The sequence below is a fragment of the Enterobacter cloacae complex sp. 2022EL-00788 genome (assembly GCF_026627565.1).
GTDB classification, from domain to species: domain Bacteria; phylum Pseudomonadota; class Gammaproteobacteria; order Enterobacterales; family Enterobacteriaceae; genus Enterobacter; species Enterobacter pasteurii.
The window spans coordinates 54,665-111,234 of the sequence record NZ_JAPNMC010000010.1 but is presented as its reverse complement, the minus strand read 5'-3'; the positions used below and the strand labels follow the sequence as shown (position 1 = coordinate 111,234).

Genomic DNA, 56,570 nt, shown 5'->3' with positions numbered 1-56,570 from the left:
ATTGCCGGCATCCTGATGATTGCCACAACGCTGCGCGTCACGTTTACCGGCGTCGCCCCCCTGCTCGACACCATTCGCCAGGACTATGGCTTAAGCACTGCGCAAACCGGCCTGCTCACGACGCTGACTCTGCTGGCCTTCGCCTTTATTTCGCCCCTTGCCGCAGGCGTCGCGCGAAAAATGGGCATGGAGCGCAGCCTCTTCGTTGCCCTGCTGCTGATTTGCATCGGGATTGGGGTGCGTTCACTGCCGTCAGCCTCTCTGCTGTTTACCGGTACCGCGATCGTCGGCTGCGGGATTGCGCTGGGCAACGTGCTGTTGCCCGGACTCATCAAACGCGATTTTCCGGGCCAGGTGGCGAAACTCACCGGGGCTTACTCGCTGACGATGGGGGCCGCCGCTGCCGCAGGATCGGCGCTGATCGTCCCGCTGTCGCTGGGAAGCGCAGGCTGGCACGGTGCGCTGCTGATGCTGATGTTCTTCCCGCTGGTGGCGCTGCTCCTGTGGTTACCGCAGTGGCGCCACAGGCCTGCCGCCACCCTGACGGGAGCGGGCGCGTTGCACAATCGCGCCATCTGGCGCTCCGCCCTCGCCTGGCAGGTAACGCTTTTTCTGGGTATCAACTCGCTGATTTACTACGTCATTATCGGCTGGTTGCCCGCGATTCTGCTCAGCCACGGCTACAGCGAAACGCAGGCTGGCTCCATGCACGGGCTTCTCCAGCTGGCGACCGCTGTCCCCGGCCTCGCTATCCCGCTGATCCTGCATCGTCTTAACGATCAGCGCGGCATTGCGGGGGCTGTCGCCCTGATGTGCGCCGTGAGCGCGGCCGGATTCTGGTTTGCACCGACGCTGGCCGTCGTGTGGACGCTGGTGTTTGGCTTTGGATCTGGCGCCACCATGATCCTCGGCCTGACGTTCATCGGGCTGCGGGCCAGCTCGGCCCATCAGGCCGCCGCGCTCTCCGGTATGGCCCAGTCGATTGGCTATCTGCTGGCGGCCTGCGGTCCACCGCTGATGGGGAAAATTCACGACGCTGCCGGAGACTGGCACATTCCCCTGATCGCCTGCGCGCTGGCCGCGGTGGTGATGGCCCTCTGCGGCGTGCTTGCCGGGCGTGACCGGGAAATCACGCCCCGCTGACAGCCAGAGCAGACCTTCCGGTCTGCTTTATCAACCCTGCGCCGCCCGCAGCATGGCCTGCACCAGCACTACCGGGCGCCCTTGCAGCGCGGCGCGTTCATGCTGGAACAGGGTGATCACAAAGAAGGGATGAGTCACCAGCTCTGCCGCGCGGATCTCGCCCTGCTCGTCCCAGCCCGTCACGCGCATGTCGCCCCGCTCAAGTTCGAGGGCAAACTCAGGCGAGACGCCGTAGCTGCAATGATAGCCTTCCTCAATTTCCGGCCTACCGTACGCTTTAGCAATCAGCGTGTTATTACGCAGCTCAATTGCATCGGTCTTTTCCACCAGCGAGCAGGCCAGGGGCGCAATCACCATCGTTCCTTCCGCGTCGGTTTCGGCGTGGGCCGCGTCGTGCCAGCCCAGCACGTTGCGGGCGTATTCAATCAGCGCATGCTGGAACCCGCCGCAGGTCCCGAGGAACGGAATGCCGTTTTCTCGGGCGTAACGCGCCGCGATAAACGCCGCCTCGGCGTTTTTATACGGGCTTGCCGGCACCAGCCAGATGGCGTCGTAACCGACCAGGTCTTCGGGGCTGGTGAGCTCTTGCGTGGCGATCCAGTCATAATCAGCGGTGAGCTCCAGCACCGCAGCGGCGTCGTCGATCGCCAGCGGAATCGCCTGGTGCGCAATAACATCGGAATTGTAATCACCAACCAGCGCAATGCGCAGCGTCGTTTTAACCGGGGAGAGTTCCATGAGGGATTCCTTATGCCAGAGGATTTTCAGATAACATAAGGAACCTCAGACTACCGATCTTTTGCAGTTATCACAATACCTTAAATTGGGTGGGTTAAAAGCTGATGCTATAGTGTTCTCGCTAAACGTCTTACGGTATGAGGAGGAAGCGTGATTCAGTGTAAGCGCGTGTATGAGCAACCGCATTCAGAAGATGGTTACCGTATCCTGGTAGACAGGCTCTGGCCGAGGGGAATTAAAAAGACCGACCTCGCGTATGATGAGTGGTGCAAATCCCTGACGCCTTCCGGCGAACTGCGAAAAGCCTTCCACGGTGAAGCTATCGATTTCACCGCGTTCAGCGAAGCGTACCGAAAAGAGCTGGCGCAGCATGTGGACGAAGGAAAACGCGTCGCAGCCATCGCCCGCCAGCAGACGGTAACGCTACTCTATGGCGCAAAAGATACGCAGCAGAATCACGCCCGTGTGCTGGCGGACTGGCTGCGCAGCCTGTAGTTAACCGATCGCCAGCTCATCGTGGACCTCAGGCATGGCGTCCGGGGTGAGCGGTATAAGATGCTCCGGGCGGACAAAGGCAAAGCCGTGCTGGTTATCAAACGCGAATACGTCACCGGTAACCAGCCACAGCGCACGCTCTGACGTGGCGGGTAGCTGCGTCATGACGCCGTTAACCGGGTTGACGAAACGCTGGCCAGGCTGACAAAGGCCAAACAGCTCAACGGATTTACCGATATTTCTACGGCCTGCCGCCGTACGCGCACCCACGATCATCGCCATGCTGCCCGGTTTTAACTGAAACATACTTCTTCTCGCAATCGTGCCGCCAGAAACTGGCTAAGAATAATCCTAAAGAGAAGTGTATCGCAGTTTTAATACCGCTGTCATCTGGTCGGTTGCGGGCGATCGCGACGGTAGAGCTCCCATTCATCGATCGCTTCTCCCCCAGGCAGCTTACATTTGGTGCGCACGCCCTGAGGGCTTTGTACGGGGATTTGCTCTCCCCCTTTCTCCAGGCAGTGTACTGAAGCCGGATTCGCCATACCGATAGCGTGCGGGGGCTTAGGCGCATCGGGCGGGGTTGGCTTTGTTGAACATGCGGCAAGGGGTAACGCCAGCGCCAGAAGAAGATATTTCATCATTACGATCCTTCAGGTGTTGTAAAAACCTCAGAGTAACGGCTCATCACCGTTTTCTCCATGATTTCTCCATTAAACCTGCACTATTCACCCCTATAGTGGTACTCGTTCTCACACTGACCAGAGAACAACATTCCATAATCAAGATGTTTTGCCCCGATCTCCGCGTCGGGGCTTTTTTTTGGCATCTCATCCCCGCGCCCTGAAGAATATATAAAATTTTTCATATTCATGTTTTACTATTACTGGAGTCTATATTTTCAGCATAACATGCAGTTACAGAGGCCTTCTGCATGGGAGTCGACCAGCCTAATGTCAGATATCATTCTTGCCCGCGTTTCGGAAACCCTCTCAACTGAGCAATCTCTCGACAGCCTGGTGCGACAGCTGCTGGAAATGCTGGAAATTGTGACGGATATGGAGTCAACCTACCTGACCAAAGTCGATATCGACGCGCGTTTGCAGCACATTCTCTATGCCCGTAACAGCAAGCAGATGCAGATCCCGGAAGGGTTCAGCGTGCCCTGGGACGAGACGCTGTGCAAGCGCGCCATCGACAGCGATACGTTGTTCAGCAACGAGGTGCCCGACCGCTGGCCGGAGTGCGTGGCAGCAAAAGCGCTGGGTATCACGACCTATATGAGCGTGCCCGTTCATCTTGCCGATGGTTCTCTGTACGGAACGCTATGCGCAGCCAGCACCGAAAAGAAACTGTTCAGCGATCGCGGCGAACAGGTGATCCGACTCTTCGCCGGGTTAATTGCCCAGTACATCCAGAAAGAGTCGCTTGTGCTCCAGCTTCGCGAAGCAAACGCGGCGCTGATTGCCCACTCCTACACCGACGCCCTCACCGGCCTGCCGAACCGGCGCGCCATATTCGAAAACCTGACGACCCTGTTTTCGCTGGCGCGCCATCTTCAGCGCAACGTCACGATCGCCTTTATCGACCTTGATGATTTCAAGCGCATTAATGACCATTACGGGCATGAAGCGGGAGATCGGTTCCTTATTCAGGTCGGCGCGCGTCTGACGGACCAACAAACCCAGGACGAGATCATTGGCCGCCTCGGCGGGGATGAATTTCTGGTTGCCTGCCTGAGTAAAAGCGATGATGGCGATACCGGTTCAGAGATAAGCGCGATTAAGACCAGCCTCAACGATCGTATCGCGGGCGAATACGGGTTGGGGAATGTCACTATCAGATATCCGGGGGCAAGTATTGGCGTGATTATTGTCGATCCGCACAGCACCGATGAGGATAGCGCCCTGCGCACCGCTGACGTCGCGATGTATCAGGATAAAAAAGGAAAAAGCAAAACAGGCTTTGTCGCACTGGATTAAGCCCGTACACTCTACGGCCTTAAGCAAACAAAACGGGTGATGGTATGAGAATAGGGATCCTCTTTCCGGTTGTGATATTTATCACGGCAGTCGTCTTTTTGGGCTGGTTTTTCATTGGCGGATACGCCGCGCCGGGGGCATAAATGAGAAAAACGACCATTATCATGCTCATCGTGGCCGCAGTGGCCGTCGCCGGTACGCAGATGGGCTGGTGGTAACGCTCAAAGTAAAAAGGCCGCCGTCAGGCAGCCTTTTTTTAACACAGGTCAGATTTAGCTTTTGATTTTTCTGTAGATAAACAGAACAACCAGCGCGCCAATCACCGCGACGACAAAGCTGCCGAAGTTGAAGCCATCAACTCTGCCAAATCCGAACAGGGTACTGATCCAGCCACCGACGACTGCACCCACAATCCCCAGAATGATCGTGACGATGAAACCGCCGCCATCTTTGCCCGGCATAATCCACTTCGCCAGGATACCCGCAATCAGCCCAAAGATAATCCAGGATAAAATTCCCATAGCTTTCCTCTCTGTATGGTTTTTGTCATTAAATCAACGACACAGAAAAGGATAGCACAGGATCTGAGAAAGGAAATTTGTGATAAGAATCACACGGTTCGTTTGAGCAAAATCTGAACAGAAAAAAATCGTCGTTCCACATAAAACGTGGGGTTGCATCTTTTGTTGAGAAAGATTATCTTTCTCAATACTGAATAGTTGAGCAAAACACTCAGGTATTCAGTACGACATTGCTCACATTGCTTCCAGTATTTCTTGCCCACCTCTGAGTGGGCTTTTTTTTGCGCAAAACCACCAGAATTCAGCGTTTTTTCTGCATCCGTGAGACGCTATTCTCTACGGCTTCTTAACAGCACAATGGCTTTGATAACATGAACGTATCGAGCAAGTTTGTCATTTGCCTTAACCTTGTTTCTGCCAGTACGCTACTGTTACTGCTTTCAGCCCGGTATGCGTGGTTCTGAAAGGCATGAAGCCCGGCACGCCTGCGGGCTTTATCGTTGACCCCATGCGGGTTTCATTCTGCGATTTGTAGCTTTTATAGCCTGTGTTAAGATCCCAGCACTTAAGGACGTGGCGGGACAGCAGGAAAATGAAGAAGATCATTACCGTTGCTATCATCTCAACATTACTGGTCATCCTGTCCCTGTATGCTGTTAACGCCATCATCGTTGAGCAGCAAAAGAACCGGCAGCTGGACGTTTCCCGGACGCTTTTGCACTATTCCGAAGACCTGACGCAAAATATTACCAGCACCCTCAAAAATACCTCCGCCCGGGGATGCGATAACGCAAGCCTGGACATATACCGAAAATTAAAAATCCAGAGCCCCCATATCGCCGACGTGGGGTTTATCGAAAAAGGTAAAATCGTCTGCACCGCGTTCTGGGGCAGGCTGGCAAACCCCGTCGCCCTGCCCTCCGAGCTTCATAACACCTTAAACGGATTCAGCCTCGCGCAATTTTCGCAGAAAGGGTTCTTTACGGGCAACGCGACCATTTTTAATCATCTTATTATTTTCACCTCACGTTCGGCTTACGACAAATTTACTCCCGTTACGGCGAACTACTCGCTTCGCACTTCCACCCGGGATTTCGACAGAACCTTTTTCACCGTCGCGCCGTCCAGTGACGAACAGAGCCAGATAACATCCCCGTTATTTACGCAGTCCGTTACGCAATGCAGCAGGCAATGGGATTTGTGCGTTACCGTCACCCACTACGACGCCGGGCTGGCCTCGCTGTCGGGCATCGTCATGGTGCTGCTTTGCCTGTTTTTATATTTTATCTGGGTCGCCCTGACGCTGTTTTCGTTTCGAATTTACGAAGACCGCCTTTCGCTGGAGCGCACGCTGGTCAAAGCGGTTAAAGCGAACACGATAAGCGTGCATTTTCAGCCCATTATCCGGGTTAGCGATAAAAAAATTGTCGGCGTAGAGGTTCTGTCGAGATGGCGGGATAACAACCATAAAGACGTCTCTCCTGAGCTATTCATTCCGTTAATCAAAAAGATTGGGCTGTATCCCTATTACTACACCAACATGATTAAAAAATCGCTTGCAGAAATTGCCCCGCTGGCCAATGAATATCAGCTGATGGTTTCAGTGAACGTTGGCAGAACGGAAATTGAAGACGGCAAATTCCTGGCCGTTTTACGTCGCGAATGTTTGCTGAACAACATGCCGTTATCGCTGATAAAGGTTGAGTTATCCGAGAATGGGGTCTCTACGTCGGCGATCCTTGAGGAATTTTGTGAAGAACTCAAATCAGCGGGGGTGAAGATCTCTATCGACGATTTTGGCGTGCAAAACTCTAATCTTGCCAGGCTGACGAACCTGAAGTATGACGAGATCAAGGTCGATAAGTCGCTAGTGGATGGCATCAACGAAGATTACAAACAGGATATCCTGGCGATCTTTAGCGATGCGCTCGCCAAACTGCAAAAAACCCTTGTTTTTGAAGGGGTTGAGAGCGAAACGCAATATCAATTTATCGCCCAGAGATATCCCGATGCCCTGATACAAGGGTGGTATTTTTCAAAATCGCTGCCGCGGCAGGATCTGGCCCGCCTGCTGGCAAACACGGCGCGATAGTGCGTTACTCATTACCCCACTGATTCAGGAACCTGGCGATATCGTCAATACGTTCTTCATCAATAGCCGCCTGGGCCGCCATCTCATGCTGCGCCTCTTCATCAATCTCTTCATTATTGTACAGACGGGTGAGCAGCATCTGGAAATAGCGGGCCAGCGGCGTGCGTTCCGCCTCATCCACCGGCTTCGCAGATTCTGTGGCATATTCATCGACAATGTCGTAAAACCTGAGCGGGATATCGTTGGTCATAGCGTTGTTTCCCTCTTTTATGCATAAAAAACGGGAACCCTCAGGCTCCCGTTCACGTTTAACCCAGCGAGTGGATTACATGTTCGCGACGATCGCGTCGCCAAACTCTGAGCATTTCAGCAGCTTAGCGACTTCCATACCTTCAACGATCCGGCCAGGGGCTTCGTACCATTCCATGTGACGCAGGAGTATTTCATCGGAAATTTGATTATTGATGGATAGAAAAGGAAACACAACAGATAAATTATAATTTTAATGCAACCCTGGCTCCTCACCAACCAATGATTTAGCGTAACCATCTTTGGGATTGTTTGGTACTTTTGAGGATTAAGTAATTATTCACTTTCTGGTATTGGCGTATCCCTCTTTTCTTCCATGGCCTATACTTTCAGTTTGCTCTCTGGCTGCAGCCATTTGCATAAGCTTCCCGCAGCGTTGATAATGCGGGCGAACGCTGAGTGGGTATGAGAACCTTCTTTGTCGCACTAAAGCCGTAATTTTGCTCTTTAAACGCAACGGGGGACGTTGCTGCATACGTTTTTCAGCTTAGCCGAAGCTATTGCTTCTGACGAGGCAGCTCGGTTAGCATTAGGATAAATTATCAATATTTCAAGATAAGGGGAAGAGCGTGATCAAATGGCTTAGGAAAGCAAACAGATCAAAAAATTATTATCTGAAAAGGACGAAATTAAAGCTTAAGCTTAGCCTCTTAAGTGAAATTACTGCTCGCGCTCGCTCTAAAAATATCGGTCATGATTTAGGCACAGATCATTTAGTAATCCCTTTCATCGCTAAGGGTATCGGAGATGCGGTTGTTATCGGGGGAGTGATTGATACTCTGGTGAAAAACGATTTCCAGGTCTCTGTTATTGCTGATAAAAAAACGCATTTTTTATTTAAGGAATGGACGACATTAGCAGGTTTGTATTTATATGAACCTCATAATAAAAAACCTTTGCTTAATGAACTGAAGACAATAGGGCCCTTCGCGTTCATTGACTCGCATGAGATTACTCATTCAAATATTGATACATTCAATTTAATTAGGCTTGCAAGGCCTTTTAGAACCGTCGGCTTTACGGAAAAGTATCGAATTTATGATGAAGTCATCAATATTAAACATCCTCAGTCACACATAAGCACCAGGTATGTAGATTTACTTGAACGCTTAGGTATCTCGGTAACAGATTATGATTATTCTGTAATCATTCCTGAAAAAGATGCTGCAGCCGCCCGGAAATTCATGCAAAAAACCACCGATAAAAAGATAATTTCCTTTATTCCTTACGGTAGCGTTAGTGAACGTTTTTTCTCCGACTTACAAATTGAAGCTATAACGAACCATATTTCAAAATACAGTCATTCATATCACACCATCATCATCGGTGAACAACACAAAATTGCCGCTATCCCTGATTCAGAGAATGTCACAAAAAACACAGTTCCATCATTCTTTTCAGCTGCACAGATAATTAAAGATAGCGCGCTGATCATTTCGCCAGATACATCATTTGTACATGTCTCAAGAGCTTTTAACAAAAAAATTATATGCGTCTACCCCTTCAAGATTATCGGCGAATCTGCTGATAACGCCGATGTTTGGGGGCCAAATTATAAATCAGCAATACAGCTTAGATTGAAAGAACGCCGCGTTATGGATGCCGATGTTCGACCTATACTAAATATGATAGATGAACAATTGAAAGATATAACAAATTAAGGTTTCGTATAGATATAAATATAATATCGTGATCGAATTTTACTCAGTCTTCTCAGGTCTCTCTATGTTTATGGCCTGAGGCTCACTCACTCCTGGCAATTGCTTAAAGTTTGCAAATTTTTAAAAATATGCATGAATTGGTTATTTCATTCTGAGTAAAATTGAACAGCGCGCGTTTATTTCAATAACCGTTATAAGCTAAAAATAAAAAACGGGAACCCTCAGGCTCCCGTTCACGTTTAACCCAGCGAGTGGATTACATATTCGCGATGATCGCGTCGCCAAACTCTGAACATTTCAGCAGCTTAGCGCCTTCCATCAGACGTTCGAAGTCATAGGTAACGGTTTTGGCGTTGATCGCGCCTTCCATACCTTTGACGATCAGGTCTGCGGCTTCGAACCATTCCATATGACGCAGCATCATCTCTGCGGACAGGATGATAGAGCCCGGGTTCACTTTGTCCTGGCCCGCGTATTTAGGTGCAGTACCGTGGGTCGCTTCGAACAGCGCGCACTCGTCACCGATGTTCGCGCCAGGCGCGATACCGATACCGCCAACCTGCGCCGCCAGGGCGTCAGAGATGTAGTCACCGTTCAGGTTCATACAGGCGATGACGTCATATTCAGCAGGACGCAGCAGGATCTGCTGCAGGAACGCATCGGCAATCACATCTTTAATGACGATCTCTTTGCCGGTGTTCGGGTTCTTAATCTTCTGCCACGGGCCGCCGTCGATCGGTTCACCGCCGAACTCTTCGGTCGCCAGCTGGTAGCCCCAGTCTTTGAACGCGCCTTCGGTAAACTTCATGATGTTGCCTTTGTGAACCAGGGTCACAGAGTCACGGTCGTTGGTAATCGCGTATTCGATGGCTGCACGCACCAGACGCTTGGTCCCTTCTTCGGAGCACGGCTTGATACCGATACCACAGTGCTCAGGGAAGCGGATTTTCTTCACGCCCATCTCTTCACGCAGGAATTTAATCACTTTTTCCGCATCAGCAGAGTCTGCTTTCCATTCGATACCGGCGTAAATGTCTTCTGAGTTTTCACGGAAGATAACCATGTCGGTCAGCTCAGGGTGCTTAACCGGGCTTGGGGTGCCCTGATAATAACGTACCGGGCGCAGGCACACGTACAGATCCAGCTCCTGACGCAGCGCCACGTTCAGGGAGCGAATGCCGCCGCCGACGGGGGTGGTCAGTGGGCCTTTGATAGCTACGCGATAGTCGCGGATCAGGTCCAGCGTTTCGGCTGGCAGCCAGACGTCCTGGCCATAAATTTGAGTCGATTTTTCACCGGTGTAAATTTCCATCCAGGAAATTTTACGCTCGCCTTTGTAGGCTTTCTCAACAGCGGCATCAACCACTTTTAGCATTGCCGGGGTAACGTCTACGCCGATACCATCACCTTCGATGAACGGGATAATCGGGTTGTGAGGAACGTTAATCTTGCCGTTTTGCAGGGTGATCTTTTTACCTTCCGCCGGAACAACTACTTTGCTTTCCATTAACCTCTCCTTCGAGCGCTTCTGGTTGTTACTGATCTTATGTTAATAAATTGTAATGAGCCTTCCGATAGTACCTGATTGTCCGACGCCATGAAAGGTCTTCGTTATTAGGCTATAATGCGGCAATTGATAAAGCCTGAAAATACCATGAAGAAAACTTCTTTTAGAAAACACCGGGTTGAGCGATTCAGCTCACGACAAGCTACCAGAAGAACGCCAGAAACCCAGCCGACGCGGGTGATTCTGTTCAATAAACCCTACGATGTATTGCCGCAGTTCACCGACGAGGCCGGGCGCAGCACGCTGAAAGAGTACATCCCCGTTCAGGGCGTCTATGCAGCCGGGCGACTGGATCGCGACAGCGAGGGACTGTTGGTTTTAACCAACGATGGCGCCCTGCAGGCGAAGCTCACCCAGCCGGGCAAACGGACCGGGAAAATTTACTTTGTGCAGGTTGAAGGCGAGCCGGACGACGAGACGCTGGCAAAGCTGCGCAACGGCGTAACGTTAAACGACGGCCCCACCCTGCCCGCTGGTATTGAACGCGTGAATGAACCGGAGTGGCTGTGGCCGCGCAATCCGCCCATCCGTGAACGCAAATCCATACCCACCAGCTGGCTTAAGATCACCCTTTATGAAGGCCGCAACCGTCAGGTTCGCCGTATGACCGCGCACGTGGGCTTCCCTACCCTTCGCCTGATTCGCTACGCCATGGGCAGCTACACGCTGGACTCGCTGGCAAACGGGCAATGGCGGGACGTTACCCCTAAGGAGAAATAATGTTCAAACCTCATGTTACGGTTGCCTGCGTGGTTCACGCTCAGGGAAAATTTCTGGTTGTAGAAGAGAGTATCAACGGCAAGGCGCTGTGGAATCAGCCTGCCGGGCATCTTGAAGCTAATGAAACCTTACTGCAGGCAGCAAAGCGCGAGCTGTGGGAGGAAACAGGCATCCGCGCCGAGCCGCAGCACTTCATTCGCATGCACCAGTGGATTGCGCCTGACCAAACCCCTTTCCTGCGCTTTTTATTCGCCGTTGAGCTTAACGAAACGTGCGCCACTGAACCGCATGATGACGATATCGACCGCTGCCTGTGGGTCACGGCAGACGAGATACTGAACGCGCCAAACCTGCGCTCGCCGCTGGTTGCGGAAAGCATTCGCTGCTGGCAATCTGCTGGCCGCCTGCCGCTGGATGTCATCGGCGCGTTTAACTGGCCGTTTACAGAGGGTGTCAACGGTGGGGGGGCGTGATAGAATACGCCGCCTTGAAGTTCAATGTCGTGAGTATTCCATGTCAGATAACAGCCAGAAAAAAGTGATCGTCGGCATGTCCGGCGGTGTCGACTCCTCCGTTTCCGCCTACCTGTTGCAGCAGCAGGGCTATAAGGTGGAGGGCCTGTTCATGAAGAACTGGGAGGAAGACGATGGCGAGGAATACTGCACTGCCGCTGCGGATCTCGCCGATGCGCAGGCCGTGTGCGACAAGCTCGGCATCGAACTGCACACCGTTAACTTTGCCGCAGAATACTGGGACAACGTCTTTGAACTCTTCCTCGAAGAGTACAAAGCAGGCCGCACGCCTAACCCGGACATTCTGTGCAACAAAGAGATCAAATTCAAAGCCTTCCTGGAATTCGCCGCTGAAGACCTGGGCGCGGATTACATCGCGACCGGCCACTACGTGCGTCGTGCAGACGTGAATGGCAAAAGCCAGCTGCTGCGCGGTCTGGACGGCAACAAAGATCAGAGCTACTTCCTTTATACGCTGAGCCACGAACAGATTGCCCAAAGCCTGTTCCCGGTCGGCGAGCTGGAAAAGCCGGAAGTGCGTAAAATCGCTGAAGAGCTGGATCTGATCACCGCGAAGAAAAAAGACTCCACCGGTATCTGCTTTATCGGCGAGCGCAAGTTCCGCGAGTTCCTCGGCCGCTACCTGCCTGCACAGCCGGGTAAAATTGTTACCGTTGACGGCGACGAAATTGGCCAGCACCAGGGGCTGATGTACCACACCCTTGGCCAGCGTAAAGGTCTGGGTATTGGCGGCACCAAAGACGGCAGCGAAGACCCGTGGTACGTGGTCGATAAAGACGTCGAAAATAATATTCTGATTGTGGCTCAGGGTCATGACCACCCGCGCCTGATGTCCGTTGGCCTCGTCGCGCAGCAGCTGCACTGGGTCGATCGCGAGCCGCTGAAAGGCACGCTGCGCTGCACCGTGAAAACGCGCTACCGTCAGACGGATATTCCCTGCACCGTTACCGCGCTGGATGACGATCGCATTGACGTGCGTTTCGACGAACCGGTTTCCGCCGTTACCCCTGGCCAGTCTGCCGTCTTCTACAGCGGCGAGATTTGCCTCGGCGGTGGGATCATTGAACAGCGCCTGCCGCTGCCTGCTGTTTAAACCGATAGCTCACATAAAGGAGACCGTGTGGCGAAGAACTATTACGACATCACCCTGGCGCTGGCGGGAATTTGCCAGTCTGCTCGTCTGGTGCAACAGCTGGCGCATCAGGGTCACTGCGACGCCGATGCCCTGCACGTTTCGCTCAACAGCGTTATCGATCTCAACCCGGGTTCAACGCTGGGTGTGTTCGGCGGCAGTGAAGCCAATCTTCGTCTCGGTCTTGAAACCCTGCTCGGCGTGCTCAACGCCAGCAGCCGTCAGGGGCTCAATGCGGAACTGACCCGCTACACCTTAAGCCTGATGGTGCTGGAACGTAAGCTGAACGCCGCAAAGGGCGCGATGAATACCCTGGGCGACCGCATCGCCGGGCTGCAGCGCCAGCTCGACCATTTCGACCTCCAGTCGGAAACCCTGCTGAGCGCAATGGCCGGTATTTACGTCGACGTAATAAGCCCGCTCGGCCCGCGTATTCAGGTCACCGGTTCACCCGCCGTACTGCAAAGCCCTCAGGTGCAGGCGAAGGTTCGCGCCTCGCTGCTGGCCGGCATTCGTGCCGCCGTGCTCTGGCACCAGGTTGGCGGCGGCCGCCTGCAATTAATGTTTTCTCGTAATCGCCTGACGACTCAGGCAAAACAAATTCTTGCTCATTGTTAACCTCCCGGAGTTGCGAATTATGGAATTATCCTCACTGACCGCCGTATCCCCTGTCGATGGACGCTACGGCGATAAAGTCAGCGCGCTGCGCGGGATCTTCAGCGAATATGGCCTGCTGAAGTTCCGTGTTCAGGTTGAAGTACGCTGGCTGCAAAAGCTGGCCGCCCAGGCAGCAATCAAGGAAGTTCCTGCTTTTGACGCAGAGGCAAACGATTACCTTGATAAAATCGTTGCCGAGTTTAGCGAAGAAGATGCCGCGCGCATTAAAACCATTGAACGCACCACCAACCACGACGTAAAAGCGGTTGAGTACTTCCTGAAAGAGAAAGTCGAAAGCGTCCCTGCCCTGCATGCGGTTTCCGAATTTATCCACTTCGCCTGTACGTCTGAAGATATCAACAACCTGTCTCACGCGCTGATGCTCTCAACCGCGCGCCAGGAAGTGGTGCTGCCTTACTGGCGTAAAATCATTGACGCGGTAAAAGCGCTGTCCGTGGAGTACCGCGACATCCCGCTGCTCTCCCGTACTCACGGCCAGCCAGCGACCCCATCGACGATGGGTAAAGAGATGGCGAACGTGGCGTACCGCATGGAGCGGCAGTATCGTCAGCTGGAACAGGTTGAGATCCTCGGCAAAATCAACGGTGCGGTCGGTAACTATAACGCCCACATCGCCGCCTACCCTGAAGTTGACTGGCACCAGTTCAGCGAAGCGTTCGTGACCTCGCTGGGCATCCAGTGGAACCCGTACACCACCCAGATTGAGCCGCACGACTATATTGCCGAGCTGTTTGACTGCATCGCTCGCTTTAACACCATCCTGATCGACTTCGATCGTGACGTCTGGGGCTACATCGCGCTGAACCACTTCAGGCAGAAAACCATTGCCGGCGAAATCGGTTCGTCCACCATGCCGCACAAAGTGAACCCAATCGACTTCGAAAACTCCGAAGGCAACCTGGGCCTGGCGAACGCCGTGCTTCAGCATATGGCGAGCAAACTGCCGCTTTCCCGCTGGCAGCGCGACCTGACCGACTCTACGGTGCTGCGTAACCTGGGCGTGGGCATTGGCTACGCGCTGATCGCGTATCAGTCCACCCTGAAAGGCGTGAGCAAACTGGAAGTGAACCGCGATCGCCTGCTGGACGAGCTGGATCACAACTGGGAAGTGCTGGCGGAGCCAATTCAGACCGTGATGCGCCGCTACGGCATCGAAAAACCGTACGAGAAGCTTAAGGAGCTGACCCGCGGCAAACGCGTTGACGCCGAAGGCATGAAGCAGTTTATCGACGGCCTGGCGTTGCCAGAAGAAGAAAAAGCGCGCCTGAAAGAGATGACCCCGGCGAACTACATTGGCCGCGCCGTCACCATGGTCGACGAGCTGAAGTAATCACCCTCCCCCTTTCCGGCCGGAAAGGGGGCTGCTTTTTGGTATCGCGCCATTCTTCCGGATGGCGGATGCGCCTTTAAAATTCCGGCATCCGGATCCCACTCCAGCTTTGACCTCATACCGCTCCACGCCTTGCAGTGGTTAAAGCATAGTATTGGATTGATTGTTATTTTGCGGCGTGGAATAACTTTGCGGAATATACCGCTTCAGCCCGAACGGGCACAGTTTGAACTGGCAAGGTGCCTCAACCGAGCACGGGCGATCCATCTCCTGCCGATTCCCTGGGCATTCATTTTTCTTCCTGAACCCCATCCAGCCTATTGATGAAAAGGGCATTGCCTGCGCAATCCAGACCCGTCGGCGTCTGTCGTTAATCAGGATCCCTTCGTTTGAGGTAGTGATAATCTCACCTGCACGAACGTAATAATCGCCCTTAAGCCATAAAATGTAATTCAGGCCATAGTGTGTTTCAACTTTGCAAAAGATAGTGCCGCTTTCCGGACTCGCAATAGTCTCAACAACCTTCCATTCCATAAGCCCCTCTTTACTCGATATTCTGCCGGTTTGTTGTGTGAAAATGCTGCTTTTATGGTATCTGTTATGAAAATCTAATTTCGCACCATAAAATAAGTGTAGACACAGATTTATCGAATGAGAACATCCTTACAAAAAAAAGGGTAATATTTACAAAACTCATGAGCAGCTTACGCGTGTCACAGATAAGAAATCGGCGTGAAACATAAGATAAGAAGAATGAGAGGCTGTTTTCCGGGCGGTTGGTTTACGGCCTGCCTTCTCGCCTGGCAAATTGAAACGCATCTGAATGAAGGCCAGAGCAAAGATTGCCCGGGTGTCGCCGATGGGTTTGAACGTTTATGAACTCATAAAGTCAAATAAACATACTCAACCAAAGAAGGATCGTTATGACAGCATTTATGATCGCTACTGCCGTGGCAGTGGTTCTTGGGCTGATGATATTGAGCCTGGTTAAAATCGGCATCAGTACATCGAATAATCCCGATTAACTGCTTTAAGCTTTAGCCCGCTTAGCGTATGGAATCGCTGGATGGTTCTTTGTTGCCAGAGCCGCCAGAATACCTGTACTTATCAAACTCAACGCAAATAAAAAGGCCGCCTTAAGCAGCCTCTTTGAAAAATTATCCGTTCAACGGGCGGGTTCACTCGTTACATCCTCATTCGGGAGCGGGTAAAACGGTGCCTCCTGAGACAGATACTCCTGATAATCCCCCCTCTGTAACAGCGACAGCTCTGCGCATAGTTCCTGTTCGCCGTAGTCGACCCGCTTTGAAAACTGAAAGAAGAATTTCATCATACTTTTTTGTTCTCTGATGCGGCTCCCTGGTTGTGGTTGAGGGAGCCAGACGACTATGCTTTTTTAGCGCTGTAAACTTCTTCACCAGCGAAGGAAGGTTCAGCCCAGAAGTTGATATTAAACTGAGCATCATCGGTCATCTCAATGCGATGCCAGTACTGTGGTGGGCTGGTTGCGAAGCTGCCAGCGTTTATTACCACTTTCACTTCCGGCTCTGTCGCCTCTTCATTCGCAAAGCCATAGTAGGTCACTGTCCCTTCCATAACGCAAAGCTGACCAAAGACTCCGGCAGCGGTATTGTGATGGCTGAGAAGAGCAGCTGGAACATTTTCCTTTGTAAAAAAGGGAGTGGAACGTTTGATCGTCCAGTGGCTGGGAATTCTTTGATGGCTCATACATACCTCCTGCAATAAAGATGCATTTAAAATACACCTTATGATTTTCACTGTAAAGGCAATTGAGAATAAAAATCATTAACAGGAAATGCTTTTGGGACGCCCGGCAGCACGCTTACAGGATCGGGCAGACGTATAGGTGAAATTTTCATCGTATGCCGGAGGGATACCTGCCCTCTGCCCGTGGAAAAAGCTGCGCGCCTTCAACAGTCTATAAACAGATAGCTGTTTTCTCCGAAACGCGGAAGCTTACGCTCGCAACTCGGTTAATATTACGCGCTCCGTATAAGAGCGTATTGAGGGTGAAGCCTGCCCCGGACGGCCAGCGCTAACCCTCTTCTGGTACCGGCCCCAGATAAGGCACAAACGTTGCAGCAGATTGAATCCATGTGAAGGCCATGTCCAGTTAACATGCTGAATAATCAAACGCCTGCAGCGATGCGTTCAGGGGAGTGAAAACACTCATTTAATTTCATGACGCTGGTTTCAAACCCTGTAATCAGCGTTAAACTATTCATATTATTTATTAAGGGAGAAGCGATAATGCGCGTACTGGTTGTTGAAGATAACGCATTGCTACGCCATCACCTGAAGGTTCAGCTTCAGGAGATGGGCCATCAGGTGGACGATGCCGAAGATGCGAAAGAAGCCGATTATTATCTCAATGAACACCTGCCGGATATCGCCATTGTCGATTTAGGGTTGCCTGACGAAGACGGCCTGTCCCTTATTCGCCGCTGGCGCAGCCATGATATTTCTCTCCCGGTGCTGGTGCTGACTGCCCGTGAAGGCTGGCAGGACAAGGTTGAAGTGCTGAGCGCAGGCGCGGACGATTACGTTACCAAGCCGTTCCATATTGAAGAGGTGGCTGCGCGCATGCAGGCGCTGCTGCGCCGCAACAGCGGGCTGGCGTCGCAGGTGATCTCACTGCCGCCGTTCCAGGTGGATCTCTCCCGCCGCGAATTTTCAATTAACGATGAGGTCATTAAGCTGACCGCATTTGAATACACCATTATGGAAACGCTGATCCGAAACAGCGGGAAGGTGGTGAGCAAAGATTCCCTGATGCTTCAGCTTTATCCGGATGCCGAGCTGCGCGAAAGCCACACTATTGACGTGCTGATGGGCCGTTTACGTAAAAAAATTCAGGCGCAGTACCCGCATGAGGTGATCACCACCGTGCGCGGTCAGGGCTACCTGTTCGAATTACGCTGATGAAAGGAATTTTGCGCCACATTTTGCCCCTTTCGCTGCGGGTGCGTTTTCTGCTGGCTACCGCTGCCGTAGTGATGGTGCTGTCTCTTTCTTACGGGATGGTGGCTCTGGTCGGGTATAGCGTAAGCTTCGATAAAACCACCTTCCGCCTGTTACGCGGGGAAAGTAACCTGTTTTATACCCTGGCGAAATGGGAGAACAACCGGATCACCGTCGAGATGCCGGAAAACCTGAATCAGCAGAGTCCGACGCTGGCGCTGATCTACGATGAAAAGGGAAAATTGCTCTGGGCGCAGCGTAATGTCCCCTGGCTGAAAAAACGCATCCGGCCGGAATGGCTGAAAACCAATGGTTTTCATGAGATAGAAGCCGATCTCAACTCCACCAGCACCCTGCTGCATGACGATCGCGCGTTACAGAACAGGCTCAACGAGATCCGTGAAGAAGATGACGACACGGAGCTGACCCACTCGGTGGCCATCAACCTTTATCCCGCCACGGTGCACATGCCGCAGTTGACCATTGTGGTGGTAGACACGATACCGGTGGAGCTGAAACGCTCATATATGGTCTGGAACTGGTTCGTGTATGTTCTGGCCGCCAACCTGCTGCTGGTGATCCCCCTGCTGTGGGTCGCTGCGTGGTGGAGCCTACGTCCGATTGAATCCCTGGCCAAAGAGGTGCGCGAGCTGGAGGAGCATCACCGCGAAAAGCTTAACCCGGAGACCACGCGCGAACTGACCAGCCTGGTGCGCAACCTCAACCGCCTGCTGAAAAGCGAGCGAGAACGCTACGACAAATATCGTACGACCCTCACCGACCTTACGCACAGCCTGAAAACCCCGCTGGCGGTGATGCAAAGCACCCTGCGCTCAATGCGCAGTTCAAAGATGAGCGTTGATGATGCCGAGCCGGTAATGCTGGAACAGATCAGCCGCATTTCACAGCAGATAGGTTATTACCTGCACCGGGCAAGTATGCGCTCCGGAAGCGCCCTGCTGAGCCGGGAGCTGCATCCGGTCGCCCCGCTGCTGGATAACCTGACCTCCGCGCTGAACAAGGTGTACCAGCGTAAAGGGGTCAACATCAGCCTCGATATTTCACCGGAGATTAGCTTTGTCGGTGAGAAGAATGACTTCATGGAGGTGATGGGCAACCTGCTTGATAACGCCTGTAAATACTGCCTGGAGTTTGTCGAGGTGTCCGCGCGCGTTACGGATAACGAACTGCATATTATCGTTGAGGACGACGGCCCCGGCATTCCCCGCAACAAACGTGAGGTGGTATTCGATCGCGGTCAACGCGCCGACACCCTGCGTCCGGGACAAGGGGTGGGATTGTCCGTCGCCCGTGAAATTGTCGATCAGTACGATGGCAGGATCGAAACCGGCGAAAGTTTGCTGGGCGGCGCCCGAATGGAGGCCATTTTTGGCCGCCAGCTGCCTGTATCGAACGATAGTTAACCCGTTATGTGAAAAATACGCGGATCGCGCCCCCAGGGTTCTGTGCTTCCGTTATAATCCGTCTCAGTAAGAGCCTGCGGAATACAAAAATATGGATTATCAATTAACGCTTAACTGGCCCGAATTTATTGAACGTTACTGGCAAAAGCGCCCGGTCGTTCTTAAGCGCGGGATCAGCAATTTTATCGACCCTATCTCCCCTGACGAGCTTGCCGGTCTGGCGATGGAAAACGAGGTGGACAGCCGTCTGGTAAGCCACCAGGACGGAAAATGGCAGGTCAGCCACGGTCCATTTGAAAGTTACGATCACCTGGGCGAGAGCAACTGGTCTTTACTGGTGCAGGCGGTTAACAACTGGCACGAACCTACCGCAGCCTTAATGCGTCCTTTCCGCGCCCTGCCAGACTGGCGAATGGACGATCTGATGATCTCCTTCTCCGTTCCGGGGGGCGGCGTTGGCCCGCATCTGGACCAGTACGACGTGTTTATCATTCAGGGCACCGGCCGCCGCCGCTGGCGCGTAGGCGAGAAAGTGCCGATGAAGCAGCACTGTCCGCACCCGGACCTGCTTCAGGTTGATCCGTTTGAAGGGATTATTGACGAGGAGCTGGAGCCGGGCGACATCCTCTATATCCCGCCAGGATTCCCGCATGAGGGTTATTCGCTGGAAAACTCGCTTAACTATTCGGTCGGCTTCCGCGCGCCAAGCGGCCGCGAGATGATCAGCGGATTCGCAGACTATGTGTTGCAGCGCGAGCTGGGCAGCCACCGTTACAGCGACCCGGACGTACCGGCGCGTGAGCACCCGGCAGATATTCTGCCAGAGGAGCTGGATAAGCTGCGCGGCATGATGCTGGATCTGATCAACGAGCCGGAGCACTTCAGGCAGTGGTTTGGCGAGTTTATCAGCCAGTCGCGTCACGAGCTGGACGTGGCACCGCCGGAGCCGCCGTATCAGGCAGATGAAATTTACGATGCGCTCCAGCAGGGCGATAAGCTGGTGCGTCTGGGCGGGTTACGCGTCCTGCGCATTGGCGAAGAGGTTTTCGTGAACGGCGAGAAGCTCGACTCCCCGCGCCGCCCGGCGCTGGAAGCCATTGCCAGCCACATGGTGTTGACCGCGGATACCTTCGGCGACGCGCTGGACGACCCTTCTTTCCTCGCCATGCTGGCCGCGCTGGTAAACAGCGGCTACTGGTATTTTGAAGACTAAGTCATGATTGTGCCGGGTAGCGCTTCGCTTACCCGGCAACGCCTCATCGCTTCGCGGTTAACTCTGCAATTCGCACAATCACCTGCACCGCTTTCTCCATCCCTTCCAGCGTCACGAACTCATGCTTGCCGTGGTAGTTATACCCGCCGGTAAACAGGTTCGGGCACGGCAGCCCCATAAACGACAGCTGTGAACCATCGGTGCCGCCGCGGATCGGTTTCAACACCGGTTCGATGTCGCAATCGCGCATCGCCTGCTGAGCGATATCAAGAATGTGCGGATGCGCCATCACCTTCTCGCGCATGTTGTAATAGCTGTCTTCGATAATCAGCTCAATATAGCAGTCCGGGTGCAGCCCCTTGCCGACCTTCTTCGCGATCTCCATCATCTTGCGCTTGCGCGCCTCAAAGGCTTTGCGGTCAAAATCGCGGACGATGTAGTGCATCTGCGCGCTGTCTACGGTTCCCTTGATGCTGGTCAGGTGATAAAAACCTTCATACCCTTCCGTCATCTCCGGGCTCTCTTCGGCCGGAACTTCAGCATGAATGCGAGCGGCAAGCGACAGCGCATTGACCATCACCCCTTTCGCCGACCCCGGGTGCACGTTATTACCGACGATTTTGATGGCCACCGATGCCGCGTTGAAGTTCTCATACTCAAGTTCACCCACGCCGCCGCCATCAACGGTGTAGGCCCACCGGGCGTTGAAAGCCTCAACGTCAAAGTGTTTTGCCCCTTTACCCACTTCCTCATCCGGCGTGAAGGCCACGCGAATGTCGCCATGGGGAATATTTTTGCCCTTCAGCACCGCCAGCGCCGTCACGATCTCGGCGATGCCCGCTTTGTCATCGGCGCCCAGCAGGGTTTTGCCGTCGGTAGTGATTAACGTCTGCCCAAGCAGCTGATGCAGGACCGGGAACATCACCGGCGACAGCACTTCGTCGCCAATCCCCAGCGCTATATCACCGCCGCGGTAGTTTTCAACGATCTGCGGGTTAACGTGTTTACCGCTAAAATCGGGTGAAGTATCGACATGAGAAATAAAGCCAATAGCCGGGATATCTCCGTCCACGTTCGCCGGCAGCGTTCCCATCACGGTCCCTTTTTCGCTCAGCGTGACGTTCACCAGCCCCATGGCCTCAAGCTGCTCTTTCAAAAGGTTTAGCAGCTTCCACTGGCCTTCAGTGCTGGGCACCTGTCGGACACCCGGTTTAGATTGGGTATCCAGCGAAACGTAATGTAAAAAACGCTCAAGTAGTTTATCCATGCAGTCACCCTCACTTTTTGTGACAACATTATCATTAAGCAGCAAAACGCAAATATTGCGTCAGGTCACTTTTATCCCGCAAACGAGAACTTTTTACGTTTATATCGTTCTGCGTTAATAAATGTAGCTTAGGAATAAGGGAGAAGGATTGGCGATTCAATGGGTTTGCCGTAGAATGTCCGCCCTCATTACGAGTCACCAAGGTGGTTACACACAAACCCCGCTTCAGTCTGCTGCCTGAGGCGTCTATATGGGACAGCGCGAAAATTGAATACACAACCCCGTTCCCTTTCACCACTGGTGCAACTGGAACGAATTCGTAAAAGTTTTGATGGCAAAGACGTCATTTCCGACCTCAACCTGACCATCAATGACGGTGAGTTTCTCACGCTGCTTGGCCCCTCCGGCTGCGGCAAAACCACCGTACTGCGCCTTATCGCCGGGCTGGAAAGCGTCGATAACGGCCATATCCATCTTGAGAACCAGGACATTACCCAGGTTCCTGCCGAAAACCGCCACGTCAACACCGTCTTTCAGAGCTATGCCCTGTTCCCGCACATGACCGTGTTTGAGAACGTGGCGTTTGGCCTGCGCATGCAAAAAACGCCCGCCAGCGAGATCCCGCCGCGCGTCACTGAGGCCCTGCGGATGGTGCAGCTGGAGGCGTTCGCCCAGCGCAAGCCGCATCAGCTTTCAGGCGGCCAGCAGCAGCGTGTGGCCATCGCCCGCGCCGTGGTCAATAAGCCGCGCCTGCTCCTGCTCGATGAGTCGCTCTCCGCGCTGGACTACAAGCTGCGCAAGCAGATGCAGAACGAGCTGAAGGCGCTTCAGCGTAAGCTCGGCATTACGTTCGTGTTTGTCACCCACGATCAGGAAGAGGCTCTGACCATGTCAGACCGTATCGTGGTGATGCGCGACGGTAAAATTGAACAGGACGGCACGCCGCGTGAAATTTACGAAGAGCCGAAAAACCTGTTCGTCGCCAGCTTCATAGGCGAAATCAATATCTTTAACGCTACGGTGATTGAGCGCCTGGACGAACAGCGCGTTCGCGCGAACGTCGAGGGCCGCGAATGCAATATTACCGTCAACTTTGCCGTCGAAAAGGGACAAAAGCTCAACGTCCTGCTGCGCCCGGAAGATCTCCGCGTTGACGAGATCCACGATACGGCTGAAGTCGAAGGTCTGATCGGTTACGTTCGCGAACGCAACTATAAAGGGATGACCCTTGAATCCGTTGTGGAGCTGGAAAACGGTAAAATGGTAATGGTCAGCGAGTTCTTTAACGAGGACGATCCGGACTTTGACCATTCGCTGGATCAGAAAATGGTCATCAACTGGGTAGAAAGCTGGGAGGTTGTACTGGCTGATGAAGAACACGAGTAAGTTCCAGAATGTGGTGATTGCCACGATCGTCGGTTGGCTTGTGTTGTTTGTCTTTCTTCCCAACCTGATGATCATCGTGACCAGCTTCCTGACCCGCGACGACGCGAACTTCGTTGCGCTGGTCTTTACGCTGGACAACTACGCGCGCCTGCTCGATCCGCTCTATTTTGACGTGCTGCTGCACTCGCTCAATATGGCGCTGATTGCCACCGTTGCCTGCCTGGTGCTGGGGTATCCGTTCGCGTGGTTCCTGGCACGCCTGCCGCATAAAGTGCGCCCGCTGCTGCTGTTTTTACTCATTGTGCCGTTCTGGACCAACTCGCTAATCCGCATCTACGGGCTGAAAATCTTTCTCAGCACGAAAGGCTATCTGAACGAGTTTCTCCTGTGGCTGGGGGTAATCGATACGCCAATCCGCATCATGTTCACGCCGGGCGCGGTGATCGTCGGGCTGGTTTATATCCTGCTGCCGTTTATGGTGATGCCGCTCTACTCCAGCATTGAAAAGCTCGATAAGCCGCTGCTGGAAGCGGCAAAAGACCTGGGCGCCAGCCGGCTGCAAACCTTTATCCGCATCATTATTCCGCTGACCATGCCGGGCATTATCGCCGGCTGCCTGCTGGTGATGTTACCTGCGATGGGTCTGTTCTACGTGTCGGACCTGATGGGCGGCGCGAAAAACCTGCTGATCGGCAACGTGATTAAGAGCCAGTTCCTGAACATCCGCGACTGGCCGTTCGGCTCGGCCACCAGCATTACGCTGACGGTGGTGATGGGGCTGATGCTGCTGGTCTACTGGCGTGCCTCGCGCCTGCTGAACAAGAAGGTGGAGCTGGAATGATCGGTCGACTGCTTCGCGGCGGTTTTATGACCGCCATTTATGCGTATCTCTATATTCCGATTATCATTTTAATCGTGAACTCGTTTAACAGCTCCCGCTTCGGGATTAACTGGCAAGGGTTTACCACCAAATGGTATGGCCTGCTGATGAACAATGACAGCCTGCTCCAGGCCGCGCAGCACTCGCTGACGATGGCGGTGTTTTCTGCCACCTTCGCCACGCTGATTGGCTCGCTGACCGCCGTGGCGCTGTACCGCTACCGTTTTCGCGGGAAGCCGTTCGTCAGCGGCATGCTGTTTGTGGTGATGATGTCCCCGGATATCGTGATGGCCATTTCACTGCTGGTGCTGTTTATGCTGCTGGGCGTCCAGCTCGGCTTCTGGTCGCTGCTGTTCTCGCATATCACCTTCTGCCTGCCGTTCGTGGTGGTCACGGTCTATGCGCGTCTGAAAGGGTTCGATGTGCGAATGCTGGAAGCAGCGAAAGATCTCGGCGCCAGCGAGATGACGATTCTGCGCAAAATCATCCTGCCGCTGGCGATACCTGCCGTGGCCGCCGGGTGGCTGCTCAGCTTTACCCTGTCGATGGACGATGTGGTGGTCTCCTCCTTCGTCACCGGGCCGAGCTATGAAATTCTGCCGTTAAAGATCTACTCAATGGTTAAGGTCGGTGTTTCACCCGAAGTGAACGCGCTGGCGACGATTCTGCTGGTGTTATCGCTGGTTCTGGTCATCGCCAGCCAGGTTATTGCTCGTGATAAAACAAAATCTCAGGGGACACAGAAATGAAAAAAATGCTCGCCGCCGCGGCACTGGTGCTCGGAATGGGTGCCGCGCATGCTGATGACAGCAAAACGCTCTATTTCTACAACTGGACCGAGTACGTGCCGCCGGGCCTGCTGGAACAGTTCACCAAAGAGACGGGCATCAAGGTGATCTATTCCACCTATGAGTCGAATGAAACCATGTACGCCAAGCTTAAAACCTACAAAGATGGCGCGTATGACCTGGTGGTGCCGTCGACCTATTTCGTCGACAAAATGCGCAAGGAAGGCATGATCCAGAAGATCGACAAAACGAAGCTAACCAATTTTTCAAACCTCGATCCGGAGATGCTTAACAAGCCGTTTGACCCGAATAACGACTACTCCATCCCGTATATCTGGGGCGCGACGGCAATTGGCGTTAACAGCGACGCCATCGATCCCAAAACGGTTTCAGGCTGGGCCGACCTGTGGAAACCGGAATACAAAAGCAGCCTGCTGTTAACCGACGATGCGCGCGAAGTGTTCCAGATCGCGCTGCGTAAACTTGGCTACTCCGGCAACACCACCGATCCAAAAGAGATCGAGGCGGCTTACAACGAGCTGAAAAAGCTGATGCCTAACGTGGCGGCGTTCAACTCGGACAACCCGGCGAACCCGTATATGGAAGGTGAAGTGAATCTGGGTATGGTCTGGAACGGCTCTGCGTTTGTAGCGCGTCAGGCCGGTACGCCGCTGGAAGTGGTCTGGCCGAAAGAAGGTGGGATCTTCTGGATGGACAGCCTCTCGATTCCGGCCAACGCGAAAAACGTCGATGGCGCGCTGAAGCTGATTAACTTCCTGCTGCGCCCTGACGTGGCAAAAGAGGTTGCGGAAACCATCGGTTACCCGACGCCAAACCTGGCCGCGCGCAAGCTGTTAAGCCCCGACGTTGCGAACGATAAATCGCTCTATCCGGATGCGGAAACCGTCAGCAAAGGGGAATGGCAGAACGACGTCGGTGACGCGAGCCGCCTTTATGAAGAGTATTACCAGAAGCTAAAGGCGGGTCGATAAACTCTAACGGGCGACGTACAGTCGCCCGTTACGCTTACAGCCCCTTCAGAAGTTTATCCACAAAGGCCGGCACCACTTCACTCGCCAGGCCGTAATGCTTCTCTTCAAACTCGCTTCCTACCTGGCTTGGCTCCAGATTGAGCTCCACCGTGTGGGCGCCCTGCAGTCGCGCTTCGTGCACAAATCCCGCGGCCGGATAGACATGCCCTGAGGTGCCGATAGCGATAAAGACGTCCGCCATCGCCAGCGCACTGTAGATATCATCCATCCCCAGCGGCATTTCACCAAACCAGACCACGTGCGGACGCAGACGCGAAGGGAACTGGCAGCAGTGGCACCGGTCTTCGTCCAGCACGTCCTCTTTCCAGTCCAGCACCTGGCCGCTCCAGGCACAGCGCACCTTGAGCAGTTCGCCATGCATATGGATGATATTGTGGTTACCGGCTCTTTCATGAAGGTTGTCGATATTCTGCGTGACCAGCAGAAAACGATCCCCCAGCGCTTCCTCCAGCCTGGCCAGCGCCAGGTGCGCCGCGTTTGGCGCAATCTCCGGCTGCTGAAGCTGGCGGCGACGGGCGTTGTAAAACGCCTGCACCAGTGCCGGATCGCGGGCAAAGCCTTCCGGCGTCGCCACGTCTTCAACCCGATGCTCTTCCCACAGCCCGTCCGCTGCGCGGAAGGTCTGAATACCGGATTCAGCGGAGATCCCCGCCCCGGTTAACACCACCACTCTGGGTTTGTCCATCGCTTCTGGCATCATCCTGTCTCTGAAAAAGATCCGCTGACGCAGGCGTTCACGTAAGCGGCGTTTATTTTTGCGAAAACGGCTGAGTCGACCCTGGCGACGCGACAGCATAGTAACCTCGTAAACTAATCGGTGAGATGAAGGAATGCGGCTCCGCGCATGCCTCCTGCGTCCCCGTGTCGCGCACGCTCAATGCGCGGCACGCGGGCAACCGGCAATAAATGTCGGGGCAAACGCCCGGACAACCGTTCCGTAATCGCGGTAAAGTTTGACAGCCCTCCCCCGATCACCAGCAGGTCCGGGTCAACGATGGTCAGGATATTTCCCAGACACACCGCCAGCAGGTCGAGATAGCGTTCAACGTGCTCTCGCGCCTGCGCATCCCCTTGTTCCCACAAGGTAATAATTTGGGGGGCCTCACGTTTCTGATGATAGAAGTGTTCATACAGCCATGCAAACCCCCGTCCCGACAGATAGTTTTCAATGCAGCCGTGCTGGCCGCAGCCGCAGCGGGTAAGCGGGAAATCGCGCCCGACTACGTCCAGCGCGTCCACCGGGAGACGGATGTGGCCAAATTCGCCGGTGATGTAGCTGCGCCCGGTGATGGGTTTGCCGTTAATGACAATCCCCCCTCCGACGCCCGTACCGAGTATTAGCCCCATCACCAGCGGGTAGCGACGAAACTCGTCGTCCCAGGCTTCGGAGAGGGCAAAGCAGTTGGCATCGTTGTCTAAACGCACGTCGCGTTCAAGGAGGGCAGAGAGATCGGCGCGCAGCGGCTTGCCGCTGGCGGCGGGTACGTTGGCGGCATACAGCGTGCCGTCGTCGGTTTCGGGCATACCCGGAATACCAATGCCGACGCTGCCCTTGACGCCAAAGCGTTCATCCGCCTGCGCCACCAGCGCGGCGATGGCGGTTAAAAATTCATCGTAGCTATCGTGCGGCGTGGGCACGCGGGTTTCCCACTGGAGTTTGAGATCGTTATCAAAAACGCCCAGCGCAATCTTGGTGCCGCCAATATCAAATCCGTAATACATGATGCATTCCTCTGCTTGATTCAGCGGCCAAAAGACCGCTAAACCATGACGAAATTACTGGCCACTTAATACCCTCGCCGGATCGATACGGCTTGCGCGACGCGCCGGATACCAGCTTGCCAGCAGACTCAGTAAAAGTGCCGTAACCAGCACATAAATAACGTCCAGCCAGTGCAGTTCAGACGGCAGGAAGTCAATAAAATAGATATCGCCCGACAGGAACTGATGGCCAATGAGCTTTTCAATCCCGTTGATGATCGGCGTCAGCTGGAGGGAAACCACCACGCCGATCGCCACGCCGCAGAGGCTGCCAAACAGCCCCGCCAGCAAACCGTACCAGACGAAGATGGCGCGGATAAGACCGTCTTTCGCCCCCAGGGTACGCAGCACGGCAATGTCGCCGCTCTTGTCCTTCACCGCCATGACCAGCGTTGAGACGATGTTAAAGCACGCCACACCAATCACCAGCACCATCGCCAGATACATAATCGCGCGGATCATCTGGATATCACGGTACATATAGCCGTAAGTGCCGATCCAGCTTTTGATGTAAACGTAGCTATTGGTCACGCTGCCGGCATCGCGCACCAGCGTGTTGGCGTTAAAGACGTCGTTAACCTTGATGGCAATACCCGTCACGCTGTCGGGCATATCGAGGTACTGCCGCGCATCTTCCAGCGGCACCATCGCAAAGCTATGGTCAAGCTGGCCGCTCAGCTGAAGAATGCCGGTAACGTGCAGACGTACGCGCTTAGGCTGCTGCAATTTGTGGTCAGCGCTGGCGTTCGGGATCATGATTGATACCCAGTCGCCCTGCTTCACCTTCAGCGCATCGGCAACGCCTTTGCCCATGATGATCTGCTGCTCGCCGGCCTTAAAGTTTGCCCATGCGCCATTTTGCACGTAGCGCGGCAGCGCGCTCAGGCGCGCTTCCTGACGCGGATTTACCCCTTTCACCTGAATGGCGCGCAGGTTCACCCCGCTCTCCACCAGCCCGGTAAAGTTAATGTAAGGAGCAGCCGCGGCAATGCCGGGCACGTTTTCCACTTTGTTAAGTGCATTGCTCCAGTCAGACCACGGCTGGTTAACCGGCTCGATTTCACCATGGGGCACAACGGCCAGAATGCGGTTATTCAGCTCACGCTCAAAGCCGTTCATGGCGCTCAGACCGACGATCAGCACCGCCACGCCAAGGGCAATACCGATGGTGGAGATTACGGAGATAAGCGACACCATTCCGCTCCGGCGACGACCGCGGCTGAAGCGTAACCCGATGAGTAACGATAACGGTGAAGCCATTACTCCGCTCCCATCAGGGTCAGTTCTGCATTCAGGTGGCCATCGCGCATTTCCAGCTGACGCCCCATCCGTTTAGCCAGCTGCAGATCGTGGGTTACCACCAGAAACGCGGTGCCCTGCGAGGCGTTCAGCTCGCCGAGAAGCTGGAAAATGCTGTCCGCGTTGCGCGCGTCGAGGTTACCGGTCGGTTCATCCGCCAGCACCAGCCGCGGATTATTGACCAGCGCGCGGGCAATCGCCACGCGCTGACGCTCGCCGCCGGAGAGCTCGGACGGGCGGTGATTACCGCGATGACCAAGCCCTACCGCTTTCAGCATGTCGCTGGCGCGGGCGTTGATCTCTGCCGGCTTCTTTTTACCAATCAGCAGCGGCATCGCCACGTTTTCCAGCGCGGTGAAGTCCGGCAGCAGATGGTGGAACTGGTAGATAAAGCCCAGCTCGCGGTTACGCAACTCGGCTTTCGCCGTAGAGGACATTTTGCTCAACGGCTGGCCGGAGAAGATCACATCGCCTTCGGTTGGCGTGTCCAGCCCGCCCAGCAGGTGCAGCAGCGTACTTTTGCCGGAGCCGGAGCTGCCGACAATCGCCATCATTTCGCCTTCACCCACGCTAAAACTCACATTGTGCAGCACGTCGGTCTGCACGGTGCCTTCCTGATAGCGTTTGGACAGGTTGTCGCACTGCAACAGGATCTTATTCATAACGTAAAGCCTCAGCGGGTTGAGTGGCGGCAGCGCGCCAGGAAGGATAAAGCGTAGAAAGCAGCGCAACGGCCATCGCGGCCAGCGCAATACCGACCACCTGCAGCGGCTCGATAGCCACCGGCAGCGCCGCGCCATCAAGCAGCGCGCCGATAATCGGCATGAGGTTATTCAGCTGGCTGGCCAGCAGCGCGCCCAGCGCCGCGCCCAGCAGCGCGCCGATGATGCCGGCGCTGGCCCCCTGGACCATAAACACCGCCATAATCTGGCGCGGCGTCAGCCCCTGGGTTTGCAGAATGGCGACTTCGCCCTGCTTCTCCATCACCATCAGACCCAGCGAGGTGATGATGTTAAAGGCGGCAACGGCCACGATCAGGCTCAGCAGCAGCCCCATCATGTTTTTCTCCATGCGCACGGCCTGGAACAGCTCGCCTTTACGCTCGCGCCAGTCCTGCCATTTTGCCCCTTCCGGCAGCGTCTGCTGGCTGAGGGTATCCACCTTCAGCGGCGCGTCCAGCCACAGGCGCCAGCCGGTGATATTGCCCGCCGGATAACGCATCAGACGCGAGGCGTCCTGAATATTGACCAGCATCTGATAGCCGTCGACTTCGCTGTTCGCCGCAAAGGTGCCAATCACGTTGAACAGGCGCTGGCTCGGCAGGCGCCCCATCGGCGTAAACTGGCTGGCCGATGGCACCATCACGCGCAGCCGATCGCCACGGTTGACGCCAAGCTGCCCGGCGAGCTGCTCGCCGAGGATCACGTTATATTTGCCTGCCTGCAGGTCGGTTTGTTTCACATTGACCAGGAACGGCGTCAGCGGGTCTTTTTGTGCTGGATCGATACCCAGCATCACCCCCACCGCCACGCTGCGGGCGCTTTGCAGCACCACATCACCCGTCGTGAGCGGCGCAACGCGCGTGACGCCCTGTAACTTCGCCGCGCTTTCCGGCAGCTGCTGTGGGTTAACGGAACCGTTAGTCGAAGAGAGTACGGCCTGCGGCATCAGCCCCAGGATATTGTTTTGCAGCTCGCGCTCGAAGCCATTCATGACGGAAAGCACCGTCACCAGCGCCATCACGCCAAGCGTAATGCCGATGGTTGAAAGCCAGGAGACAAAGCGACCGAAGCGGTCCGCGGCGCGCCCACGCATGTAACGTAAGCCTATGAAGAGTGCGACAGGTTGATACATGAAATCCGTCTGTTTGCTGGTAGCAGACCCACGAGTATATAAGCGAATCCGCTGAGCGTAAATGACTGAAACCGTAAGATTTGGTAATCATTTTTCCGAAAAATTCAGATAAATCATCATGCTACTGGCTGAAGTTGCGCCAGCCAGCCTCCACCTTTTCTGAAAATCGTCCTGATACAGACTGTTACCCGTTACATCAGGTTTTCAATTTACAACAATCGGCCTTTCGTTTATGGCAAAAGGTCTTCACGCACGATGAAACAAAAAGCATTATGGATTAACCAGATAAAGGGGCTGTGCATCTGTCTGGTGGTGATTTACCACTCGGTGATCACCTTTTATCCGCACCTGGACGGCCTTCAGCACCCGTTATCGGGCCTGCTCGCCAAATGCTGGGTCTACTTTAACCTTTATCTTGCTCCGTTCCGTATGCCGGTATTTTTCTTTATCTCCGGCTATTTAATCCGTCGCTATATTGACGACGTGAACTGGCGGGACAGCCTCGACAAGCGGATCTGGAGCATCGTCTGGGTGCTGGCCCTGTGGGGCGTACTGCAATGGCAGGCGCTAACCCATCTGAATGCCTGGCTCGCGCCCGAGCGTGAACTGGCAACATCCTCCAATGCGGCCTACGCCGATTCTGTCTCAGGGTTTGTGCTGGGCATGCTCACGGCCAGCACCAGCCTGTGGTATCTGTACGCTCTGGTGGTCTACTTTACCCTCTGTAAGCTGCTGAGCCGCTGGAAACTGCCGGTGTTAGGGCTTCTGGCGCTGGCAAGCGTCGCGATCAACTTCCTGCCGCTGCCGTGGTGGGGCATGAACAGCGTGGTGCGCAATATGGTCTACTACAGCATCGGCGCATGGTACGGCGCGCAGCTGATGGCGTGGATGAAAGGGCTGAATCTGCGCCGCGGCTGGCTGGTGCTTATTGCATCCGGGGCGGTGTCGGTAGCGCTTTGGTTCGCTAACGTCCCGCTGCCGCTCTCTTTGCTGTCGATCGTGGTTATCATGAAGCTCTTCTACAGCGTCGAGCAGCGTTATGCCGTTCACCCCAATAACCTGCTGAACGTCATTGGCTCAAACACCATCGCCATTTATACCACTCACCGTATTTTAATCGAGGCGTTTAGCCTGCTCCTGATTGGCGAAATGAACGCGGCGTACTGGCCGGTGTGGGCTGAGCTGGCGCTGATTCTGGTCTATCCGTTTGTCAGCCTCCTCGTGTGCACCCTGGCTGGGCTGGGGGTTCGCAAGCTATCCACCGCCCTCTTTGGCGACCTTTTCTTCTCCCCTCCCGCGCGTCTTACGCCACAGCCCGCCAGCCGCTAATCTTCCCTGCCCCCATCCGGGGGCACTTTTCCTCTTGTGCGGTTACGATTTGCTTATGCAAAACGATCGAGGATAATAAAGACATTGCGTATCAGTGATATGCCCCAATACTGTTGGTATATCCCAAAGAGACTCTGACATAGCCATGCCTGAACACTATCGTTACTCCTTGCCTGTTAAAGCAGGTGACCAACGCCAGCTGGGCGAACTTACAGGCGCGGCCTGCGCCACGCTGGTGGCGGAAATTGCTGAACGGCACCCAGGGCCGGTGGTGCTGGTTGCCCCGGACATGCAAAACGCCCTGCGCCTGCACGACGAAATTCGTCAGTTCACCGACAGTCTGGTATTCAGCCTGGCCGACTGGGAAACGCTTCCCTATGACAGTTTCTCCCCGCACCAGGAGATAATCTCCTCGCGCCTGTCGACCCTGTATCAGCTTCCCACCATGCAGCGCGGCGTGCTGATTGTGCCGGTGAATACGCTGATGCAGCGCGTCTGTCCGCACAGCTATCTGCACGGCCATGCGCTGGTGATGAAAAAAGGCCAGCGCCTGTCGCGCGACGCCCTGCGCGTGCAGCTGGACGGTGCCGGTTACCGTCATGTCGACCAGGTAATGGAGCACGGGGAATACGCGACGCGCGGCGCGCTGCTGGATCTCTATCCGATGGGCAGCGACCAGCCGTATCGTCTGGATTTCTTCGATGATGAGATCGACAGCCTTCGCGTGTTCGACGCCGACACCCAGCGCACGCTGGAAGAGGTGGAATCTATTAACCTGCTGCCCGCCCATGAATTCCCGACGGATAAAACCGCCATCGAACTGTTCCGCAGCCAGTGGCGCGACAGGTTTGACGTAAAGCGCGATGCCGAACATATCTATCAGCAGGTCAGCAAAGGGACTCTGCCTGCCGGGATTGAATACTGGCAGCCGCTGTTCTTTAACGAACCCTTGCCTGTGCTGTTCAGCTATTTCCCGGCGAATACGCTGATTGTGAATACCGGTGATATCGACGCCAGCGCCAGTCGTTTTGAAAGCGAGACCCGCGCGCGCTTTGAAAACCGGGGCGTAGATCCTATGCGTCCGCTGCTGCCGCCGGAAATGCTGTGGCTGCGCACCGACGAGCTGAACGCCGAGCTGAAACGCTGGCCGCGCATGCAGCTCAAAACCGATTCTCTTGCGGACAAGGCGGCGAATACCAATCTGGCGTTCAGAACGCTGCCCGATCTTTCCGTGCAGGCGCAGCAGAAAGCGCCGCTGGATAATCTGCGCAAGTTTCTTGAGTCCTTTACCGGACCGGTGGTGTTCTCCGTAGAGAGTGAAGGCCGTCGTGAAGCGCTGGGCGAGCTGCTGGGGCGGATTAAGATAGCGCCGAAGCGCATTCTTCGCCTGAGCGAAGCGACAGGCAATGGCCGTTACCTGATGATCGGGGCCGCCGAGCACGGATTCATTGATACGCTCAATAACCTGGCGCTGATTTGCGAAAGCGATCTGCTGGGCGAGCGCGTGGCGCGCCGTCGTCAGGACAGCCGTCGCACCATCAACCCGGACACGCTGATCCGCAACCTGGCCGAGCTGCACCCCGGCCAGCCGATCGTTCATCTGGAGCACGGCGTGGGCCGCTATCAGGGGATGACCACCCTTGAAGCAGGCGGCATCAAAGGTGAATACCTGATGCTGACTTACGCTAACGACGCCAAACTGTACGTGCCGGTGTCGTCCCTGCACCTGATTAGCCGCTACGCCGGGGGCGCGGAAGAGAACGCGCCGCTGCACAAGCTGGGCGGCGACGCCTGGGCCCGCGCGCGGCAGAAGGCGGCGGAAAAAGTGCGCGACGTGGCCGCCGAGCTGCTGGACATTTACGCCCAGCGTGCGGCCAAAGAGGGCTATGCGTTTAAGCATGATAAAGAGCAGTACCAGCTGTTCTGCGACAGCTTCCCGTTTGAAACCACGCCGGACCAGGCTCAGGCCATCAACGCCGTGCTGAGCGACATGTGCCAGCCGCTGGCGATGGACCGACTGGTGTGCGGCGACGTGGGCTTCGGTAAAACGGAAGTGGCGATGCGCGCCGCTTTCCTGGCCGTTGAGAACAACAAGCAGGTGGCCGTGCTGGTGCCCACCACCCTTCTTGCCCAGCAGCACTTTGACAACTTCCGCGACCGCTTCGCCAACTGGCCGGTACGTATTGAGATGCTGTCCCGTTTCCGCAGCGCCAAAGAGCAGACGCAGATCCTGGAGCAGGCCAGCGAAGGCAAAATCGATATTCTCATTGGCACCCACAAGCTGCTGCAAAGCGACGTGAAGTGGAAAGATTTAGGGCTTCTGATCGTCGATGAAGAGCACCGCTTCGGGGTGCGCCATAAAGAGCGCATCAAAGCGATGCGCGCCGACGTCGACATTCTGACCCTGACCGCAACGCCGATCCCGCGTACGCTTAACATGGCGATGAGCGGCATGCGCGATCTGTCGATCATTGCCACCCCACCGGCGCGCCGTCTGGCGGTGAAAACCTTCGTACGCGAGTACGACAATCTGGTGGTACGAGAGGCGATCCTGCGTGAAGTGCTGCGCGGTGGCCAGGTTTATTATCTCTATAACGATGTCGAAAACATCCAGAAAGCCGCCGACAGGCTGGCGGAGCTGGTGCCGGAAGCGCGCATCGCCATTGGCCACGGCCAGATGCGCGAGCGCGAGCTTGAGCGGGTGATGAATGATTTCCACCACCAGCGCTTCAACGTGCTGGTGTGTACCACCATTATTGAGACCGGCATCGATATTCCAACCGCGAACACGATTATTATCGAACGCGCGGATCACTTCGGTCTGGCCCAGCTGCACCAGCTGCGGGGGCGCGTCGGGCGTTCGCACCATCAGGCCTATGCGTGGCTGCTTACGCCGCATCCGAAGGCGATGACCACCGACGCGCAAAAGCGTCTGGAAGCTATCGCCTCGCTCGAAGATCTTGGCGCTGGCTTTGCGCTGGCGACGCACGACCTGGAGATCCGCGGCGCCGGTGAGCTGCTGGGTGAAGATCAGAGCGGCTCTATGGAAACCATCGGTTTCTCGCTGTACATGGAGCTGCTGGAAAATGCCGTCGACGCCCTTAAGGCCGGACGTGAACCGTCTCTGGAAGATCTCACCAGCCAGCAGACCGAAGTGGAGCTGCGCATGCCTTCCCTGCTGCCGGATGATTTCATTCCTGACGTGAACACTCGCCTGTCATTCTACAAACGCATTGCCAGCGCGAAAAGCGAAGGCGAGCTGGAAGAGATCAAAGTCGAGCTGATCGACCGTTTCGGCATACTGCCCGACCCGGCGCGCAACCTCCTTGATATTGCCCGACTGCGTCAGCAGGCGCAGAAGCTGGGGATCCGCAAGCTTGAAGGCAACGAAAAAGGCGGCGTGATTGAGTTTGCCGAGAAGAACCATGTCGATCCGATGTGGCTGATTGGCCTTCTGCAAAAACAGCCGCAGCATTTCCGACTAGATGGCCCGACGCGCCTGAAATTTACGCAGGATCTGACGGAACGTAAAACCCGCATGGACTGGGTGCGTAACTTTATGCGCCAGCTGGAAGAAAACGCCATCGCCTAAGCCGCTCCCCCGCCAGCGCCCGGCTGGTGGGGGACAATTTACAAACTCTTTGCACTTCGCCCGATCTTCCCGACTATACATTCGCCATAATTATCATTAACCCCTTATAAAACAATAACCTTATCATTTATATGGATTTTGATAATGATGACCTCTTCGCGTTTTACCCGCTGGCTAACCGTGTTTGCGCTGGCCGCAGCGGTTGCCGTTGCGCTCCCCGCCGGAGCCAATACCTGGCCACTTCCTCCTCCCGGCAGCAACGTGGTGGGGGAAAACCGCTTTCACGTGGTTGAAAACGATGGCGGTTCGCTTGAAGCCATTGCCAAAAAATATAACGTCGGGTTCCTGGCGCTGCTGCAGGCCAACCCGGGCGTTGACCCTTACGTTCCTCGTGCCGGCAGCGTGCTGACTATTCCGCTGCAAACCATACTGCCGGACGCGCCGCGTCAGGGGATTGTGATAAACCTCGCCGAGCTGCGTCTTTACTATTACCCGCCGGGGAAAAATGAAGTAACCGTCTACCCTATCGGCATCGGCCAGCTGGGGGGCGATACGCTCACGCCGACCATGGTGACCACCGTCTCCGACAAGCGCGCTAATCCAACCTGGACTCCGACGGCAAATATCCGCGCCCGCTATAAGGCGCAGGGTATCGATCTCCCTGCCGTGGTACCTGCGGGCCCGGATAACCCGATGGGGCACCATGCCATTCGCCTGGCGGCATACGGTGGAGTTTACCTGCTGCACGGAACAAATGCGGATTTCGGGATCGGGATGCGCGTCAGTTCCGGCTGTATTCGCCTGCGTGATAACGACATCAAAACGCTGTACAGCGTGATCTCACCGGGGACGAAAGTGAATATTATCAATACCCCGATTAAGGTGTCTGAAGAGCCGGGCGGCGTCCGTCTGGTAGAGATCCACCAGCCGTTATCGAAAAACATCAACGACGATCCGCAGACGCTGCCTATTAACCTGAATGCGGCGATGGTGAGCTTTAAAACGAATGCGAATACCGATGGCACGGTAATGGAGCGGGCGATGGAGGCACGTTCGGGTATGCCGACTGACGTCACGCGCCATCCCGACATCGCTCAGCAGTCGCTGTAATCAAGCCATAACGAAAAACGCCCTGCTTGTGCAGGGCGTTTTTTATTGCAGTGGCATAACGGAGGGTTGCGTTACGCTTATTTGTAGATAACTGCGGTACCGTGCAGGGTGTTAGGACCGGTCACGGAGGTGATGCGGAACGATTTTGCACCCATTGCGTCAGCTTTTTGCGCCAGCTGATCTTCCAGAGAGCCCAGGTTAGTCCCGGCAGTGGCGGAGATGGTACCGACTTTTTGCTGGTCTGCTGGAGTAGATTGCACTTCAACAGCAGCGAAGCTTGCGAAAGAGAGTGAACTCAGAACGGCGGCAGCGATGAGGGTTTTAACGTTTTTCATAATTTATACCTTTGGGCAGATGATGTAGTGGTCGTTAGCTATTTACTTAACGATCGATAGGTAAATGATAGGTGTGATCCAGGTCACACGTCAACCCATTTTTATAACGACCATTAAATTAATTTCATTTCCCTTATTTTTCATGAAGATAAAATTAAATTTTTTTTCAGAAATCACCGCTGGTGATAGCTGACGTTTATTTTTATAATGATTATTCAACAAAACAACTGAGGACCAACGGCACATGACAACCGACGTCACGAGTTGCGCAAAAAAAAGCCGTGGCCGACCAAAAGTGTTCGACAGGGATGCGGCGCTCGATAAGGCCATGACGCTCTTCTGGCAGCATGGGTATGAAGCCACCTCGCTTTCCGACCTGGTGGAAGCAACCGGCGCAAAAGCCCCTACCCTGTATGCAGAGTTCACCAACAAAGAGGGCCTGTTCCGGGCCGTTCTGGACAGATACATCTCGCGCTTCGCGGCAAAACACGAAGCGCAGCTGTTCTGTGAAGAGAAAACGGTAGAACAGGCGTTGCAGGATTATTTCTGCGCGGTCGCCACCTGCTTTACCAGTAAAGACACCCCGGCGGGCTGTTTTATGATCAACACTTCCGCCACCCTCGCGGCATCGTCAAAAGAGATAGCCAACACGGTTAAATCACGTCATGCGATGCAGGAGGAGACCCTAAGCACGTTTCTGGCACAGCGCCAGCAGCGCGGCGAAATACCGGCGCACTGCCGTCCGCAGGAGCTTGCCCGGTATCTGAGCTGTATTTTGCAGGGTATGTCGATCAGCGCCCGTGAAGGCGCGACGCTTGAAAAGTTACAGAGCATTACGCAGACAACGCTGCGCCTGTGGCCTGAGCTGCTGAAACTCTGAGGCAAAAAAAAAGCTCCTCAGCCTGAGCGCATGAGGAGCTAAGTTCAGAGAACATCTTTTTTACACTTTGTTATTCAGTATCAGCTGACCATTCCCGTCCAGTGGGATCTGCGTGCCGGGGTCTCTGTCCATGCGGATTTTGCCCTGCTGATCGCCAATTTTGTAGGTCACGTCGTAACCCAGCATTTTTTCCGATTTGTCATAAACGGTTTTGCAGCGCTGCTGCGTCGTGGTGTAGGTGTCATTTTCCTGCATGGCGCCCTGCACCTGATTACCGGCATAGCCACCGCCCAGCGCGCCGACAACCGTCGCCACGTCCTTACCGCGTCCACCGCCGAACTGATGACCAATCACCCCACCCGCGACCGCACCCAGCACGGAGCCGGCGATACGGTTTTCATCCTGAACCGGACGACGATGGGTAACAGAAACGTTACGGCACTCCTGACGAGGCGTTTTGATCGTCTCTTTAATGGGAGTAGCGGAAACAACCTGAGCGTACTGCGGGCCACGATCCAGAACGTTGAGACTGGCAACGGCAGCCACACCTAACGCAGCAGCGACGCCAATCCCTATACCCGCCAACATTGATTTATTCACGGGACTTCCTCCTTTGTTGCTATTGAGAGCAAGTTTGCAACGCGGCAAGCGCTTCGCCAATAAGATAAAGGATCAAAAACAGGGAGGTTGATAAGGAATATATCGTCTTTAAGAGAACTCTTAGGCACTCAGGGGGAAATGAGCAGCATGATATGCTAAAAACTCCCTCCGGCGGGCCCGGAGGGAGAGAATAATTAGTGCAGCTTCAGACGCGGGCGGATCACGCGGTTGATTCGACCGACCAGCATCATCAAGCCGGTTTTGAAGTAGCCGTGCAGCGCTATCTGGTGCATACGGTACAGAGAAATGTACACGAAGCGTGCGATACGCCCTTCAACCATCATTGAGCCGCGCATCAGATTGCCCATCAGGCTGCCCACGGTGGAGAAGTTTGAGAGCGATACCAGAGAGCCGTGATCTTTGTAGACATAGGCCTTCATCGGTTTGCCTTTTATCTGCGCCAGGATGTTATGCAGCACGAGGCTTGCCATCTGGTGTGCAGCCTGAGCGCGCGGTGGCACAAAGCCGCCCTCCGGACGCGCGCAGGAGGCGCAGTCACCGATGGCGAAGATGTCCGGATCGCGCGTGGTTTGCAGCGTCGGCTCCGTCACCAGCTGGTTAATGCGGTTCGTCTCCAGCCCACCGATGTCCTTCATGAAATCAGGCGCTTTGATCCCCGCGGCCCATACCATCAGGTCGGCCTGGATGTATTCCCCGTCTTTGGTGTGCAGGCCGCCCTCGTCCGCGCTGGTGACCATGGTCTGGGTCAGTACGCGCACGCCCAGTTTGGTCAGCTCGTTATGCGCAGCGCCGGAAATGCGCGGCGGCAGCGCAGGCAGAATGCGCTCACCCGCTTCCACCAGCGTGACGTTCAGCGCTTCGTTGGTCAGCCCTTTGTAGCCATAGCTGTGAAGCTGCTTCACCGCGTTGTGCAGTTCGGCCGACAGTTCAACGCCCGTTGCGCCGCCGCCCACGATGGCGATATTGACCTTACCGTTGGCACCCATGTTGCTGGTGTACTTCAGGAACAGGTTAAGCATCTCCTGATGGAAACGACGCGCCTGATGCGGGTTATCCAGGAAGATGCAGTGCTCCTTCACGCCCGGGGTGTTGAAGTCGTTAGAGGTGCTGCCCAGCGCCATTACCAGCGTGTCATAAGCCAGCTTGCGCTCGGGAACCAGCAGCTCGCCTTTGTCGTCGCGCAGCTCTGCGAGCGTAATGGTTTTGTTTTCACGGTTGATGTCTACCACAGAACCCAGCTGGAACTGGAAATGATGGTTACGCGCATGGGCCAGATAGCTCAGCGCATCAACGCCCTCATCCAGCGAACCGGTCGCCACTTCGTGCAGCAGCGGTTTCCACAGGTGGCTGTGGTTACGATCCACCAGCGTAATTTTGGCTTTCTTGCCGCGGCCCAGCTTTTTACCCAGCTGCGTCGCCAGCTCAAGCCCGCCAGCACCACCGCCGACAATCACTATCTTTTTCAATGGCGTAGTCAACGTGACCCCCTCAAATTATTAACCAATTGTTAATTAAAAGTTATAGAAATAACCCTTAATTAACAACAGGTTACTGCGCTGAAACCATTCAGATTCATTGAGAATAGCACGTCAGGCGCATTGGTCATACCAAAATTGATATGTATCAAGTTTTGATGGTTTAAAAGTAGACAACTCTGACAAAAAAGAGGCCCGGCACGCTTTCACGTACCGGGCCTTTGTCAGGTTCAGGGAGGTCAGCCCAGCGTTTTGAAGGCTTTGATACGCTGCAGGTGCGGCGAAATGTTTTTGAACTTGTGGGTCTGCTCTTCGTCCCAGACAATTTCATAGTAATGATGCAGAAGGTCGGCGGCGCGGGAGCTGTCCAGCGCTTCATCGTTGCGGGAGAGGATCACCAGACAACGGTCGCGGTTCTTTTCACGGAAATTGCTCACGCACTTAGTCGCAATGTCGGCGTACTCTTCCGGGCGATCGATCTTGCCTTCCATGTTCTCGTTCGGGAACAGATTCGGGTTGAAAATGACCTGACGGATATCGCACAAAAAACCGATGCGCTCTGCCCAGTATCCACCAAGCCCGACGCCGCAGATCAGCGGCCGCTCGTCGATATTGAGCTGCAACATTTTGTCCACTTCCTTGAGCAGATGCTGCATGTCATGCTTCGGATGACGCGTGCTGTAACCGATCAGCCGGACATCCGGATCGATAAACTGCAGTTGCAGCACTTTCTCATGATTACCAGGACTGTTTGAGTCAAAACCGTGTAAATAGATGATCATCGTCTCACCACGCTACGCCTTCCGGGATGAATTAAAGGGCCGCTTTATGCGCCTGCCAGCGTTCGTTCAGGGCTTCAAGCTGGGCGTGGACCGTTTTCCAGCGCGCCGAGTCCATCAGCTCCTGACGGCTAAATGAACCTTTATGATACAATTGTGTAACACGTTCAGCATTGATCGGCGACAGGTTATCCAGCACGCTTACCGCACCCTTACGATTATTGCAGACGAGGATCATATCGCAACCCGCATCCAGTGAGGCCTGCCCACGTTCGGCATAGCTGCCCATGATTGCGGCCCCTTCCATGGATAAATCGTCAGAAAAAATCACGCCGTTGAAGCCCAGCTCCTGACGCAGCACGGTTTTCAGCCAGTGCGGAGAGCCGCTGGCCGGACGCGGATCGACCTCGCTGTAGATAACGTGCGCAGGCATGATGGCGTCCAGCCTGTTATCGGTAATCAGCGAGCGGAAAACGGACATATCCTTAGCGCGAATTTCCGCTTCCGGGCGCGGATCGCGCGGGGTTTCTTTATGGGAATCCGCCGTCACCGCGCCGTGACCGGGGAAGTGTTTACCGGTGGTTTTCATCCCCGCATCGTGCATGCCGTCAATGAAGCGCGTCGCCATTGCCAGCGCGATACGCGGATCTTCATGATAAGAACGCTCGCCGATTGCCGCGCTGATATGCCCCACGTCCAGCACCGGGGCGAAGCTGATATCGATATCCATGGCGATCATCTCGCTGGCCATCAGCCAGCCAGCGTCCTGCGCCAGCTTACTGCCCTCTTCGGTGCCCAGCAGCGCAGCAAAAGACTGCGCGGCGGGTAAGCGGGTAAACCCGTCGCGGAAACGCTGTACGCGGCCGCCTTCCTGATCTACCGCCACCACAAGGTGATTGCGCGAAGACGCACGGATCTGGCGAACCAGCTCGCGCAACTGTTCCGGGTCATGATAGTTGCGGGTGAAAAGAATCAGCCCCCCCACCAGCGGGTGCGCCAGAATTTCGCGCTCTTCCGCGTCCAGCTCATACCCTTCAACATCCAACATTACTGGACCCACACCAACCTCTCTTATCCTTTCGTTTGTAACTGACGCCAGGCATCATCTGCCAGCGCCATAAATTGTTTGTCATTCGTCTGCTGGAAGCGCATTTCAAACCAGCCCGCCATCAGCATGAGCACCCACGGACGCCAGCGCGCAACCTGTCGCGCAAGCGTGAGCGCATTCATGTTCGCGTTGCGCGCATAGGCGCTTACCAGCCGCTCGCGCGATGGCGCGTCGGGCATCCAGACTGCGGCAAGTTCGAGCGCCACGTCTCCATCTCCGGCATATTCCCAGTCAATCAGCTTTTCACCTGCCGCGGTATGAACGATGTTTCCGGCGTGGATATCCATATGCAGCGGCGCCAGGCGTAGCGGCTGCGGCTCTCCCGCTTTGCGCAGCCGCTTAAGCTGCGCCAGCCACAATGGCGTGCGTCGTTCTGGCGCAGCCTGCTGCCAGTAGCGTTCAAGCAAGGGAAGCAGCGTTACCCGCCAGCCCAGACGCGGCTGCCGGTGCAGATGATACAGCATGGCTGCCAGCGTGGGAGCGTCGGGCAACTCGCTTTTGATCTCACCCGCAATAAACGCCACCGCCATCCAGCCCCTGATAAAGAAATGGGGCTGGGGCGCAAGGTCTGCGGGCAGGCGCTTCAGGGCGCGGAACTGGCGACGAAAATGGAAGGCAGGCGCGGCGGCATCGTGATGCTGGCGTAACACCAGCCGATGCTCTCCGCGCGCAATAATGCAACTCGCGCCGCCAAGCCCGACGGGGGCCTGCGGCGCGATAACACGATACTGAGGGAAATAACGCGTCAGGACATCATTACGCGTGGGCTTACTGTTGCGTAACGGCACCTTTACCTGACCAGATAATTTCGCCGGTCTGAACCAGCATTAGCTGCATCTGCAGCGACGGGGTATTCACGTTACCGGTCGCGTTTGAATAAAGGACATACTGCGCGCCAACGTTGCGGGCGATGCCGATCGCTTTACTGCGCGATCCCAAGCTGTCCTGCGGCGACAGGCCAAGCTGCTGCTTCGCCACCGCCAGCTGCTGAGCCGAAACCAGCGTGAACTTACCGTTGTTCGCCAGCGCGTTACGCAGGGTATCCGTCGCTTCGCTCGCGTTCAGCGAACCGTTGGTGCGGTTATTCACGCTGTCCACCAGCAGCACGCTGCCAGGCGTCACGCCCTGCGCCTGCAGCATTTTGCCCACCATTGGCTGCATGGCGCCGTTCCAGTCATAGTGGCGCACGCGCGGCGTCGGCTGTGCGGTGTCGTCCGGATGTTCAATCGGCCCAGGCTGCGCCGGAATGGTTGGTACGGACGGCACGGTTGGCACAGGTTCCGCTGGCGTTGTTGGCTGTTCCGTTCCCGGTTTCGCCTGATCTACAGGTGCAGGTTCTTCAGTTCGCGTCACGCAACCGGCCAGAAAGAGTGCAAACGCACTCAGGAGCGCATAACGGCTCATTGTTTTAATCAAGGTTCACCCCTTACAAATAAAGATAAAGTCTCACCTTATGTGCACCCAGATAGCTGGCGCTGCCGTAGAGCGTGACCGACGATCTAGCCGGGATCGTCACGCTGCGCGGCGCTTCAAGCGGGTGCATCTCGAGACCTCTCACGTCATACCAGTAGAAGCGATAATGCACCGTCACTGGCTCCTGCCTTTCGTTATAGAGCGTAGAGGAGGCAGAAGACTGGATTTCGCTTATGGTCAGCGAAGGCTGCTCCGCCGTAATCCCCGCTGCAAGCACCGAGGACTCCATCACCAGCGTCTGTTCATCGCTGACCGGAATAGCAGGACGCGCGCTGCACCCCACCATTACCAGCGTCACGATCAGCGCTGCAATACGCCCAATTAACATATTAAAGACCTTTATGTGCCAGCATCGGTCCCAGTGGACGTCCACCCAGCAGATGCATATGAATATGATAGACTTCCTGCCCGCCATGGCGATTGCAGTTCATGATCAAACGGTAGCCGTCTTCAGCGATTCCTTCCTGCTCGGCAATTTTCGCGGCAACCGTAAGCATACGGCCTAACGCCACTTCATGCTCGGTTTTAACGTCATTGACGGTCGGAATCAGAATATTGGGAATAATAAGGATGTGCGTCGGCGCCTGGGGTGAAATATCCCGGAAAGCCGTTACCAGTTCGTCCTGATAGACAATATCCGACGGAATTTCGCGGCGAATAATTTTACTGAAAATCGTTTCTTCAGCCATGACCTTTTCCTTATACGTTTAATCTGGCGTCGTGCGTCCGTTGTTAACACACATTGTCTGTTTAAGTGAGTGACACAACACAAGAGTATGAGCGAGTTTCTCCTGTCCTTTCAACCTTCTCCCGTGATTTCTTTCCTGATTGTCCTCCATCTGGCTGAAGAGCCATCGCTTTAGGACATTTCGCTTCTGAAACCTTATTTCAGTTCATCCCGAAACATCTGTTTACAGCGTTAATCACAATGCGTATATTTCGCATTTGCATTTTCATGCGCATTTTTAACATAGAAAACGACGTCAGCCCGTGCCAGCGGAGCTTTCGCGCACCACCTTCACCATTCATTAAGGGTTTGATAATGTCTTTCATTAATCACTCCAGGGATGGGCAACGTCAGCCTGCCGCAACACCTTCGTTGCTGGCAGCCTGCATTGCTATGGCATTGACGCCAACCGCCGCTTTCTCTGCTTCAACGACTGAAGACACCGTTGTGGTAGACGGGGGTTTTGACAACACACAGGATCCTTCAGCAGGTCAGGACCGGGATTACAGCGTAAAAACCACCACCACCGGCACCAAACTGCTGCTGGTCCCCCGCGATATCCCGCAGTCCGTCAGCGTAATCAGCCAGCAGCGTATGGCTGACCAGAATCTGCAGTCCATCGGGCAGGTGCTGAGTAACACCACGGGCGTGACTGCGCAGGTGCAGGACAGCGACCGCACCGTGTTCTACTCCCGTGGATTCTTCGTCAGCAACTATGCCTATGACGACCTGCCGACCTCCATCAGCGAGGTGTGGAACTTTGGCGATACCGCCGCCGATACCGCGATTTACGATCGTATCGAAGTGGTCCGCGGCGCCACCGGCCTGATGTCCGGTACGGGCAACCCGGCGGCGTATGTCAACATGGTGCGTAAGCATGCGGACAGCGCGGAATTTAAGGGTAACGTCTCGGCCAGCTACGGCAGCTGGGACAAGCAGCGCTACGTGCTGGATCTCCAGTCTCCCCTGGTGGAGTCCGGTAAGGTACGGGGACGCCTGATCGCGGGCTATCAGGACAACGACAGCTTCGTGGATAATTATCACTACCGTAAGAAATTCCTCTACGGCGTGATGGATGCGGACGTCACCGACAGCACGACCCTCTCGGTGGGGTATGAGTATCAGGAGAGCCATACCGCCGACCCAACCTGGGGCGGACTGCCGACCTGGTACAGCGACGGAAGTAAGACCAACTACAATCGCAGCCAGACCGTTGCGCCTGACTGGGCCTATTCGGATAAAGACAGCACCCGCATCTTCGCTAACCTGACTCAGCGTTTCGATAACGGCTGGGAAGCGCACGTTAACGGCATGCACGCTGAAACCAACTTTGACTCCAAACTGATGTATATGTCCGGCTATCCGGATAAAGAGACCGGTGCGGGCATGGTGGGTTACGGCGGCTGGAACCGCGGTGAACGTAAACAGGATGCGGTTGACGCCTTCCTGCGCGGCGGCTTCGATCTCTTTGGCCGTCAGCACGAAATGATGTTCGGCGGCAGCTACAGCCGTCAGCGTAACCATTATGACAATACCATGCCGGATGCGCTTTACGGCATGGTTGACGTCGGCAACTTTAAGAACTGGAACGGGAACATCGCCGATCCGCAGTGGACGCCGTGGAAGCTCTACAGCAAGGACGATATTCGCCAGTCCTCTGCGTATACCTCCGCCCGTTTCTCGCTGGCCGATCCGCTGCACCTGATTCTGGGCGCGCGCTACACCAGCTACAACATTCGCTATAATCCGGCGGGTTCCCCGAACACCCGCCTGGAGAGCACCGAAGATGATGTTACCCCGTACGCGGGCCTGGTGTATGACATCAACGAAGACTGGTCGACCTACGTCAGCTATACCTCCATCTTCCAGCCGCAGGATAAACGCAACGCCAGCGGACGTTACCTCGACCCGACCACGGGCAAAAGCTACGAAGCCGGCGTGAAGGCAGACTGGTTTAATACACGTCTCACCACCTCGCTGGCGATTTTCCGCATTGAGCAGGATAACGTCGCAAGCAATACCTATACCTACATGCCGAGCGGTGAATCAATTTATGAATCGCTGGACGGCGTGGTCAGTAAAGGGATTGAGTTCGAGCTGAACGGTGCGCTGACCGATAACTGGCAGCTGACGTTTGGTGCGACCCGCTACATCGCTGAAGACAAGAATGGCAACGCCGTCAGCTCCGATCAGCCGCGCACGACCATGAAGCTGTTCACCCGCTACCAGCTGCCAATGCTGCCCGAGCTGACCGTGGGCGGTGGCGTAAACTGGCAGAACAAAGTGTGGACGGATGTCGATGGCGGCCCGGCGGGACAATCCCGTGCAGAGCAAGGCAGCTATGGTCTGGTTAACCTGTTCAGCCGCTATCAGGTCACCAAAGACTTCGCTCTTCAGGCTAACGTCAATAACCTGTTCGACAAAGAGTACTACGACTACGTTGGCTCTTACGTGGTGTATGGCGCGCCGCTGAACTTCTCCGTGAGCGCGAGCTACGACTTCTGATTGTAAAGCCGGGCGGCGGCTACGCCCTGCCCGGCCTGCATTTGCTTACCGGCACTATCCCCGCCAATAAAAAAGGCAGCCATTCGGCTGCCTTAGTCTCCCCAGGTCACAGCTTAGTTGTTGCGGATGTACTCATCCATTTCGGTTTTCAGGTTATCGGATTTCGTACCGAAGATTGCCTGAACACCAGAACCTGCAACAACCACGCCCGCTGCGCCCAGCTTTTTCAGACCCGGCTGGTCTACTTTCGCAACGTCGGCAACGCTCACACGCAGACGGGTGATACACGCGTCCAGGTTAGTGATGTTTTCTTTACCGCCGAAAGCAGCTACCAGCGCAGGTGCCATTTCGCTGGTCACACCGGCTTTGCTGTCCTCAGTTGCATCTTCACGACCCGGCGTTTTCAGATCCAGCGCTTTGATCAACACGCGGAAGACGGTGTAGTACACCACCGCGTAGCCTGCACCCACGATTGGGAACAGCCACAGCTTGCTGCTGTTACCGGACAGAACGATGAAGTCGATCAGGCCGTGAGAGAAGGACGTACCGTCACGCATACCCAGCAGAATACAGATTGGGAATGCCAGACCTGCCAGTACCGCGTGGATGAAGTACAGGATCGGCGCAACGAACATGAAGGAGAACTCGATCGGCTCGGTAATACCGGTCAGGAACGAGGTCAGCGCTGCGGAGATCATGATACCGCCCACTTTTGCACGGTTCTCTGGCTTAGCAGAGTGCCAGATAGCAATTGCCGCAGCCGGCAGACCGTACATTTTGAACAGGAAGCCGCCAGACAGTTTGCCAGCGGTTGGGTCACCCGCCATGTAACGAGGGATATCGCCGTGGAACACCTGACCTGCCGCGTTGGTGTATTCACCAATCTGCATCTGGAATGGAACGTTCCAGATGTGGTGCAGACCAAATGGTACCAGGCAGCGCTCAATGAAGCCGTAGATACCGAACGCCACTACCGGGTTCTGATAGGCAGCCCACTGAGAGAAGGTCTGGATAGCCGTACCGATTGGTGGCCAGATGAAGGACAGAACCACACCGGTGAAAATCGCTGCCAGACCAGAAATGATCGGAACGAAACGTTTACCCGCGAAGAAGCCCAGATACTCAGGCAGCTTGATACGATAGAAGCGGTTAAACATATACGCTGCAATCGCACCGGAGATGATACCACCGAGAACACCGGTATCTGCCAGGTGTTTAGCGGCAATCTCTTCAGCAGGTAAATGCAGAACCAGCGGCGCAACCACAGCCATGGTTTTCACCATAATGCCGTAGGCAACCACGGACGCCAGAGCGGATACACCGTCGTTATTGGTGAAGCCCAGAGCAACACCGATAGCGAAGATCAGCGGCATGTTAGCAAAAACAGAACCGCCTGCTTCTGCCATCACGTGGGAAACTACGGCTGGCAGCCAGCTGAAGTTAGCAGAACCGACGCCCAGCAGGATACCTGCGATAGGCAGTACGGATACTGGCAGCATCAGCGATTTACCGACCTTTTGCAGGTTAGCAAATGCATTCTTAAACATAATTGAGAGTGCTCCTGAGTATTTGTGCTTTTTTTACGCTTTCACGCATTGGCCCGGGGGGAGTACCGCGCCGTGGACAGGACATCTAAGCGCCCTTTATTTATTACACAGAGTAAAATAATTCCCTCTGAGTTTGTTTGACGGCTATCACGTTTCAGTTCAAGACGGCCAAAAAACTTGCAGATATTTACATAAAGCATGTCTGGATGTGTCTAAAAACGCCATCACCGCCCCGAATGAGGCGGTGAACTTTACTCGTTTTACCTATTAATTACGAGCCTAAAAAAAACAGGTGTATCAGACAGACTGCAGGCGGGCGGGGTCGATATGGAACAGGCTGGCGAAGTTTTCCGTCGTTACACGAGCCAGTTCGTCAATACTGACACCCTTCAGTACGGCCATGTACTCAGCCACATCTCGGGTCATCGCCGGCTGGTTCTCTTTACCCCGATGCGGCACGGGTGCCAGGTACGGGGAATCAGTTTCCACCAGAATACGATCCAGCGGTACGTAACGCGCCGCATCACGCAGTTGCTCAGCATTACGGAACGTCACGATCCCCGAAAACGAGATATAAAAGCCCAAATCAAGCAGTTTACCCGCCGTTTCTCTGTCTTCTGTGAAACAGTGTAGTACGCCACCGCAATCCGTCACCTTTTCTTCCCGCAGGATCTCAAGCGTGTCGGCACGCGCGTCGCGGGTGTGAACGATAACGGGCTTGTTCAGCTCGCGGCCAATCCGGATATGGTTACGGAAAGATTCCTGCTGGCGGGGCTTAGTTTCCGGCGTGTAGAAATAGTCGAGACCGGTCTCGCCCATCGCCACTACGCCCTCTTCTGCGGCAAGGCGGCGTAAATCTTCAACGTCATACGCGTCGTCCTGATTGAGCGGATGGACGCCGCAGGAGAAGACGACGTTTTCGCGCTCGCCAACCAGCTCACGCATTGAGCGGTAGCCCGGCAGCGTGGTCGCCACGGCCAGGCAAAATTTCACATCGCGCGCGGCGGCTTTCGCCAGCACGTCGTCCACGTCTTTATGCAGGGATTGGTAATCGAGGCCATCAAGATGGCAGTGTGAGTCGACTAAAAACATAATGTCTCTCTCAGAGATGGGAAACCGGCGGTATGACGCCGGGTTGCAGGTAATGTTCGATACGCAGCAACTGGTCGGTCAGTAAAAGCTCGCGATTAAGACCGGTTACCGTCAAAAGTTGTTCACGACTCTGGCAGATATCGTGGAGGATAGCGCGCAGCGACTGTCCTGACAGACGATTCGCCAGCGTGTTAACCAGCGGCCAGACGTCGGGATTCGTCAGAAGCGTAGCCCCCTGCTGAATTTTAAGGGCATCGAGCAGCAGCGCGGCCAGCCAGTGCAGGCGCTCCGGGGCCGGATCGCCGTTCAGGGCGGGCAGCACGCTCAGCCAGTCATGGCTGTCCAGGGCAGATTCAATCGCACGACAAAGGGTTTCGCGCTGGGACCAGACTTGCGGCTGCAGTAGCGCCAGCGCAGCCGCAGGCGCGCCGCTGCACAGGCGCAACGCTGACAGCGCGGCGTCCTGTGACACCGTCACTTCACGTTCAAGCCAGGCGAGTGCCCACGATTCCTGGGGAACAGCCAGATGATGAAGACGACAGCGGCTGCGCAGCGTCGCCAGCAGTCGGCCCGGCTCGCGGCAGGAGAGGAAGAACCACGTTTTCTCAGGCGGCTCTTCCAGCGTTTTTAAAAGCGCATTGGCAGCGGCCTCCGTGAGCAGCTCGGCGTCCTTCAGCCACACCACCTTTGCCCCGCCCAGACGCGCGTGTTCATACAGCTTCTCGCCGACCTCACGCACCGCGTCTATCCCGAGCGTACTTTTGCCTTTTTCGGGTTCGAGGATGTAGTAATCCGGATGCGTGCCGGCCTGCATCAGCTGGCAGCCGCGGCACTTACCGCAGCTTTTATGCCCATCAGGCTGGTGGCACATCAGAAAGCGCGTAATGGCGTAAATCAACGCATCATCGCCCATTCCCGGCAGCGCCTGTATCAGTAACGCATGATGCCCCCGTCCAACCTGATAGCTGCCGATCAGCTGTTCAAAGTGCGGGCGCAGCCATGGATACCATTTCATGCCCGCTGCTCCTGCACCCAGCGAGTGACCGTTTCCTGAATAGCACGGGTAACGTCGTCGAGGGATTGTGTCGCATCGATGGTGCGAATAGCGCTGTCCTGTCCGGCCAGCTCAAGGTAACGCGCGCGGGTGCGGTTAAAGAAGTCGTAAGACTCCTGCTCAATGCGATCCAGCTCGCCGCGCGCCCTGGCGCGCTTCAGGCCCACCTCAGGGGTGACGTCCAGATAGAGCGTCAGGTCCGGACGAAAATCGCCGAGCACCGCGTCGCGAAGCGTAGCCAGCATGGTACGATCGATACCGCGCCCTCCCCCCTGATACGCCTGGGTGGAGAGATCGTGACGATCGCCGATCACCCATTTTCCCTCTGCCAGCGCGGGTTTAATCACCGTCTCGACCAGCTGAACGCGCGCCGCATAAAACATCAGCACTTCCGCTTTGTCAGTGATAACCTCGTCGCCAACGGATTTGATATCCAGCACCAGGCTGCGCAGTTTTTCCGCCAGCTGCGTACCGCCCGGCTCACGGGTGAAGACCATCTCGGCGACGCCAAGCGATTTAAGCGTATCAACCACCACGTTACGGGCGGTGGTTTTCCCCGCCCCTTCGAGTCCCTCAATGACGATGTATTTACTGCGCATTTTTTTCCTTAAGTGCCTTCAGATAGTCCTGAACAGAGCGATTGTGGCTGGCCAGGTTGGTATTGAACGTATGCCCCCCTTTTCCATCAGCCACAAAATAGAGATACGGTGTTTTTGCCGGGTGCGCCGCCGCGCGCAGTGAGGCTTCGCCCGGCGTCGCGATTGGTCCCGGCGGCAGGCCGCTAATGACGTAGGTATTATACGCCGTTGGCGTCTCCAGATCTTTTCTGGAAATCTTGCCGTTGTAGTTTTCGCCCATGCCGTAGATGACGGTAGGATCGGTTTGCAAACGCATACCGATGCGCAGGCGGTTTATAAACACCGAGGCGACCTGGTCGCGCTCGGCGGCAACGGCGGTCTCTTTCTCGATGATGGAGGCCATCGTCACGAACTGGTTTTGATCTTTATACGGCAGGCCCTCAGCGCGTCCTTCCCAGGCCGACTCTACCGCCGCAACCATTTTATTGTGCGCGCGCTTCAGAATCGCCACGTCCGTCGTGCCTGCCGTGTACATCCAGGTGTCGGGCCAGAACCAGCCTTCAACCCATTCAGGGTGCTCGAATTTTAGCGCGTCTGCCACGGTTTCGTAGCGATCGTCTTTCAGCGTGTGCCTGATATACGGCGCGTCACGCAGTTGTCTGAGGTAATCGCTCAGGCGCATCCCCTCGACAAAACGCAGCGGGAACTGGGCCTCTTTGCCGCTTTCCAGCAGTTGCAGCATTTCACGCACGGTCATACCCGGAGTGAAGCGATAGGTGCCCGCCTTAAAGTTCGAAAGTTCAGGCTCAACGCGCAGCAGCCACTGGAATACACGCGGACGATTGATGATTTTATCGCCATACAGCTGCTGGCCAAGCGCCTGACGCCCGGTCCCCGCTTTCAGGGTAAAAATCGTCTCGTCTTTAATCAGGATCTTACTGTCCGCCAGCTGGCGGACTTTCCACACTCCCGCTCCGCCAGCGATACCGAACGCAACGATGAGAAGGAGAACAACGCGTAACATTTTCTTCATGACTACCTGGTTTGCTCACATAACGGGGCCAGAAACTGGAACAGCTCGCGGGATGACCATGAAAGCGGGCCATAAGCGCGAACGGGGACAACGGGCATCAGCGCATTGCAGATAACGACTTCATCGGCGGACTGCAGCGCGTCTTCCTTTACGCTTACTTCGACAACGCTAAAACCGGCACGTGCCAGCTGCTGCAAACAAAACTGACGCATAATGCCGTTGACCCCGGCCTGTTCCAGCGAAGGCGTGAATACGTCACCGCCCTTCCGCCAGAGTAAATTAGCCGCACAGCATTCCGTAATGTACCCTTCGCTGTCAAGAACCAGCGCCTCGCCGGCATCCGTCTGTTCAAGATGAGTACGAATAAGCACCTGTTCAAGGCGGTTAAGGTGTTTTATTCCGGCAAGCATCGGGTTCCGCCCCAGCCGAACCGGGCTAAGCGTCAGGGTAACGCCCTCTTCGCGCCAGCGTTCATAATGGGAAGGGTAATCTGAAACGGAAACGATCCGCGTTGGATGCTGACAGGCAGCGCCGCTATACCCCCGCCCACCGCTGCCGCGGCTGATAATCACTTTTACTACGCCGCGCCTTTTACCTGACGCCAGCCGACGCATTTCACCTTCAAGGGTGTCCCACTGCGTGAAGGGGATCAGTAATGTCTCGCAGGCTTTTTGTAAGCGGCGGATATGGGCATCACGCAGGCACACTTCCCCGTCGAGAATACGCGCCGTGGTAAAACAGCCATCGCCAAAATGGATCGCCCTGTCGCCTGCCGGCAGCGTTTCTTGCTCAAGGCCATTGATTAAAAACATGGTGGCTCCTCATGCGTGGAGGCTCAGTCTGGCAGGATGTTAATAGCCGGACAAGGAGATTTCACCTAATAAAAAAGGCCCGGCAAGCGGACCTTTTTTATCGTCAGTGACTAAACAGGCTCAGACCTTTTTGAAGATCAGAGAACCGTTTGTCCCGCCGAAGCCGAAGGAGTTACACAGGGTGTACTCCATACCGCTAACCTGGCGCGCCTCGTGAGGAACGAAGTCCAGATCGCAACCTTCATCCGGGTTATCCAGGTTGATGGTTGGTGGTACAGCCTGATCGCGCAGCGCCAGGATAGAGTAGATTGACTCTACTGCACCCGCCGCACCTAACAGGTGACCGGTCATGGATTTCGTGGAGCTCACCATTACGCGGCTGGCAGATTCGCCGAAGATAGACTTAACAGCCTGAGCTTCTGCTTTATCGCCCGCAGGGGTAGACGTACCGTGGGCGTTAACGTAGCCAATCTGTGCCGGGGTAATGCCCGCATCACGGATCGCGTTAGCCATTGCCAGCGCTGCACCCGCACCATTTTCTGGTGGCGACGTCATGTGGTAAGCATCGCTGCTCATACCAAAGCCAACGACTTCAGCATAAATTTTCGCGCCACGTTTTTTCGCATGTTCGTACTCTTCAAGTACGATCATGCCTGCACCGTCGCCCAGCACGAAACCATCGCGGTCTTTATCCCACGGACGGCTTGCCGCCTGAGGATTATCGTTACGGGTAGAGAGCGCACGCGCTGCACCGAAGCCACCGACGCCCAGTGGTGTACTGGCTTTTTCAGCACCGCCCGCAACCATAGCATCTGCATCGCCGTACGCGATAATACGCGCGGCCTGGCCGATGTTATGCACGCCAGAGGTACAGGCTGTTGCGATTGAAATGCTTGGGCCGCGCAGGCCGAACATAATGGTCAGGTGACCTGCCACCATGTTTACAATCGTAGACGGAACGAAGAATGGGCTGATTTTACGCGGGCCGCCATTCATCAGGGATGAGTGGTTTTCCTCAATCAGGCCAAGACCGCCAATCCCGGAGCCAATAGCAGCACCGATACGGGACGCGTTCTCTTCCGTAATCTCAAGGCCAGAATCCTGCATGGCCTGAACGCCAGCGACAATTCCATATTGAATGAAGGCATCCATCTTGCGCTGTTCTTTGCGCGAGATGATCTCTTCACAGTTAAAATCCTTTACTAAGCCAGCAAATTTCGTTGCATAGGCGCTAGTATCGAAATGGTCGATTAGGCTGATGCCGCTCTGACCGGCAAGGAGAGCTTTCCAGGTGGACTCTACGGTATTGCCGACAGGAGACAACATGCCAAGTCCGGTCACAACTACACGACGCTTAGACACGTTTGTCCTCCAGGGAGGGATAAAAAAAGAGATTCGTGGGACTACAAAAGATAAAACTCAGGCGGTCGAATGACCGCCTGGAGATGTTCACTTATGCCTGGTGACCGTTGATGTAATCAATGGCAGCCTGAACGGTGGTGATTTTCTCAGCTTCTTCGTCCGGAATCTCAGTATCAAACTCTTCTTCCAGAGCCATTACCAGCTCAACGGTGTCAAGAGAATCTGCGCCCAGGTCTTCAACAAAGGAAGCGGAGTTCACAACTTCTTCCTGCTTAACGCCCAGCTGTTCGCCGATAATTTTCTTAACGCGTTCTTCGATAGTGCTCATACTCTTAAATTTCCTATCAAAACTCGCTTTCGCGATGGTTTTCGTAGTGTATAAAATGTTGAAAAATTTGCAACTAAATCCCGGCAGGTCTTACCACGATTTTACGTTATTTTGAGGCCATTTGCCCAAATAACGCAAATATTTTCGATCGTGATTAAACCATGTACATCCCGCCGTTGACGTGGAGGGTTTCACCAGTGATGTAACCCGCTTCGTCAGAGGCTAAAAATGCAACCGCGCTGGCGATTTCTTTAGGGTCGCCAAGACGACCCGCCGGAACTGCCGCCAGCGTACCCGCACGCTGCTCATCCGTCAGCGCACGCGTCATGTCCGTTTCAATAAAGCCCGGAGCAACAACGTTTACAGTAATACCGCGGGACGCGACTTCACGCGCCAGCGACTTACTGAAACCGATCAGACCTGCTTTCGCCGCAGCGTAGTTAGCCTGACCAGCATTTCCCATGGTACCAACCACAGAACCTACAGTGATAATACGACCATGACGCTTTTTCATCATAGCGCGCATTACCGCTTTTGACAGACGGAATACAGATGACAGGTTGGTTTCGATAATATCGTTCCACTCATCATCTTTCATTCGCATCAGCAGGTTGTCGCGCGTAATCCCGGCATTATTGACCAGAATATCCACTTCGCCAAACTCTGCGCGAATATTTTCCAGAACAGATTCGATAGATGCTGGTTCAGTCACATTCAGCACCAGACCTTTACCGTTCGCACCCAAATACTCGCTGATGGCCTGCGCGCCGTTCTCGCTGGTCGCAGTCCCGATCACCGTCGCGCCGCGCGCAACCAGTGTTTCAGCAATAGCGCGCCCAATACCGCGGCTCGCGCCGGTCACCAGGGCAATTTTTCCTTCAAAACTCATGGTAGTCCTCTTTTATTGCGAGAGTGCCGCTTTCATTGCTTCCGGCTCATTAATCGCCGAGGCAGTCAGGGTGTCAACAATACGTTTGGTAAGACCGGTAAGCACCTTACCAGGCCCCACTTCATACAGATGTTCAACGCCCTGAGACGCCATATATTCAACGGTTTTGGTCCACTGAACCGGGCTATAGAGCTGGCGAACCAGTGCGTTACGGATAGCCTCTGGCGCGGTTTCGCACTTCACGTCGACGTTATTCACAACGGAAATCGTCGGCGCGTTAAAGGTCATTTTTTCCAGCTCAACCGCCAGCTTTTCGGCGGCTGGCTTCATCAGCGCGCAGTGTGACGGTACGCTCACCGGCAGCGGCAGCGCGCGTTTAGCGCCCGCGGCTTTACAGGCAGCGCCCGCACGCTCAACCGCTTCTTTATGGCCGGCGATAACCACCTGGCCCGGCGAGTTGAAGTTTACCGGAGAAACCACCTGACCTTCAGCAGATTCTTCACACGCTTTTGCAATAGAAGCATCATCAAGACCGATGATGGCAGACATGCCGCCCGTACCTTCTGGCACCGCTTCCTGCATGAATTTTCCACGCAATTCAACCAGGCGCACCGCGTCAGCGAAGGCAATCACGCCTGCACAAACCAGCGCAGAGTATTCGCCCAGGCTGTGACCCGCCATCAGTGCAGGCGCTTTACCGCCCTGCTGCTGCCATACGCGCCACAGCGCGACGGATGCAGCCAGCAGCGCAGGCTGCGTCTGCCAGGTTTTGTTTAACTCTTCAGCGGGGCCCTGTTGGGTCAGCGCCCACAGATCATAACCCAGCGCATCAGAAGCTTCACGGAAAGTCTCTTCAATAACCGGATAGTTTGCTGCCATTTCAGACAACATCCCAACGGTTTGCGAGCCCTGTCCCGGGAACACAAAAGCAAATTGCGTCATTTTTTAATCCTTATCCTAGAAACGAACCAGCGCGGAACCCCAGGTGAACCCGCCACCAAAGGCTTCAAGCAAGACCAGTTGGCCCCGTTTAATTCGTCCATCGCGTACCGCTTCGTCAAATGCGCACGGTACCGATGCCGCAGAGGTGTTGCCGTGGCGATCCAGCGTCACCACAACGTTATCCATTGACAT

Annotated in this window: 59 protein-coding genes and 1 pseudogene (2 of these 60 running past the window's edge); 25 read left to right on the top strand and 35 right to left on the bottom strand. The window is 55.1% G+C overall.

Going from position 1 to position 56,570, the window contains the following annotated elements:
* A protein-coding gene (locus OWK27_RS16675) for a CynX/NimT family MFS transporter (RefSeq protein WP_267590832.1) crosses the window boundary here: on the top strand, positions 1-1,143 show its 3' portion. It extends 45 nt beyond the left edge of the window; the window shows 1,143 of its 1,188 coding nt (coding positions 46-1,188); its start codon lies off the left edge, out of view; the stop codon is at positions 1,141-1,143.
* A gap of 30 nt (positions 1,144-1,173) precedes the next feature.
* On the opposite strand, the gene OWK27_RS16670 is transcribed toward OWK27_RS16675, so the two are convergent.
* Positions 1,174-1,881, bottom strand: coding sequence for a CTP synthase (locus OWK27_RS16670; protein ID WP_176610601.1), 708 nt, complete (start codon positions 1,879-1,881; stop codon positions 1,174-1,176).
* 150 nt (positions 1,882-2,031) lie between these two features.
* Here OWK27_RS16670 and OWK27_RS16665 point away from each other — a divergent pair, with 150 nt between their 5' ends.
* Entirely contained in the window at positions 2,032-2,376 is a 345-nt protein-coding gene (locus OWK27_RS16665) for a DUF488 domain-containing protein (RefSeq protein WP_242174499.1), read from the top strand.
* Here the strand turns inward: OWK27_RS16665 and OWK27_RS16660 are convergent, their stop codons facing one another.
* Both OWK27_RS16660 and OWK27_RS16655 read right to left on the bottom strand, forming a co-directional pair.
* Positions 2,377-2,682 (bottom strand): hypothetical protein, encoded by a 306-nt coding sequence (locus OWK27_RS16660; RefSeq protein WP_148419160.1) that lies wholly within the window; start codon positions 2,680-2,682, stop codon positions 2,377-2,379.
* Between the two features lie 80 nt (positions 2,683-2,762).
* Positions 2,763-3,017, bottom strand: a complete 255-nt coding sequence (locus OWK27_RS16655) for a DUF333 domain-containing protein (protein ID WP_176611230.1) — start codon at positions 3,015-3,017, stop codon at positions 2,763-2,765.
* A 312-nt stretch (positions 3,018-3,329) separates the two neighbouring features.
* On the opposite strand from OWK27_RS16655, the gene OWK27_RS16650 reads away from it, so the two are divergent.
* Both OWK27_RS16650 and OWK27_RS16645 read left to right on the top strand, forming a co-directional pair.
* On the top strand, positions 3,330-4,358 hold the full coding sequence (locus OWK27_RS16650) for a sensor domain-containing diguanylate cyclase (RefSeq protein ID WP_148419162.1): 1,029 nt from the start codon (positions 3,330-3,332) through the stop codon (positions 4,356-4,358).
* A gap of 44 nt (positions 4,359-4,402) precedes the next feature.
* On the top strand, positions 4,403-4,501 hold the full coding sequence (locus OWK27_RS16645) for a YoaK family small membrane protein (protein WP_032673531.1): 99 nt from the start codon (positions 4,403-4,405) through the stop codon (positions 4,499-4,501).
* 129 nt (positions 4,502-4,630) lie between these two features.
* Here the strand turns inward: OWK27_RS16645 and OWK27_RS16640 are convergent, their stop codons facing one another.
* Entirely contained in the window at positions 4,631-4,879 is a 249-nt protein-coding gene (locus OWK27_RS16640) for a GlsB/YeaQ/YmgE family stress response membrane protein (protein WP_003857896.1), read from the bottom strand.
* Between the two features lie 371 nt (positions 4,880-5,250).
* Between OWK27_RS16640 and yncL the strand changes: the two genes are divergently transcribed.
* Entirely contained in the window at positions 5,251-5,343 is a 93-nt protein-coding gene (yncL, locus tag OWK27_RS16635; protein WP_148419165.1) for a stress response membrane protein YncL, read from the top strand.
* 128 nt (positions 5,344-5,471) lie between these two features.
* The gene (locus tag OWK27_RS16630; protein WP_267590795.1) at positions 5,472-6,971 is read left to right on the top strand and encodes a cyclic diguanylate phosphodiesterase; all 1,500 of its coding nucleotides are present in this window, start codon (positions 5,472-5,474) and stop codon (positions 6,969-6,971) included.
* A 4-nt stretch (positions 6,972-6,975) separates the two neighbouring features.
* On the opposite strand, the gene OWK27_RS16625 is transcribed toward OWK27_RS16630, so the two are convergent.
* A complete protein-coding gene (locus OWK27_RS16625; RefSeq protein ID WP_148419168.1) occupies positions 6,976-7,221 on the bottom strand; it encodes a DUF2543 family protein in 246 nt (81 codons plus the stop codon).
* A gap of 75 nt (positions 7,222-7,296) precedes the next feature.
* Positions 7,297-7,425: pseudogene (locus tag OWK27_RS16620) on the bottom strand (NADP-dependent isocitrate dehydrogenase); the annotation flags it as partial.
* A 424-nt stretch (positions 7,426-7,849) separates the two neighbouring features.
* Between OWK27_RS16620 and OWK27_RS16615 the strand changes: the two are divergent.
* Complete coding sequence (locus OWK27_RS16615; RefSeq protein WP_252003473.1) at positions 7,850-8,941, top strand: glycosyltransferase family 9 protein; 1,092 nt, start codon at positions 7,850-7,852, stop codon at positions 8,939-8,941.
* Positions 8,942-9,197: 256 nt separating this feature from the next.
* Here OWK27_RS16615 and icd read toward each other — a convergent pair whose 3' ends face one another.
* A complete protein-coding gene (gene icd / locus OWK27_RS16610) occupies positions 9,198-10,448 on the bottom strand; it encodes an NADP-dependent isocitrate dehydrogenase (RefSeq protein ID WP_148421697.1) in 1,251 nt (416 codons plus the stop codon).
* Positions 10,449-10,565: 117 nt separating this feature from the next.
* On the opposite strand from icd, the gene rluE reads away from it, so the two are divergent.
* From rluE to purB, 5 genes are read left to right on the top strand one after another with little or no spacing between them, the layout of a single operon-like run.
* Positions 10,566-11,228 (top strand): 23S rRNA pseudouridine(2457) synthase RluE, encoded by a 663-nt coding sequence (gene rluE, locus OWK27_RS16605; RefSeq protein ID WP_193356279.1) that lies wholly within the window; start codon positions 10,566-10,568, stop codon positions 11,226-11,228.
* Entirely contained in the window at positions 11,228-11,701 is a 474-nt protein-coding gene (locus tag OWK27_RS16600; protein WP_176610606.1) for an NUDIX hydrolase, read from the top strand. The genes rluE and OWK27_RS16600 overlap by 1 nt, the downstream gene beginning before the upstream one ends.
* A 40-nt stretch (positions 11,702-11,741) precedes the next feature.
* A complete protein-coding gene (gene mnmA / locus OWK27_RS16595) occupies positions 11,742-12,854 on the top strand; it encodes a tRNA 2-thiouridine(34) synthase MnmA (RefSeq protein ID WP_148421700.1) in 1,113 nt (370 codons plus the stop codon).
* 27 nt (positions 12,855-12,881) lie between these two features.
* Positions 12,882-13,511 carry a high frequency lysogenization protein HflD gene (hflD, locus tag OWK27_RS16590; protein WP_148421701.1) on the top strand — a complete coding sequence of 210 codons (630 nt, stop codon included), beginning with the start codon at positions 12,882-12,884 and terminating at the stop codon, positions 13,509-13,511.
* Positions 13,512-13,530: 19 nt separating this feature from the next.
* A complete protein-coding gene (gene purB / locus OWK27_RS16585) occupies positions 13,531-14,901 on the top strand; it encodes an adenylosuccinate lyase (RefSeq protein ID WP_267590794.1) in 1,371 nt (456 codons plus the stop codon).
* A 141-nt stretch (positions 14,902-15,042) separates the two neighbouring features.
* On the opposite strand, the gene OWK27_RS16580 is transcribed toward purB, so the two are convergent.
* A complete protein-coding gene (locus OWK27_RS16580) occupies positions 15,043-15,435 on the bottom strand; it encodes a hypothetical protein (protein WP_193356282.1) in 393 nt (130 codons plus the stop codon).
* Between the two features lie 389 nt (positions 15,436-15,824).
* Here OWK27_RS16580 and OWK27_RS24375 point away from each other — a divergent pair, with 389 nt between their 5' ends.
* A complete protein-coding gene (locus OWK27_RS24375; RefSeq protein ID WP_407644611.1) occupies positions 15,825-15,926 on the top strand; it encodes a YnaM/YnfT family protein in 102 nt (33 codons plus the stop codon).
* A gap of 361 nt (positions 15,927-16,287) precedes the next feature.
* Here the strand turns inward: OWK27_RS24375 and OWK27_RS16575 are convergent, their stop codons facing one another.
* Positions 16,288-16,629 (bottom strand): DUF1971 domain-containing protein, encoded by a 342-nt coding sequence (locus tag OWK27_RS16575; RefSeq protein ID WP_176610610.1) that lies wholly within the window; start codon positions 16,627-16,629, stop codon positions 16,288-16,290.
* A gap of 543 nt (positions 16,630-17,172) precedes the next feature.
* Between OWK27_RS16575 and phoP the strand changes: the two genes are divergently transcribed.
* The 3 genes from phoP (at position 17,173) to OWK27_RS16560 (ending at position 20,520) form a co-directional block, all read left to right on the top strand.
* The gene (phoP, locus tag OWK27_RS16570) at positions 17,173-17,844 is read left to right on the top strand and encodes a two-component system response regulator PhoP (protein ID WP_148421705.1); all 672 of its coding nucleotides are present in this window, start codon (positions 17,173-17,175) and stop codon (positions 17,842-17,844) included.
* Positions 17,844-19,307: a two-component system sensor histidine kinase PhoQ gene (gene phoQ / locus OWK27_RS16565; protein ID WP_193356283.1), complete on the top strand. Its 1,464-nt coding sequence runs from the start codon at positions 17,844-17,846 to the stop codon at positions 19,305-19,307. The genes phoP and phoQ overlap by 1 nt, the downstream gene beginning before the upstream one ends.
* A 91-nt stretch (positions 19,308-19,398) precedes the next feature.
* Positions 19,399-20,520 (top strand): cupin domain-containing protein, encoded by a 1,122-nt coding sequence (locus tag OWK27_RS16560; protein WP_267590793.1) that lies wholly within the window; start codon positions 19,399-19,401, stop codon positions 20,518-20,520.
* Positions 20,521-20,563: 43 nt separating this feature from the next.
* Here OWK27_RS16560 and pepT read toward each other — a convergent pair whose 3' ends face one another.
* Positions 20,564-21,787 carry a peptidase T gene (gene pepT / locus OWK27_RS16555; protein WP_267590792.1) on the bottom strand — a complete coding sequence of 408 codons (1,224 nt, stop codon included), beginning with the start codon at positions 21,785-21,787 and terminating at the stop codon, positions 20,564-20,566.
* A 237-nt stretch (positions 21,788-22,024) separates the two neighbouring features.
* Here pepT and potA point away from each other — a divergent pair, with 237 nt between their 5' ends.
* Genes potA through potD form a run of 4 tightly spaced genes read left to right on the top strand, consistent with a single transcriptional unit; the run spans position 22,025 to position 25,833 of the window.
* The gene (gene potA, locus OWK27_RS16550) at positions 22,025-23,173 is read left to right on the top strand and encodes a spermidine/putrescine ABC transporter ATP-binding protein PotA (protein WP_267590831.1); all 1,149 of its coding nucleotides are present in this window, start codon (positions 22,025-22,027) and stop codon (positions 23,171-23,173) included.
* Positions 23,157-24,014, top strand: coding sequence for a spermidine/putrescine ABC transporter permease PotB (gene potB, locus OWK27_RS16545; protein ID WP_267590791.1), 858 nt, complete (start codon positions 23,157-23,159; stop codon positions 24,012-24,014). Before potA ends, potB begins: the two co-directional genes overlap by 17 nt.
* Entirely contained in the window at positions 24,011-24,802 is a 792-nt protein-coding gene (potC, locus tag OWK27_RS16540) for a spermidine/putrescine ABC transporter permease PotC (protein WP_267590790.1), read from the top strand. The genes potB and potC overlap by 4 nt, the downstream gene beginning before the upstream one ends.
* Complete coding sequence (gene potD, locus OWK27_RS16535) at positions 24,799-25,833, top strand: spermidine/putrescine ABC transporter substrate-binding protein PotD (protein WP_148421711.1); 1,035 nt, start codon at positions 24,799-24,801, stop codon at positions 25,831-25,833. The genes potC and potD overlap by 4 nt, the downstream gene beginning before the upstream one ends.
* Before the next feature lie 34 nt (positions 25,834-25,867).
* Here the strand turns inward: potD and cobB are convergent, their stop codons facing one another.
* The 5 genes from cobB to lolC are packed head-to-tail and all read right to left on the bottom strand — an operon-like array spanning position 25,868 to position 30,807.
* Positions 25,868-26,689, bottom strand: a complete 822-nt coding sequence (gene cobB, locus OWK27_RS16530) for a Sir2 family NAD+-dependent deacetylase (RefSeq protein WP_148421712.1) — start codon at positions 26,687-26,689, stop codon at positions 25,868-25,870.
* 14 nt (positions 26,690-26,703) lie between these two features.
* A complete protein-coding gene (nagK, locus tag OWK27_RS16525; RefSeq protein WP_267590789.1) occupies positions 26,704-27,615 on the bottom strand; it encodes an N-acetylglucosamine kinase in 912 nt (303 codons plus the stop codon).
* Between the two features lie 54 nt (positions 27,616-27,669).
* Positions 27,670-28,914: a lipoprotein-releasing ABC transporter permease subunit LolE gene (gene lolE, locus OWK27_RS16520; protein ID WP_176610613.1), complete on the bottom strand. Its 1,245-nt coding sequence runs from the start codon at positions 28,912-28,914 to the stop codon at positions 27,670-27,672.
* The gene (gene lolD, locus OWK27_RS16515; RefSeq protein ID WP_148421715.1) at positions 28,914-29,615 is read right to left on the bottom strand and encodes a lipoprotein-releasing ABC transporter ATP-binding protein LolD; all 702 of its coding nucleotides are present in this window, start codon (positions 29,613-29,615) and stop codon (positions 28,914-28,916) included. Before lolD ends, lolE begins: the two co-directional genes overlap by 1 nt.
* Positions 29,608-30,807, bottom strand: coding sequence for a lipoprotein-releasing ABC transporter permease subunit LolC (gene lolC, locus OWK27_RS16510; protein WP_242174510.1), 1,200 nt, complete (start codon positions 30,805-30,807; stop codon positions 29,608-29,610). Before lolC ends, lolD begins: the two co-directional genes overlap by 8 nt.
* A 255-nt stretch (positions 30,808-31,062) precedes the next feature.
* Between lolC and OWK27_RS16505 the strand changes: the two genes are divergently transcribed.
* From OWK27_RS16505 to ldtC, 3 genes are all read left to right on the top strand, one after another.
* Positions 31,063-32,136, top strand: coding sequence for an acyltransferase family protein (locus OWK27_RS16505; protein ID WP_176610616.1), 1,074 nt, complete (start codon positions 31,063-31,065; stop codon positions 32,134-32,136).
* A 145-nt stretch (positions 32,137-32,281) separates the two neighbouring features.
* Positions 32,282-35,728, top strand: a complete 3,447-nt coding sequence (mfd, locus tag OWK27_RS16500) for a transcription-repair coupling factor (protein WP_267590788.1) — start codon at positions 32,282-32,284, stop codon at positions 35,726-35,728.
* Positions 35,729-35,872: 144 nt separating this feature from the next.
* A complete protein-coding gene (ldtC, locus tag OWK27_RS16495) occupies positions 35,873-36,838 on the top strand; it encodes a L,D-transpeptidase LdtC (protein WP_267590787.1) in 966 nt (321 codons plus the stop codon).
* 77 nt (positions 36,839-36,915) lie between these two features.
* On the opposite strand, the gene bhsA is transcribed toward ldtC, so the two are convergent.
* Entirely contained in the window at positions 36,916-37,173 is a 258-nt protein-coding gene (gene bhsA / locus OWK27_RS16490) for a multiple stress resistance protein BhsA (RefSeq protein ID WP_176610618.1), read from the bottom strand.
* 244 nt (positions 37,174-37,417) lie between these two features.
* Between bhsA and comR the strand changes: the two genes are divergently transcribed.
* Positions 37,418-38,053 (top strand): TetR family copper-responsive transcriptional repressor ComR, encoded by a 636-nt coding sequence (gene comR, locus OWK27_RS16485; protein WP_148421720.1) that lies wholly within the window; start codon positions 37,418-37,420, stop codon positions 38,051-38,053.
* A 60-nt stretch (positions 38,054-38,113) separates the two neighbouring features.
* Here comR and OWK27_RS16480 read toward each other — a convergent pair whose 3' ends face one another.
* From OWK27_RS16480 to hinT, 8 genes are all read right to left on the bottom strand, one after another.
* Positions 38,114-38,653: a glycine zipper 2TM domain-containing protein gene (locus OWK27_RS16480; protein ID WP_148421721.1), complete on the bottom strand. Its 540-nt coding sequence runs from the start codon at positions 38,651-38,653 to the stop codon at positions 38,114-38,116.
* 194 nt (positions 38,654-38,847) lie between these two features.
* A complete protein-coding gene (locus OWK27_RS16475; protein ID WP_148421722.1) occupies positions 38,848-40,152 on the bottom strand; it encodes an NAD(P)/FAD-dependent oxidoreductase in 1,305 nt (434 codons plus the stop codon).
* A 236-nt stretch (positions 40,153-40,388) separates the two neighbouring features.
* A complete protein-coding gene (ycfP, locus tag OWK27_RS16470) occupies positions 40,389-40,931 on the bottom strand; it encodes an alpha/beta hydrolase YcfP (protein WP_148421723.1) in 543 nt (180 codons plus the stop codon).
* A gap of 31 nt (positions 40,932-40,962) precedes the next feature.
* Positions 40,963-41,988: a beta-N-acetylhexosaminidase gene (gene nagZ, locus OWK27_RS16465; protein WP_267590786.1), complete on the bottom strand. Its 1,026-nt coding sequence runs from the start codon at positions 41,986-41,988 to the stop codon at positions 40,963-40,965.
* An 11-nt stretch (positions 41,989-41,999) separates the two neighbouring features.
* On the bottom strand, positions 42,000-42,824 hold the full coding sequence (gene thiK, locus OWK27_RS16460) for a thiamine kinase (protein WP_267590785.1): 825 nt from the start codon (positions 42,822-42,824) through the stop codon (positions 42,000-42,002).
* Positions 42,805-43,452, bottom strand: a complete 648-nt coding sequence (gene lpoB, locus OWK27_RS16455; protein ID WP_148421726.1) for a penicillin-binding protein activator LpoB — start codon at positions 43,450-43,452, stop codon at positions 42,805-42,807. Before lpoB ends, thiK begins: the two co-directional genes overlap by 20 nt.
* Positions 43,453-43,462: 10 nt before the next feature.
* On the bottom strand, positions 43,463-43,837 hold the full coding sequence (locus tag OWK27_RS16450) for a YcfL family protein (RefSeq protein WP_242174517.1): 375 nt from the start codon (positions 43,835-43,837) through the stop codon (positions 43,463-43,465).
* Position 43,838: 1 nt separating this feature from the next.
* Positions 43,839-44,198, bottom strand: a complete 360-nt coding sequence (hinT, locus tag OWK27_RS16445) for a purine nucleoside phosphoramidase (protein WP_006809243.1) — start codon at positions 44,196-44,198, stop codon at positions 43,839-43,841.
* Positions 44,199-44,551: 353 nt separating this feature from the next.
* On the opposite strand from hinT, the gene fhuE reads away from it, so the two are divergent.
* Positions 44,552-46,741 carry a ferric-rhodotorulic acid/ferric-coprogen receptor FhuE gene (gene fhuE, locus OWK27_RS16440; RefSeq protein ID WP_267590784.1) on the top strand — a complete coding sequence of 730 codons (2,190 nt, stop codon included), beginning with the start codon at positions 44,552-44,554 and terminating at the stop codon, positions 46,739-46,741.
* 113 nt (positions 46,742-46,854) lie between these two features.
* On the opposite strand, the gene ptsG is transcribed toward fhuE, so the two are convergent.
* The 11 genes from ptsG to OWK27_RS16385 all read right to left on the bottom strand — a co-directional run.
* Positions 46,855-48,288 (bottom strand): PTS glucose transporter subunit IIBC, encoded by a 1,434-nt coding sequence (gene ptsG / locus OWK27_RS16435; RefSeq protein WP_148421729.1) that lies wholly within the window; start codon positions 48,286-48,288, stop codon positions 46,855-46,857.
* 297 nt (positions 48,289-48,585) lie between these two features.
* Positions 48,586-49,380 (bottom strand): metal-dependent hydrolase, encoded by a 795-nt coding sequence (locus OWK27_RS16430; protein WP_267590783.1) that lies wholly within the window; start codon positions 49,378-49,380, stop codon positions 48,586-48,588.
* A gap of 10 nt (positions 49,381-49,390) precedes the next feature.
* Positions 49,391-50,395, bottom strand: coding sequence for a DNA polymerase III subunit delta' (gene holB, locus OWK27_RS16425; RefSeq protein WP_148421731.1), 1,005 nt, complete (start codon positions 50,393-50,395; stop codon positions 49,391-49,393).
* Positions 50,392-51,033 carry a dTMP kinase gene (gene tmk, locus OWK27_RS16420; RefSeq protein WP_176610625.1) on the bottom strand — a complete coding sequence of 214 codons (642 nt, stop codon included), beginning with the start codon at positions 51,031-51,033 and terminating at the stop codon, positions 50,392-50,394. The genes holB and tmk overlap by 4 nt, the downstream gene beginning before the upstream one ends.
* Positions 51,023-52,045: a cell division protein YceG gene (yceG, locus tag OWK27_RS16415; protein WP_148421733.1), complete on the bottom strand. Its 1,023-nt coding sequence runs from the start codon at positions 52,043-52,045 to the stop codon at positions 51,023-51,025. The genes tmk and yceG overlap by 11 nt, the downstream gene beginning before the upstream one ends.
* Before the next feature lie 2 nt (positions 52,046-52,047).
* The gene (gene pabC, locus OWK27_RS16410; protein ID WP_267590782.1) at positions 52,048-52,857 is read right to left on the bottom strand and encodes an aminodeoxychorismate lyase; all 810 of its coding nucleotides are present in this window, start codon (positions 52,855-52,857) and stop codon (positions 52,048-52,050) included.
* A gap of 120 nt (positions 52,858-52,977) precedes the next feature.
* Entirely contained in the window at positions 52,978-54,219 is a 1,242-nt protein-coding gene (fabF, locus tag OWK27_RS16405; RefSeq protein WP_148421735.1) for a beta-ketoacyl-ACP synthase II, read from the bottom strand.
* 91 nt (positions 54,220-54,310) lie between these two features.
* A complete protein-coding gene (acpP, locus tag OWK27_RS16400) occupies positions 54,311-54,547 on the bottom strand; it encodes an acyl carrier protein (RefSeq protein WP_003857954.1) in 237 nt (78 codons plus the stop codon).
* A gap of 154 nt (positions 54,548-54,701) precedes the next feature.
* A complete protein-coding gene (gene fabG / locus OWK27_RS16395) occupies positions 54,702-55,436 on the bottom strand; it encodes a 3-oxoacyl-ACP reductase FabG (protein WP_148421736.1) in 735 nt (244 codons plus the stop codon).
* 12 nt (positions 55,437-55,448) lie between these two features.
* Positions 55,449-56,378: an ACP S-malonyltransferase gene (gene fabD, locus OWK27_RS16390; RefSeq protein ID WP_267590781.1), complete on the bottom strand. Its 930-nt coding sequence runs from the start codon at positions 56,376-56,378 to the stop codon at positions 55,449-55,451.
* A 15-nt stretch (positions 56,379-56,393) separates the two neighbouring features.
* Positions 56,394-56,570, bottom strand: partial view of a beta-ketoacyl-ACP synthase III gene (locus OWK27_RS16385; protein WP_148421738.1) — the 3' end only. 777 nt of this gene lie beyond the right edge of the window; 177 of the gene's 954 nt are visible here — the last part of the coding sequence; its start codon lies beyond the right edge, outside the window — the gene reads right to left on this strand; it ends in the stop codon at positions 56,394-56,396.

Bases quoted from the DNA above. Each gene is read 5' to 3' on its own strand.
- OWK27_RS16655 (WP_176611230.1), bottom strand. From the start codon at position 3,017: ATGAAATATCTTCTTCTGGCGCTGGCGTTACCCCTTGCCGCATGTTCA.
- mnmA (WP_148421700.1), top strand. From the start codon at position 11,742: ATGTCAGATAACAGCCAGAAAAAAGTGATCGTCGGCATGTCCGGCGGT.
- OWK27_RS16645 (WP_032673531.1), top strand. From the start codon at position 4,403: ATGAGAATAGGGATCCTCTTTCCGGTTGTGATATTTATCACGGCAGTC.
- ycfP (WP_148421723.1), bottom strand. From the start codon at position 40,931: ATGATCATCTATTTACACGGTTTTGACTCAAACAGTCCTGGTAATCAT.
- purB (WP_267590794.1), top strand. From the start codon at position 13,531: ATGGAATTATCCTCACTGACCGCCGTATCCCCTGTCGATGGACGCTAC.
- fhuE (WP_267590784.1), top strand. From the start codon at position 44,552: ATGTCTTTCATTAATCACTCCAGGGATGGGCAACGTCAGCCTGCCGCA.
- OWK27_RS16450 (WP_242174517.1), bottom strand. From the start codon at position 43,837: ATGTTAATTGGGCGTATTGCAGCGCTGATCGTGACGCTGGTAATGGTG.
- fabD (WP_267590781.1), bottom strand. From the start codon at position 56,378: ATGACGCAATTTGCTTTTGTGTTCCCGGGACAGGGCTCGCAAACCGTT.
- bhsA (WP_176610618.1), bottom strand. From the start codon at position 37,173: ATGAAAAACGTTAAAACCCTCATCGCTGCCGCCGTTCTGAGTTCACTC.
- rluE (WP_193356279.1), top strand. From the start codon at position 10,566: ATGCGGCAATTGATAAAGCCTGAAAATACCATGAAGAAAACTTCTTTT.
- cobB (WP_148421712.1), bottom strand. From the start codon at position 26,689: ATGCTGTCGCGTCGCCAGGGTCGACTCAGCCGTTTTCGCAAAAATAAA.
- OWK27_RS16575 (WP_176610610.1), bottom strand. From the start codon at position 16,629: ATGAGCCATCAAAGAATTCCCAGCCACTGGACGATCAAACGTTCCACT.
- yncL (WP_148419165.1), top strand. From the start codon at position 5,251: ATGAACGTATCGAGCAAGTTTGTCATTTGCCTTAACCTTGTTTCTGCC.
- nagK (WP_267590789.1), bottom strand. From the start codon at position 27,615: ATGTATTACGGATTTGATATTGGCGGCACCAAGATTGCGCTGGGCGTT.
- ldtC (WP_267590787.1), top strand. From the start codon at position 35,873: ATGATGACCTCTTCGCGTTTTACCCGCTGGCTAACCGTGTTTGCGCTG.
- phoP (WP_148421705.1), top strand. From the start codon at position 17,173: ATGCGCGTACTGGTTGTTGAAGATAACGCATTGCTACGCCATCACCTG.
- yceG (WP_148421733.1), bottom strand. From the start codon at position 52,045: ATGAAGAAAATGTTACGCGTTGTTCTCCTTCTCATCGTTGCGTTCGGT.
- comR (WP_148421720.1), top strand. From the start codon at position 37,418: ATGACAACCGACGTCACGAGTTGCGCAAAAAAAAGCCGTGGCCGACCA.
- OWK27_RS16660 (WP_148419160.1), bottom strand. From the start codon at position 2,682: ATGTTTCAGTTAAAACCGGGCAGCATGGCGATGATCGTGGGTGCGCGT.
- icd (WP_148421697.1), bottom strand. From the start codon at position 10,448: ATGGAAAGCAAAGTAGTTGTTCCGGCGGAAGGTAAAAAGATCACCCTG.
- hinT (WP_006809243.1), bottom strand. From the start codon at position 44,198: ATGGCTGAAGAAACGATTTTCAGTAAAATTATTCGCCGCGAAATTCCG.
- OWK27_RS16650 (WP_148419162.1), top strand. From the start codon at position 3,330: ATGTCAGATATCATTCTTGCCCGCGTTTCGGAAACCCTCTCAACTGAG.
- OWK27_RS16580 (WP_193356282.1), bottom strand. From the start codon at position 15,435: ATGGAATGGAAGGTTGTTGAGACTATTGCGAGTCCGGAAAGCGGCACT.
- OWK27_RS16505 (WP_176610616.1), top strand. From the start codon at position 31,063: ATGAAACAAAAAGCATTATGGATTAACCAGATAAAGGGGCTGTGCATC.
- OWK27_RS16600 (WP_176610606.1), top strand. From the start codon at position 11,228: ATGTTCAAACCTCATGTTACGGTTGCCTGCGTGGTTCACGCTCAGGGA.
- OWK27_RS16625 (WP_148419168.1), bottom strand. From the start codon at position 7,221: ATGACCAACGATATCCCGCTCAGGTTTTACGACATTGTCGATGAATAT.
- OWK27_RS24375 (WP_407644611.1), top strand. From the start codon at position 15,825: ATGACAGCATTTATGATCGCTACTGCCGTGGCAGTGGTTCTTGGGCTG.
- acpP (WP_003857954.1), bottom strand. From the start codon at position 54,547: ATGAGCACTATCGAAGAACGCGTTAAGAAAATTATCGGCGAACAGCTG.
- OWK27_RS16430 (WP_267590783.1), bottom strand. From the start codon at position 49,380: ATGTTTTTAGTCGACTCACACTGCCATCTTGATGGCCTCGATTACCAA.
- potC (WP_267590790.1), top strand. From the start codon at position 24,011: ATGATCGGTCGACTGCTTCGCGGCGGTTTTATGACCGCCATTTATGCG.
- OWK27_RS16670 (WP_176610601.1), bottom strand. From the start codon at position 1,881: ATGGAACTCTCCCCGGTTAAAACGACGCTGCGCATTGCGCTGGTTGGT.
- holB (WP_148421731.1), bottom strand. From the start codon at position 50,395: ATGAAATGGTATCCATGGCTGCGCCCGCACTTTGAACAGCTGATCGGC.
- pepT (WP_267590792.1), bottom strand. From the start codon at position 21,787: ATGGATAAACTACTTGAGCGTTTTTTACATTACGTTTCGCTGGATACC.
- fabG (WP_148421736.1), bottom strand. From the start codon at position 55,436: ATGAGTTTTGAAGGAAAAATTGCCCTGGTGACCGGCGCGAGCCGCGGT.
- lolD (WP_148421715.1), bottom strand. From the start codon at position 29,615: ATGAATAAGATCCTGTTGCAGTGCGACAACCTGTCCAAACGCTATCAG.
- potD (WP_148421711.1), top strand. From the start codon at position 24,799: ATGAAAAAAATGCTCGCCGCCGCGGCACTGGTGCTCGGAATGGGTGCC.
- ptsG (WP_148421729.1), bottom strand. From the start codon at position 48,288: ATGTTTAAGAATGCATTTGCTAACCTGCAAAAGGTCGGTAAATCGCTG.
- OWK27_RS16630 (WP_267590795.1), top strand. From the start codon at position 5,472: ATGAAGAAGATCATTACCGTTGCTATCATCTCAACATTACTGGTCATC.
- potB (WP_267590791.1), top strand. From the start codon at position 23,157: ATGAAGAACACGAGTAAGTTCCAGAATGTGGTGATTGCCACGATCGTC.
- lolC (WP_242174510.1), bottom strand. From the start codon at position 30,807: ATGTATCAACCTGTCGCACTCTTCATAGGCTTACGTTACATGCGTGGG.
- tmk (WP_176610625.1), bottom strand. From the start codon at position 51,033: ATGCGCAGTAAATACATCGTCATTGAGGGACTCGAAGGGGCGGGGAAA.
- OWK27_RS16640 (WP_003857896.1), bottom strand. From the start codon at position 4,879: ATGGGAATTTTATCCTGGATTATCTTTGGGCTGATTGCGGGTATCCTG.
- OWK27_RS16560 (WP_267590793.1), top strand. From the start codon at position 19,399: ATGGATTATCAATTAACGCTTAACTGGCCCGAATTTATTGAACGTTAC.
- pabC (WP_267590782.1), bottom strand. From the start codon at position 52,857: ATGTTTTTAATCAATGGCCTTGAGCAAGAAACGCTGCCGGCAGGCGAC.
- mfd (WP_267590788.1), top strand. From the start codon at position 32,282: ATGCCTGAACACTATCGTTACTCCTTGCCTGTTAAAGCAGGTGACCAA.
- phoQ (WP_193356283.1), top strand. From the start codon at position 17,844: ATGAAAGGAATTTTGCGCCACATTTTGCCCCTTTCGCTGCGGGTGCGT.
- lolE (WP_176610613.1), bottom strand. From the start codon at position 28,914: ATGGCTTCACCGTTATCGTTACTCATCGGGTTACGCTTCAGCCGCGGT.